The organism is Pseudomonas sp. 14P_8.1_Bac3 (assembly GCF_025466085.1).
Classification (GTDB): domain Bacteria; phylum Pseudomonadota; class Gammaproteobacteria; order Pseudomonadales; family Pseudomonadaceae; genus Aquipseudomonas.
The window spans coordinates 171681-225594 of record NZ_JANLOD010000006.1; the positions used below are offsets into that span (position 1 = coordinate 171681).

A 53914-nucleotide genomic window follows, 5' to 3' on the forward strand; every position below is an offset into this window, starting at 1 on the left:
GACAGTGCGCAGAGCAAATCGATTTCCGCGAAGAACTCCAGGTAGTCGCCCTGTTTCGCCGGGCAGGCCTTCATGAAGTACATGTCGTCGTGATTGAGGCCGGTGCACTGGAAGATGTTCAGCACATCGTGCACATCGAATTCGGTCAGGCCATGGGGTAAAACGGCGCGGGTGAGGTTCGAGTGGCAATGGTGGTGAAAATCCTCGCCGGTGAGCATCTTGTTCACGTAAGGATCGCAACGGGTGCCCAGCAGATCGTGCAACCGGCCGCCGTTTTCGTCGATCCCGTAGTCGGCCAGGCTGTCGTCGGTGATGGTGACCATCGGCCGCAGGAACGGCAGGTTCGACCACAATCGGTCATACGTGGTGACGTGCGCGCCCTGCAATTGGCGGGTACGGGACGCCCACATGCGTTCGCGCGGATCATTGGCGTTCCAGACGTTGAAGTCGCCGACCTGCGGGCCAATGGGCGTGGTCACACGAAACACCTGACCGGCCGACACCTTCCAGGCGCGACCGGTGCGAATCGGCACTTCGAATTGCTCGATCAGCGTGCGCCCTTCCCGGCTTTCGCGCACCCGGTCATAGAACGCTTTGTCGACCTGTAAGGCGGCACCTTTGCTGACCTGATAAGCCGCTGGATAATCCTTGTACATGATGAATCCCTCTTTTTAGTGTTTGGGGAGACTGCGCAAAACCAACGGTGTGCCTGGCAACAGGCCTCCGCCGATCATATCGCCATACCGTTCGAGGAATGAAGCGGCTGGGCGGCCACTCAGGTTGCGTTTGCGCCGCCCCACTTGGAATTGCGCAACACGCCCTCATTACATGGCTATACCCAACGTCCCCGCGGGGAAGGACACACCATGACCAGTCAAACCGAAACTGCCCTGCTCGCTGGCGGCTGCTTCTGGGGCATGCAGGATCTGCTGCGGCGCTATCCCGGCGTGCTGCATACGCGAGTCGGCTACACCGGCGGCGATGTGCCGAACGCCACTTACCGCAATCATGGCAACCATGCCGAAGCGATCGAGATTGTCTTCGACCCTGCCGTGATCAGCTATCGGCAGATTCTTGAGTTCTTCTTCCAGATTCACGACCCCAGCACACCCAATCGCCAGGGCAACGACCTGGGCCCCAGCTATCGTTCGGCGATCTATTACCTCAGCGAACAGCAACGCGACATCGCCGAGGACACCGCGGCCGACGTCGACGCGTCACGCCTGTGGCCAGGTCGAGTGGTCACTGAAATCGAACCGGCGGGACCGTTCTGGGAAGCAGAACCGGAGCACCAGGATTACCTGGAACGGATACCGAACGGCTACACCTGCCACTTCATACGCCCGAACTGGAAGCTGCCGAAACGCGCCTGAGTGCCGGACGGGTGGCATCCGGCCGCGCCGCTCTGTATTGCACCGGCCATGGGCCGGTGTCGCTCAGTCCTCAACCTGCGACAGCGGCCTGGCCACCTGCTCCAACGCTCGGCGCTCCGCCGCCACGCCCCACACCGCTTGTACCACCGCCGCCACACCCATCAGCGCAGCACCGATCAGGTAACCGATCAACAGACTGCTGCGCTGCTGGGTCTGGATGAGCTCGCCAAACAGCATCGGCCCGATAATGCCGCCCAGCCCGGTGCCGAAGGCGTAAAACACCGCGATGGCCAAGGCGCGGATTTCCAGCGGGAAGGTTTCCGACACGGTCAGGTAGGCCGAACTGGCGGCTGCCGAAGCGAAAAAGAAGATCACCATCCACGCCGCGGCTTGCTGGGTGACATCCAGCCAATCCTGCTCGAAGGCATAGCCACTGAGCGCCAGCAATATTCCGGACATCGCGTAGGTGAAACTGATCATCACGCGGCGGCCGATCACGTCAAACAGGCGCCCCAGCAGCAGCGGTCCGCAAAAATTGCCCAGCGCCAACGGCAAGACATACCAACCGACATGCTCCGCAGGCACCTGGTAAAAATCGGTGAGCACCAGCGCATAAGTGAAGAAGATCGCGTTGTAGAAGAAGGCCTGCGCGGTCAGCAGGGTCATCCCCACCAGCGCCCTGCGTCTGAAGCGGACGAACAGGGTATGGAAGATCTCTGCCAGCGGCGTATGGTCCCGGGCGTGCAGGCGCAGGGGTTTGCTGGTCACCACCGGCAGCTCATGGCCCTGCTCGCGCAGGCGCGCTTCGATGCCTTCGACGATGCGGCGCGCCTCCTCCTGGCGACCATGGATCAGCAGCCAGCGCGGACTCTCCGGCAGCCACAGGCGCATCACCAGGATCAACAGGCCCAGCGCCGCTCCGATGCCGAAGCACAGGCGCCAGCCGAGGTCACCGCCGACGACGTGCGGATCCAACAGGACAATCGCCCCGCCGGCGCCAAGCGCTGCGCCCAGCCAGAATGTGCCGTTGATGGTCAGGTCGACCCAGCCGCGAAAGCGCGCCGGGGTGAATTCCTGGATGGTCGAATTGATCGCCGTGTATTCGCCGCCGATGCCCATGCCCGTGAGGAAACGGAACAGCAGGAAGCTTTCCAGGTTGAACGAGAACGCCGTGGCCGCGGTGGCGCCGACGTACAGCCATAACGTGATGAAGAATAGCCTGCGCCGCCCCAGGCGATCGGTCAGCCAGCCGAACACCAGGGCACCGAGCACGGCACCGGCGATGTAGAGGCCGCCGGCCAAACCAATATCGAAGTTGCTCATGCGCAGGTCGGGACTGACCTTCAGCGCACCGGACACCGAGCCGGCCAGGGTCACTTCCAGGCCGTCGAGCAACCAGGTGATGCCCAGCGCAAACACGAGCAAGGTGTGGAAGCGGCTCCACGGCAAGCGGTCCAGGCGTGCTGGAAGATCGGTTTCGAACACCGCGCCCGGCCCTGGGCTAATCACCGGATGAACGCACCAGCAGCGCTTCATGCGCCTCAATGGACGGAATGGCTTCTTCCATGCGGCGGCTGTCCAGCCAGCCTCTGGTCCGGCTGACATCGAAAATCTGGCCCTGGTCCATCAACGCCAGGATGAGCTGGTCTGAAACGCGGTAGCGTCCACAGTCCGGACAATCTCTTTCTTCCCACGGACCCTGGCACTGAATCCGCTCCGCGGTACCGACGCAAATCAGACAATTCATTGCGCTCACCCTTTTTATTGTTATCGACGATCCGTCGTGCGTGGCGTGGGACAACTGACGCATAACGCGCAGTCGTATGGCGAGTCCACTTGAGACACCTAGCCAGTCGACCCGGCAGACGCGACAAAAGTTCGGTATGCAGAGGATGCCTTGGCCGCCGGAAAACGATTTATGTGCTTTCTTCAGCCAATTTGTAAAAAAGAATTTCAAAGAATCGCTGTGGTCCAACGGCTCTGTCAGTCACCACACAAGAGCTTGCCATCATGACATTCGCAACATTCTGCCAATCCCTTTCCAATCGGGCGGGTAGTCCAAAGACCTTTCTGACGGCTGTCGTTCTGATCATTGTATGGGCCTGCACCGGGCCACTGTTTCACTACAACGACACTTGGCAGCTGATCATCAACACGTCGACGACCATCATTACCTTCCTGATGGTTTTCCTGATTCAGAACACTCAGAACCGCGACAACGACATCTTGCATCTGAAGATCGACGAACTGATTCGAGCGACCCAGGAAGCGCAAAACGCCACGTTGTGCCTGGATAAAATGGGCACGCGAGAATTGAGAAAACTGCGTGAGCAATACAGCTCGTTAGGCGGTGAGGCCGGCCAGATCAATTTCGATGACATTAAACAGAACGATTCATCTTCAACCGCTGCGGCCGCTCCAGCTGAATGAACGTTTCTTGTGCAGAAGCGAGCTTGCTTGCGACAGTCTGAAGAATAACCCGCGTTTTCCGGCTTGACGCGGCGCTCTTGAAACCATCGCGAGCAAGCTCGCGCCTACCGATCAGCCTTTGATGAACGCCAGCAGGTCTTCGTTGATGACCTCAGGGTGCGTGGTGCACATGCCGTGCGGATAGCCTTTGTAGACTTTCAGCGTGCCGTTCTTGACCAACTTGATGGACAACTCGGCAGAGTCGGCAATCGGCACAATCTGGTCGTCGTCGCCGTGCAGGATCAGCACCGGCACATCGATCTTTTTCAAGTCTTCGGTGAAGTCGGTTTCCGAGAACGCCTTGATGCAGTCGTAGTGAGCTTTTGCGCCGCCCATCATGCCCTGGCGCCACCAGTTGTCCTTCACGCCTTCAGAGACTTTGGCGCCTTCACGGTTGTAGCCGTAGAACGGGATAGGCACTTCTTTGTAGAACTGCGCGCGATTGGCGGCGAGCGCTGAGCGGAAGCCATCGAATACGTCCAGCGGCAAACCGCCAGGGTTGCTGGCGGACTTGACCATGATCGGTGGCACCGCGCCGATCAACACCGCTTTCGCGACATTGCCAGCGCCGTGCCGAGCGACGTAGCGAGCCACTTCACCACCGCCGGTGGAATGGCCGATGTGCACCGCCCCCTTCAGCTTCAGGTGAGCGACCAAGGCTGCAACGTCCGCAGCGTAGGTGTCCATCTCGTTCCCGGTGGCCGTCTGCGTCGAGCGTCCATGACCACGACGATCATGGGCAATCACTCGATAACCCTTGGAAACGAAAAACAGCATTTGCGCGTCCCAGTCATCAGAACTGAGCGGCCAGCCGTGGTGGAAAACGATGGGCTGACCGGAGCCCCAGTCCTTGTAGAAGATTTCGGTGCCGTCGCTGGTGGTGAAGAAACTGGTCATCTTATTCTGTCCCTCTTTAGCCGTAGTAGAAGTGGCTGCCTGAGCAACATTGCTGCCCATGACTATCCCCGAAATCGAACCGGCAGCCAGCGCCGTGGCGCCGACCTTGAGTACCTGCCTGCGTGAACTCGATGGAGCGTTGTACTGATCGGACACAGAACCTCCTTCTCTCGTCATTGCACGAGAGTCAGACTCAGGACGATGGCTCAACAAGTGAGCGTGGATTAATGCTTACAGCGGTGGTGAAAATCGTAGAGCAGCCCCGGTATTCCGCCAAACGCCTGTAAAACTGGAGCGCTGGAGACACTAAGCCAGCCATAAATTCCAGCTTAGCGCGCGTTGCGTGACGCAAATTGTATGTACGTGCGGTCAGGTTCGCCCTCCGCATCGACCCCAAACGCCAACGCCGCCTGCATCGCATGTTGTTCATGCCTTACACGAGCGCCATTAACAATCTACTGTGAAGGCCTGTGTCATGATTAATCCAGAATTGTCCATTGCGCTCCACGTGACCGCAGCCAGCAAACGACGAGGTTTGTTCCATGAGCAAAGCACCCTACGTTCCGCCACAGGTCTGGAAAAATGACGCCCCTTCTGGCGGCCAGTTCGCCAGCATCAACCGCCCAACAGCCGGGCCGACGCATGACAAGGTGCTGCCAGTCGGCGAGCACCCGCTGCAGCTTTACTCGCTGGCCACGCCCAATGGGGTGAAAGTGACGATCCTGCTGGAGGAGCTTTTGGCGCTCGGGCACAGCGGTGCCGAGTACGACGCCTGGCTGATCCGCATCGGTGAGGGCGACCAGTTCTCCAGCGGTTTTGTCGAAATCAACCCGAACTCGAAGATCCCGGCGCTGCTGGACCGCAGCGTGGAGCCGGCAATCCGTGTGTTCGAGTCCGGCTCGATCATGCTTTACCTGGCGGAAAAATTCGGCGCCTTCTTGCCGACCGATCCGGCAGGCCGCACCGAAACCCTGAACTGGCTGTTCTGGCAGATGGGAGCGGCGCCTTACCTGGGTGGCGGGTTCGGGCATTTTTATGCTTATGCGCCGGAGAAGTTCGAGTACCCGATCAACCGCTTCACCATGGAAGCCAAACGGCAACTGGACGTCCTCGATCGCCGACTCGGCAAAAGCCCGTACCTGGCCGGCGACAGCTATACCATCGCCGACATCGCGGTCTGGTCCTGGTACGGCCAACTGGTCAGGAACGACGTGTACTCGGCCGCCGAGTTTCTGTCTGCGCACGAATACACTCACGTGCAGCGCTGGGCGGAGGAAATTGCCAATCGGCCAGCGGTCATCCGTGGCAAGCGGGTCAATCGCACGTGGGGCGATGAGGCGAGTCAGGTGCCGGAAAGGCATTCGGCCGACGACTTGAACTGACGCGCCGTTTGCCGGCCAGACGGGGTGCGCACGTGATTCAATGCGGCGCGCCTGAATCCATCGCCGGCAAGCCGCCCCCCGCAGGTTTTGTGTCTATCCCGGTTCTGTTGCACCACGCAAAACTCTGTAGGAGCTGGCTTGCCAGCGATGGCGCCCGAAAGAGCCCGGAATAAATCCGGGCTTTCGCCCCGGCAACCTGAGCCTCACTTATATAAGCCGGTCTTTTGACCTGACTTGGCACGGCCCCAGATCTCTCATCCGACAAAAGCAGCCCCTCGACAATCCCTTCCAGTCGATGATTGCCTGGCCTTGCGTGCCCGCGACGTTCAATACGCAATCCGACAGGTCAACTACCGCTCCCGCTCATTCGCAAAGTCCGCCGCCGCTCGCAGCTCGTCGTTGGCCTGGCTCAGCAATTCTTTGGCCCGCTCGGCATGGCCGCCCAAGTGTGAGTTATTGTCCCGTTGCGCCTCCCCCACCAATCGCCACGCCTGGACAATGTGCTCTTGAGCGTCTCGCAAGTTGCCGTGGCGATTACCGATATCCACGAAGGGCTGATCGGCCTGACTGGCACATCCGAAGATCAACGCTGCGCTAAGAACGCTGCCCACAAGCATCCGTTTCCTGATCATCACTGAGTCCTCTTGCTGATTAAAGCGAAGACGTTATCGGTCAGAACCAGCGTAGGCTCAGCCGCCAGCGACGCCACTCACCAACTGGACAATCAGATATTCGGTGCATCGATTCAGGAAATGCCCTTTGACGTTGTAACAAGCAACGATTATCAAAAAATGCTGTTCATCGGATCGGCGTTGCATAACGGATCCAAAAACTTGCGCGTCCCTGGCCCTGTCCTACACTGCGAAAGTTGCGCGCAAAAACCTCTCAAAGCCGCGTAGGTCGTGGCTTTGCGTATTGCGCGGTGTCTTCTGATCACCTTCGGCAACGCACCGGCGGACTGCGCATGCAGCTCATCGACAAGCTACCCAAGGTCGCGATCATGCCTAGAGCTTTCAGCGTCCGCCCTTTTGCACTCTGCGTCAGCGTGGTCGCCTTGGCGTTGGCCGGTTGTGCAGCACAGCAATCCATTGAGCCTGCATCGCAACCCCTGCGCCAGAATCCGGAATTCACCTACGATGCCAACGGTGTCACCCACGCCACGCTGACAGCGGCCCAACAGCAGGTCAACGTCGGCAACGAGCGCTACGTGTCCCTGGTGTTCAACGGCGACTACGATTCGCCGCTGATTCGAACCCGACCGGGCGGGACCATGGCGATCAGCCTGGATAACCGCATGGACGAGATCACCAACCTGCATTTCCACGGCATGACGGTGTCGCCCCTGGACGAAGGCGACAACATTTTCCGCATGACTCAACCCCATACGGTCGCGCAGTACAACGTCAAACTGCCAAAAGACCACAGCCCCGGCGCTTACTGGTATCACAGCCATTTCCATGGTGGCTCCCAGCGCCAGGTGTCGGCCGGGATTGCCGGACCGATCCTGGTCGACGGCATGCTCGATCCGTTCCCCGAACTCAAGGGCATAAAGGAACAGGTACTGGTCCTGCGTAACTTTCAAAAAACCCTGACCGGCAAAGTCGCCAGCGACATCATCACCAGCGCGCCGTCAATTCGCACGGTCAACGGGCAGGAAGTGCCAATCATCGATATCAAGCCCGGGGAAACCCAGCTCTGGCATTTCATCAACATTGCCGCCAACCAGTACTTCCGGATTCGCATCGATGGCCAGTCGATGCAAGTGCTGTCCCGGGATGGCAACACCGTCACCCGGCGGGTCGACGCTGACCAGGTGCTGATCGGACCTTCGGCGCGTTTCAGCGTGCTGGTGGTGGGGCCACCAGCCGGGACCTACACCGTCGAGACCGGCTCCGGCGATACGGGTCCGGCTGGCGACAGTTACCCGGCGGCCAAACTCGCGGTGTTGCGTTCCAGCGGTGAGCGGGTCGCGACCCGGCAGATCACCAGCGCCTATCCGCCTGCGGAAGACTTCAGCAAGATCGCGGTGAACAAGACGCGGCAGTTCGCTTTCCAGGATTCCGACACCGACCCCAATGCGTTCCTGATCAATGGCACCCGCTTTGAACTGGACCGGGTCAACACCACAGTGAAACTCGGCGACGTGGAAGAGTGGCGCCTGTTCAACCCGTCACAGGAACTGCACCAGTTCCATATCCACCAGGTGGACTTTCAAGTCACCGAGATCAACGGCAAACCGGTGGAATTCAGCGGCTATCGGGACAACGTATTCATCCCCGCCACGGGTTCGATCACCATTCGAATTCCGTTTCGCGACCCGATAATCCTCGGCAAATTCGTCTATCACTGCCACATCCTCGAACATGAGGACGGCGGCATGATGCAGGCGATCCAGGTGGTCAAGCCCGAAGACTACGAGAAGGCGGTCAAGCTCGAACCGCTGGGCGGGCTCTACGGCGAAAACAATCAGTTTTGTTCCTACTTGAGCAACACCGGACAGGAGCCGAAAGCATCCCGTCCGCTGACCCAGCCGTTGATCAAGTAACAGGGGTGGTGCCATGAGCAACTATCGCTTGGCTGTGGTTTTGCTGGGATCGGTGTGTGCCGCTGAGTCTGCGCTGGGCGATGACGGTCAGTACCCCAACGTCGGCATGGATTACGACGCGACCTTCCAATATGACCACGTGCATTCCGACTCGCCCCAGGGCGGTAACCGCAACAGCACGGACGCCTACCCGGACATCAACACCACGTTCTACTTCCGCTTCACCCACGACCAGCAGATACAGCTCGCCACCGAGATCAATCCCATCGAAGGGCCGCAGCCCGGCCAGAAGCGATTTTTCGAAGACGTAGGACTGGTGATCAATGACCTCAACTACTACCAGAACAACGCCAACTCGGCCTTCAGTGTCGGCAAATACCACGTGCCGTTCGGACGTGCGCAGGATCAGGCGCCGGGTCTCTACACCGAAGATTTTGTCGCCACTTATGACCTCGACGGCATGCTCGGCGGTACCGTGGCGTATCGCTTTTTCGATCAGCGCCTGGGCATGATCGAGCCCAACGTCAGTGTCTACACCGCCGACAATTCGTTTCTCGGCCGACCTTATCTGCGTCATGGCGAGAAGCTCCAGCGCAGCGACGGCGGCCCGTCGAATACCGGGAAACTCGACTCCTATGCGGTGACGGTGAACTGGTTGGCGATTCCGGCAGTGCCCTATCTGGAAATGCAGATCGGCTACATGTTCAACAAAAAGGCCGAGGACGAGACGCAAGCCAATCCGCCTGGCGAAGACGATGAAACCATCAAGATCGCCTCCGCCCGCTACATCTGGGCCTATGCGCCGAGCACCGACCTTGAGCAGACGCTGGCAGGAAGTTACTTTGACATCGTGCCCTTCATCGAATTTGCCGACGTCGACAATGAAGATGGCATCAAAGGCAACGACACTCGCTATCTCACCACCGCGCTGACCTTCGATTTCGGCGACTGGGCCTTGGGCGCGACCCGCACCGATAAGCATCGCGAATCGACAGGTGGTGCCGATCGCCAGGACTACCTCAATGAACTCAGCCTGACCTACAACATCACCGGCCAGATCAAGCTCGGACTGTCCGCCGGCACGCAGAAAGAAGACGGCCAGATGTCCGAGCTGGTAGGCCTGGCGTTGACCTATTCGGGAGGTTTGTAAGCCATGAAATGGTTAGCCACGCTGCTGTTGATGGGGCTGGCGACCCAGCCGATGGCTGCCGCCCGCACCGATATCGGCGGGCCGTTCCAACTGACCAATCAGAATGGCCAGCGGGTCACCGAACGCAGCTTTGGCGAACCCGCGTTGCTGTACTTCGGCTTCATGACCTGCCCGGCCATTTGCCCGACCGATCTGGCGAAAATGGCCCGCATCAGTCGGCAGCTGCAGCAACAGCAAGGCATCAAGGTGCGGCCGATCTTCGTGACCATCGACCCGGAACGCGATACGCCCGCCAGACTCAAGACTTATGTGAACTACTTCGCCAGCGACTTCGTCGGATTGACCGGTTCGCCGCAGGAAATCGCGCGCATCACCGACGCCTATCACGTGTATTACAAGAAAGTGCCGTCCGGCGATGGCCAGTACATGATGGATCACTCGACCATCCTGTTCCTGCTCGACAGCCAGGGCCGCTACCTCAAGCATTTCGGTCGCGGCCTGGATGAGAAGGAAATCGAGCAGCAGGTGGTCACGGCACTGGCGGATGCAGCGGCGGGACGCTGACGTCGGTGACTGCCCTGCTCTCCTCTGCGGACCTCACTTGGGCCAGAGGTCAATCGGGAAATATTTCTCCGAGATCTGCGCGTACTTGCCCGAATCATGCAACTGCGTGAGCGCGTCATCGATGCGCGACTTGAGTGCCGTATCAGCCTTGCGCAAACCCGCCCCGACACCCAGACCGTACAGCAGTGGGTCCATCCTGACGCTGCCGGTGCCCTTCTCCTCGAAGGCCAATCCGTCCTGGGACTTCAGAAAATCGATGTCACCGAGTTTATCGAGGAACATGACGTCGATGCGGCCGGCAATCAGGTCGGCATTGCAGTCGTCCTGGGTGGTGTAGATCCGCAGGTCCGAGGTGTTGCCGTAAGCGGTGCGGATGAAATCGGCGTTGGTGGTCGAGCCCTGCACACCGATGGATTTACCCGCCAGGCCTTCCGGGGTCAGCGTCAGATTGACATTTTTTGCAGCGACGAAAACTCCCGTCGTTTCGTAATAAGGCCGCGAGAAGGCGATGACTTTCTGCCGTTCCGGGCTGATCCCCATGGAGTTGAACAGCACGTCGAACTTGTTGGAAAGCAGCGCTGGAATAATCCCGTCCCAGGCCACTTCCTTGATCTCGCACTGGGCTTTCAACTGCTCGCAGAGCGCGCGAATCAAGTCGGGCTCGAAGCCGGTGAATTGGCCGGTGGGTGTCTTGACCAGAAACGGCGGATAGGGCTCCGCGGCGACACCAAAACGCAAGGTTTCCGGGGCTGCGCTGGCCGAGGCCGTGAAGGAACACAAGGACGTGCCGATTGCGGCCAGCAAAGCGAAATTGCGCAACATTCGTTTCATGATCGATCCCTTTTTTTGGAGGACAGTAAACGGAACGGTTCAATTGCTTGCAACGATGAAGCCTTTCTACGCCTGCGGCACGGGCAACGGCATCCAGCCCTGAATGGCTGGCCAGTCCGGTTCGAGGGCGGCAAAACGGGACAGCGAGAACGTCGACAAATCGGTGAAGCTGCACGTCCCGTCAACGACGAGATCGCGAATGGCATGACCGCTGGCCGGCGAAAGTCCGAAACCGACACCGGACATTGTCGCCACCGTGAGGTTGTCCAGCGCGGCGGGACGATCAATGACGGGGCGGCCGTCCGGGGTGTTTTCGATGAACCCGGCCCAACTGCGAATCACCCGTTTATGGGCGACCTTGGGGAACAGCTCGGCGAGGCGCCTGGCGATGTTGCATTGCAACGGCGTCGATTGCGCGCGGGTGCCACGCAGGTCCGCGAGTTCGACCCATTCGTGCGGCCCGCCGCCGTACGCGAGGTTGCCGCGCAGGGTTTGCCGGCCATACAAACCATTGCCATCCACACCGCCGACCTCAAGCAGCGGCAATGGCTCGGTGACGATCATTTCTGCACGCGCGGTGACCAGCGGAATGTCTACGCCGACCTGAGCGGCCAATTCACCGGTATACGGGCCAGCGGCAATCACCAGGTGGTCGCAACTGATCAGTCCTTGGGGGGTGCGCACGCCGGTCACACGCTCGCCCTGCCGTTCGATACCGAGGACAGGCGTGTGCTCGAGCACGCGTCCGCCGAGATTTTTCAGCGCCCAGGCGTAGGCCTGCAAGGTGCGATGCGGGTTGGCGTGACCGCCAAAATGGTAGTAGTAGCCGGCGAGCACGTTATCGCCGGCAAACGGCACAAGGTCGCGCACCTGTTGCGGGTCCAGCCGGTCGACACGCAAGCCGTAGTACGCGGCTTCAGCCACGACTTTTTCATCGAGTGCAATCTGGTGTTCGGTGAGGTCGATGCTGATGCGGTCCGGGCGATACTCGGTCGGGTAACCGAGCAATTCGTCCATCATCGGCCAGAGCCGCTGCTCCTCGACAAACAGCGGGCTGTGGTGATGCGAACAGCCGCCGCCATTCCGGCCCGAGGCGCCAAAGCCAATCAGGCTGGCTTCGACGACGAGCACGTCGATGCCTTCGCGAGCCAGCCACCACGCTGCGCTCAACCCGGTCACGCCGCCACCGACGATGACGACGGAGGCTCGATTGGACGACTTCATAACTGCCTGCATGGTGTCAGCCCTCGCTGTGCGGTGGAGTGGTTTGCTGCGGATGCCTGGCGACGGTCTGCTGCCCGGTGCACAGCCAGAACGGCGTCCACTGCGACGGCATGTCGAACCAGGCGTCCCAGCGGTTGCGCATCTGCGGCGTTTCCTCGATCTGCCCGATCTGCTGCAGCGACAAGGGGCGGACCGGCGGGCGGAACGAGGCCAGGGCGATGTTTTCGACACTGACGTCGGCGCCAATACCGAGCAAAGTCGCCACTTGTTCACGGCAACGGCGTCCCTGGCACGGGCCCATGCAGGCGCGGGTCAGGCGCTTGGTCACGTCCGGGTGGGGCGAGTCGTTTTGCAGGCCGTTTTTCAAGGCTGGATCGGCGGGTGTCCAGTCCAGGTAACGCGGCGGCTGTTGCCCCAGGATTTCGTTGGCGGTCACCTCTTCGCAGAGGCAAACGAACGGTTCGTTCTGTGCATGGACCGTCGACGCGCGCACCCAGGCGGTGCGATGGGCGGTGATGTCGCAGGCAGGCTCGTCGGGCGTCGGAGCGAGTTCGATCCGGGCGATCTCGACACCCAATGCGGCCAGTGCGGTACGCGCGGCGATCCGGCCTTCGCGCCGGGCAATGCTGTCGTCGAGGCTTTTCGAGGCCCAGACGCCAGCGCAATCCCCGGCCGTCAGAATGAACGGCAGCGACGTGCGTTGCGCAGCGTCCGTATCGGCAACGTGGCCGCCGCGGTCGGCCTGAAATGACGTGGTGCAGCCGGCCGCCTCGATCAGCTCGATGGCGGGAATGGCAGCAACGCCGAGCAGCACCGTGTCGCAGTCGATGTCGATCAGCGCCCTGCCAACCGGGCGCCCGGCCGTATCGACGGCCACCGCAGTGATGCGCTTGACGCCGAACGCATCCCCGGCTGCTTCGCGAATCACATGCCCGGTCAGCACCTGAGCGCCTTGTTCGATCAGCAGATTGAGCAGCGCGGGATCACCGCTGACGCGACCGGCCTGCTCGATGATGGCAACGATTTGCACGCCCTTGCCCACCAGCGCATGCGCTGAAGCCAACGCTTGCGTATCGCTGCCGATGAGCACGGCACGCTGGCAGTCCAGCGCCTCATAAACCGTCGCCAACCGCTGCGCGGCGCTGACTCCCATGACACCGGGGCGATGCCAGCCGTCGAACGCGAGGCCCATGTCGCGCCGCCCGGCGGCGACGATCACCTGCTTGAAGCGCAGCAGATACGCGTTCTGTTCATCGGCGAGGCCGGCGATGGCGCCTTCGATCCACGCCGTAGTGCGCTGTTGTGCAAACAGCCCCCAGGCCGCCGTGCCGAGGCGCACGTCGACACCCGCGTCGAGCGCCTCGGCGATCTCCGGACGGACGTCAAGCAAGGTCTGCAGCACGCTGTTGCGATTGCCGACCGCAGCGCCCATTCTTCCGCCGAAATGCAGCGGCACCTCCTCGCCCATGGTTTCGAGGGGGACAGGATTTTCGTCCACCAGCGTGACCCGCAAGCCCTGGCCGGCGGCGGTCAAGGCGGCAGCAAGCCCCGCCGGGCCAGCGCCGACGATCAGAATGTCGGTCTCATCGTTGATCGGCGGCGCCTTGCCGGCCACCGACGCGGGATCGTAATAGACGTTGTGTGTGTGAGGTGGTTTCACTATGTGTCCCCCGAGGCAGGCGTGAGCGTTGACGACTAGAACAGCGAAGAAGGCGGCTTGACGTCGCCTTCGGCGAATCGCGACAGGCGCAGCTGGCGCATGTCCAGCCCCGGATTGCCGGTGGTGATCCAGTCCGCAAGGGTTTTACCGACGATCGGGCCCATGGCAAAACCGTGACCGCAGAATCCGGTGGCGACGGCCAAACCCAGCGGCGACGTTTGCGCGTCGATGACGGGAATGCCGTCCGGCAAGACATCGATCGCCCCCGCCCAGCGGTCGGCAATCTGCGTGTTCACCTGTCCGGGGAACGCGGCCTTGAGCGCGCGCATGGCGGTGGCCAGGCCCTTGTCATTGGGTTTGATCAGTGGATCTCGCCGGTGAATCCCGGCGCCCAGCCGCGACGCTTCCGACCACGGCATGCGCTGATGCAGGTCCGTCAGGCAGGCGCCGTTCAGATGGAAGCGAAACGATTTGCGCTGCGCCCACAGCGACGGCGCATACCAATGCAGTGCGCGCAGATGGCCCAGCGTCATGTCGACGTCGACATGGGCGTCGTCGGCGATGTTGAAGCTGCCATCCAGCCGTTGCCGAAAGCCTACGCCGTTGGCGATCGTCGAGATGCCGCTCAGGGCTGGCCCGGATGTCGTGCGCGCGACCGTTCCGCGGACCAGTTGTTGCGGCAAGTCGATGCCGAGCAGCTTCAGCAGGCGGAACGTGGTGACGCCCGCGGCGCACACCACGGTGTTCGCTTTCACGTAGCCGCGCTCGGTTTCAACACCGACGACTTGGCCGGCAGCAACATCGATCCCTCTGGCCCCACACTGTTCGACGATGTATGCGCCCCGTTCACGGGCGCGCAGGGCAAAGGCACGCGCCACCAGCGTGGGTTCCGCCTGACCGTCGCTGGCGGTGAACAGGCCGCCCAGTTGCGGGACGGCGTAGCCCGGCAGCTTTTTCATCACCTCACGCGGCGAGAGCATCACGGTATCGACGCCAAAGCTGCGCGCCACCGGGAGCCATGATTCGTAGCCGTCCCGTTCAACCTCGTTGCCCGCGACAAACAGGCAGCCGTCATTACGCCAGCCCAGGTCGGTCTGCAGTTCGCGCTCGAGCGAGCGCCAGATATCGATGCTGGCTTGCATCAGTGGCACTTCGGCTTCGTCGCGGGATTGCTGGCGCACAAAGCCCCAGGCTCGCGACGACTGCTGGCCGGCCAGCGTGCTTTTTTCGAGGAGCAGAACCCTGGCGCCCGCTTTGCTAAGGTAGTAGGCGCACGCACACCCCATCAGGCCGCCGCCGATGATTGCCACGTCGACTTCACGAGGCAGGCCGTCGTCTTCAGGTGCCGATGCGCGGGCAAATGCCGTTTCTGGAATGTTCATGAGGGAAACCGTCAGGTTGAAAATGACACGTAGCGCCGCGTCGTGATTTCAGCCAAGAATGTGCGCCGGACCAGCGAAATGACAGTGATGTATCTGCATTAATTCCATGCGAGGAGCGCATAGACACATGAGCCGCCAACTGCCATCCATCGAGCTATTGCAGGCCTTTCTGACGGTCGCGAAGACCGGCAACTTCGGCCAGGCCGGTGAGCTGCTCAACCTCAGTCAGAGCGCGGTGAGTCGTCAGGTTGCGCAATTGGAGTCGCGGGTGGAAACCCGTCTGTTCGACCGGCACACGCGCAAAATCGTCCTGACCGCCGAAGGCCGGGCCCTGGTGCCGGTGGCGGAGCAAGTCATCGGTTTGTTATCGGATGCATCGCACATGCTTGCCACGGTGGGGAGAAGCGTCAGCCTGCGCGCGCACCCGACCATGGCGGCGCGCTGGTTGATTCCGCGCCTGACCGCATTTTATCAGGTGCATCCGGAGGTGACCGTCAGTGTCGACACGGTGTATCACCGCTTCCCTGACTTTGCCTTTGAATCGATCGACGCCATGATCGCCTACGGCACCGCCACCTGGCCTGACTTCGAAGCGCTGGATCTGTGGGAAGAGGAATTGATCCCGGTGTGCTCGCCGCAATTGCTCACCGGGACGACCCCGGAGGCGCTGCTCAAGACGGCGCGACTGGTGGATTCAAGCATGGATCGCCTGGACTGGCGCCGCTGGGACGAGTACTACCCGAACTCGACGGGCACCGATAACCCTCACCTGACGTTCGATACCCTGGAGTCCGCCATCGTCGCGGTGAAATGTGGCCAGGGCATCGCGCTGGTCGACGCCGTGCTCACACAGGATGAATTGCGCAGCGGGCAACTGACGCGCGTGCATGCCGGCCGCATCGTGACCGGCGGGCGCTACACGCTGGTCTATCCGAAGCGGGTGAAACGCTCCAGCGGCTTTTGCGAATTCCTCGGCTGGCTGGAACAGGAAATGGCCGCGAGCAGCCACTGACAACGGCCATCCCTGTTTGATTTTTGTCGCCCCACCGCAAATCCCCTGTAGGAGCGAGCATGCTCGCGATAGCGCCCTCGCAGCCAACAAATCCGTCGCCTGGCCCACCGCGATCACCAGCAAACACTAACGCCCAATCGCCGCCTCAATCGTCGCAATATCAATCTTGACCATCTGCATCATCGCGTCGAACGCGCGCTTGGCCTTCACTGGATCGGGATCGCTGATCGCCGCGGTCAGCACACGCGGGGTGATTTGCCACGACAGGCCCCATTTATCCTTGCACCAGCCGCAGACGCTTTCCTGGCCACCATTGCCGACGATCGCGTCCCAGAGGCGGTCGGTTTCGGCCTGGTCGTCGGTCGCCACTTGAAACGAGAACGCCTCGTTGTGCTTGATCTCCGGCCCGCCGTTCAGGCCGAGGCACGGGATGCCCATCACTGTGAACTCGACAGTCAGCACGTCGCCCTTCTTACCCGCCGGGTAGTCGCCGGGGGCGTAAAAGACTGTGCCCACCGCGCTGTCCGTGAAGGTCTTGGCGTAAAACGTCGCGGCGTCCAGGGCGTCGCGTTCGTACCAGATGCAGATCGTGTTTTTGCTGGTCATGTGGGTTCTCCAACCGTGGGTTGAACACTTCAGTCTAGCCAAGTGGGGCGGAACGCCGACGACAGCGGCGGTTATCATCCATTCCCTGATTGATAGTCGAACGAGCCCCTGCTAAATCGACAGGACGAGATCCAGATGACCAGCGCTGCGAAAAATAGTCTCAAACGCTTACAATCGCGCCCTTCCACCGCTAAACAGGCAAACCAGTCACGCTATGGCGCTCGACCCTCCAACGATGTTGACTCTTTCGATCGCCCTGGCAGCGGCCGCCGCGCTGTACCTGGCGATCGAGTGGCGCAGCGTCCGTGAACCTTCGCTGCTGTTCTGGAGCGCGGGGTTTGCCACGATTACCCTGGGCTCGACCCTCGCCCTGCTGCGCGGCAGCGGCCTGTTGCTGATCGGCATCTGGTTCGCCAACGGCCTGCTGGTGACGGCGCACTGGCTGTTCCTGCTGGGCGTCGCGCGGTTCACCCAGGCGCGCCTGTCTCCGGCCTGGTACCTGATTTTCGTCGCCTGGCTGGCCATGCTGTTGCTGCCGGACGAACCGTCGTGGTCAAAACTCATGCTGGTGGCCAATTCGCTGCTGGTCGCCCTGCCCACGCTAATGGCCAGTTTCCTCCTGCGACCCCACGGCCGCTCACTGAGTGTGGGCGCGGTGCAGCTGCGTTACGTGTTGCTGACCCACGGCCTGTTTTACCTCATCAAGGCGATATCGGTGGCCCTGCCGGGCACCCTGATCGATCTGGCGGCTTTCCGTGGCGAGATTATTCAGATTTCACTGGTCGAGGGCGCGATGGCGATCATGCTGATCGCCCTGTCGATGACCGGCACCGAGCGCTACCGCCGGGAAGAACGCATCGCCCGGCTGGCGGCGCGCGATCCGCTGACCGCCCTGTACAACCGCCGCGCCCTGGAAGTGCGGGCCCCGCGTTTGCTGGCGGAGGTATCGAGCACTCGGCCCGGTGCGCTGCTGCTGATCGATATCGACAATTTCAAGCTGGTCAACGACTTCTACGGCCACACGGCCGGCGATCGTTTGCTGGTTTCGCTGAGTGAGATGATTCGTTCGGCCCTGCCTGATGGTGCACTGGCGGCCCGGTTGGGCGGTGACGAGTTCGTTATCCTGCTGAATGACGCATCGAGCGAGCGGATCGTCGGGCTGGGCAGCGCGTTGCGTGACCAGTTTCACCAGGCCGCCTCACAGACCTTCGTCACGCCTGAACCGGTGACCCTGAGCATCGGTGCCAGCCTGTTCAACCAGCCGCCTGCGAGTCTGGCGGCCCTGATTGAACAAGGCGACGCCGCGCTGTATGAATCCAAGCGCGGCGGACGCAACAGCATCCGTCTGGTGGACCGGACCCAGGCGGGCGACGAACTGCAGCGGGCACGCTGATCAGCTCCATACCCAGGTATGAATGATAGCGTCACAAATACCGCGTATCCTGTCCGGCATTTAGCCTCTCAATACGGCCTTTTTCGAGCCCTTTGCCAAGGAAGAACAATGATCATTGCTTCAGCGTCAACAAATGCGGCGATGTCTGCCTATACCGCTGCCGTCGATACCAAGGCCACCGCCGATGCGCAGCAGCGCGTCGCCCAGGATGATCAGGCCAAGGCAACCAACGAGGATTCGGTAAGCCTGTCGACGACCTCCACCGATTACAGCAACTCGATTGCCGGTAACGCGCCGTTCTTCCCGGTTCGTTCGGGGATGAATGCCGACGCATTGGTCCTGGGTGCCTCCAAGCCGGGCGCGGTGTCCAGTTCCAAGGACAAGACCTTCGCCGAAGTGGCCGCGGATGCCCGCAAGCGCATGGATGAAAAGTACGCGCTGATGACCGCCAGCGGCAAACCCTACACCGGCAGCGATGAAGACCGGAATGCGCTGATGGGCGATCTGGATCGCCGCTCGCTGAACGCGGTTGCGACCAATCAGGGCGGATCATTCACGGCGCAGGAGCAAGCTTCGGCACAAGCCTTGATGCGCCAGCAAGCCCGCCTCGCCACCGGTTACTACAGCGGCCCGGCCGATCAGCAAAAGAACTGGAAAGACCCGTTCCTCAATGACCCTTTCGGCCGAGCCAGCGCCGCCCTCGATTTCATGGACAACATGAGTCCCGAAGAAAAAGCCACGCCGGAGTGGCTGTCGCAGCACCTATCGCTGGAAGCTGCATTGAACCAGAGCGGCGGCACGGATCCCGCCGAGAAAAAAACCGGGCACTTCCACAACCTCGCTGAAATCCTCGCGGGCATCGTGACGGACGGCTCTGACGAAGAACAGTCCAACGCCGCCAAAAACACTGATCCAAGCGCCGAGATTCTGAAAAAGCTGCAATCAATGACGGCCTGACGCCTGTGTTCCTTGCTGCGATCGGACCTTGAATCTGGCGCAGTCGTCGAGGCCGCCCTCGCTGGCAGGCCAGCTCCCACAGGGGATGGTGGTGGGCACGGCACTCAGACACGACGCCAACCCACTGTAGGCGCTGGCTTGCTGGCGATTGGGCCTTGATTCTGGCGCTGCGGTCTCGTACGAATTCCGGGGTGGCACCCTACTCTTCCCGCCCTGTGCCTTCACGGTCGTGCTCATAGCGTCGGGTGAGCGGAAACGCTGGTAACCAGGATTCGCGCCGGCTGGTCCAGCTTTCGTACGTGGGCGTCAGTTGGTCAGGGGCATCCAGGGATCCCAGGTTCACTTCCACTTCGTCATCACTGCGATTGAACACCGAAGAGCCGCAGCGCGGACAAAAAAACCGCCCGGCGTAATCACGGGTCTCGCCCTCGACTGTCACCGCACGCTCGGGAAATATCGCGGAGGCGTGAAACAGCGCCCCATGATGTTTGCGACAATCAAGACAGTGGCAAAGCCCCACCCGATAGGGACGCCCTGACGCTTCAATTCGGACATTGCCGCACAGGCATCCGCCCGTGTATCGGTCCATGCTGCGCCTCCTCTGAAATCGAACAATCCAAGACTGATAACGATAGCAGTGTCCACTGGTCGCACCGAACTTGCTCTATAGACGCTTTATGCCTATTTTTGAATCTATAGACTCAAAAAGAGGTCATAAACATGGCCGTTGCCCTCCAGCAACAAGCCTTTACCAAAAGCCAGTGCGTCACCGGCCTGCGGGCGGCTGTCGGCATCCTCGAAAAATGGTCGGCGTCCAGCGATCAGGCGTGCCGTATACTGCGCATCTCCCGCAGCACCTACACCCGCGCGCGCCAGCGGGATCCCGACTGGGCGGTGGCACTGGATGCCGACCAGATGCAGCGCATCAGTTTCGTCCTCAACATTCACGCCGCCCTGCGTCTGGTGTTCGATAACCCGGAAAACGTCTACGGCTTCCCGTCGATGGCCAACAACAACGATTTTTTCAATGGCCGCTCGCCGCTCGAGATCATGGCGCAGGGTGACATGATTTCCCTGTATGAAACCTTCCGCCGCATCGACGTGCTGCGAGGCGCGCAATGGTGAGGCTGGGCGACCTGGCCACACTGGCCGGCGAGCCAGTGCAGGCCTATCGGCTGGTCAATTCGAAGTTTCCTCCGGTGGCGTTGTTCGATGACGTGGCGGACGCAGACGAGTTCGAGGTGCTGTACCAAATCCAGGAACTCACCAACCCCCGGCTGAACAATGAAGTCGGACGCCTCGAGCTGATTCGCCGCAGTGAAATCCCGTTCGGCATTCCCGGCTGCTCTTACGCGACCGCGCCGTTTACCCACGTCAACCCGGCGGGTTCACGGTTCAGCGATGGCAGTTTTGGGGTGCTGTACCTGGCGGACACGATGGAAACGGCACTGGCTGAAGTGAAACATCACCAGAGCCTGTACTGGTCGAACGTCCCGAGCCTGAATTACGAGCGCTTCGTTTTCCGAGGGCTGTCCTGCGCGTTTGTGGAGATCGGGATGAAAGATGCGACGTCCATTTCGATGACCGACCCTGTTTATGATCCCGGCGATTACACCCATTCCCGTCATTTGGGGAAGTCAGTCAAAGACGCAGGTTGCCCAGGGTTGCGTTATCACTCGGTGCGAATGCGCGGCAGTCACTGCTGGGCATTGATGACGCCGAGACCGGTGCAGTCAGTGATTCAGGCCGCGCATTACGAGATGGTGTGGAATGGCCAGGTGACGAGCGTCAGTCAGATCAGGGAGGCTTGATTGGGGGGGACTGTGAAGGTATCGCCTCGTATCGGGACGCGCTGTTCGTCTGATCAGCCGAATTCGTCATTGGGGCATGGGTCCAAAAGGCATCAGCGCTAACCCGCTCCGGAGATCCTCCATGGCCAGCTCACCATCGACACAAACCCTGCTACTCGAACCCAACGCCTGGGTGCCGAACAACCCACACCTGCCGGTACTGATCTACCCCAAGGCCATTGCCATCCGGGGCAGCGACCCGGGTGCACTGTTCGAGAAGACCTTCAAGGCCAATGGCTGGCCGCCCCAGTGGCGATACGGGATCTATGACTTTCATCACTATCACAGTGAAGGTCATGAAGTGCTGGGCATCGCCCGAGGTCATGCGCACTTGATGTTGGGGGGGCCGGGCGGTCACGAGCTGGAGGTCCGCGCGGGTGATGTGTTGCTGCTGCCGGCAGGAACCGGCCACTGCAACCTCGGTTCCAGCGACGACTTTTTGGTGGTCGGCGCTTACCCGCCGGGGCAGCACGCCGATATCTGCCGCGAAGCGCCGAGCGTCGCGCAACAGAAAAGCATCGACACGCTGCCGTTTCCCCAGCGCGATCCGGTTCAGAGCGAAGATGGCGCGGTCGGCCAATACTGGGTCAGCCCTGAGCGCTCGCCCTCGACTGAACCCTAGGGCATGTGGAGATCCGAACGATCTCCACATGCCCTGCTCTCACGTGTGATGAATGTCCCGATCCTTTGTTTCCGGCATGAAGAACGTGCCGAGAATGGCCGTCATCACCGCGATGACGATCGGATACCACAGCCCGTAGTAGATATCCCCGGTGGCCGCGACCATGGCGAACGCCACCGTTGGCAGGAAGCCGCCGAACCAGCCATTGCCGATGTGGTACGGCAGCGACATCGAGGTGTAGCGAATGCGTGCCGGGAACAGTTCCACCAGCCAGGCGGCAATCGGGCCGTAGACCATGGTCACGTAGATCACGAGGATCGTCAGCAGCAACAGCACCATCGGGTAGTTGGTTTTGGCCGGATCAGCTTTCTCGGGGTAGCCGGCGTCCTTGAGGGCGGTGCCGAGGCTTGCAGTGAAGGCATCGTTGCGGGTCTTGAAATCGGCCGCCGGCATGTTGCTGCCTTCGAAACTCTCGACCACTTTGCTGCCGATACGAACCTGCGCCACCGTGCCCGGCGCGGCTTTTTCGTTGGTGTAGGGAATGGCGCGCTTCGCCAGTACCGTCTTGGCGAGGTCGCAGGAGCTGGTGAATTTGGCCTTGCCCACCGGGTCGAACTGGAACGAGCACTGATCGGGATCGGCGACCACCGTAACCGGATTTTTCTCCTGGGCGATAAACACGTCGGGGTTACCGAACTGGGTTAATGCGTGGAAGATCGGGAAGTAGGTCACCGCCGCCAGAATGCACCCGGCCATGATGATGCCCTTGCGCCCGATGCGGTCGGACAGGCTGCCGAATATCACGAAGAACGGCGTACCGATCAGCAACGAACCGGCAATCAGCAGGTTGGCGGTCTGCGGATCGATCTTGAGGGTTTGCAGAAGGAAGAACAGCGCATAGAACTGCCCGGTGTACCACACGACCGCCTGGCCAGCAGTGCCGCCGAGCAGCGCCATGATCACGATCTTCAGGTTGTCCCAGCGCGCGAAAGATTCGGTCAGCGGCGCCTTGGATGCCTTGCCCTCGGCTTTCATCCTCAGGAACACCGGTGACTCGCTGAGTTGCAAGCGGATGTACACCGAGACGATCAGCAGCAGGATCGACAGCAGGAACGGAATCCGCCAGCCCCAGGCCTCGAAGGCTTCAGTGCCGAGCACCGTACGGCACGCCAGGATCACCAGCAGCGACAGGAACAGGCCGAGGGTCGCGGTGGTTTGAATCCACGAAGTGAAGAAGCCGCGCCGGTTCTTCGGTGCGTGCTCCGCCACATAGGTCGCCGCCCCGCCGTACTCTCCCCCCAGTGCCAGGCCCTGCAACAGGCGCAGGGTGATAAGAATGATTGGCGCTGCCACACCGATGGTCGCGTAGCCGGGCAGAAAACCGACGACCGCGGTGGAGATGCCCATGATGACAATGGTGATGAGGAAGGTGTGCTTGCGCCCGATCATGTCGCCCAAACGGCCGAACACGATGGCGCCAAAAGGTCGTACGGCAAACCCCGCGGCGAACGCGAGCAGCGCGAAGATGAATGACGTGGTCTCGTTGACACCCGCGAAGAAATGCTTGGCGATGATCGCGGCGAGGGAGCCGTAGAGGTAGAAGTCGTACCATTCGAATACAGTGCCCAGGGACGAAGCAAAGATGACCTTGCGTTCCTCCTGGGTGATTCCGTGGTTGGGCGAATTGCCCGTGGTGGTGTCGATTGCGGCCATGAGTCTTCTCCGTCTTGCTCTTGTTGTAGGCCGAAGCACCTCACTACCACTGCCGCACCCAGGCCCTGGGGCTGAAGTCATCGGACTACGGAATGCACAAAGCCTGGCAACAGGCTGACCGCCTCACATCACTGCACGGTTTCCTGAAGCATAATCACCTTCGCGCAGATATCCACTCGCCCGCCTGTGCAGACTCGAACGGATGCGCAGGACCCGCCCCTCTGCCGCCGTATTCAAAAAAGAAGCCCGGCACCATCCGCCGGGCTTTTTCGGTCCGCGCTGATCAAGGACGGCCTGCATGGCCAGGCCTTGATCCGCGCCACCGGGGATTTGTGCATCGTAAATCGGTGACCGTTCTTCGTCGGCCGTTCCATCAAGGCTGTACGCTGCTGACAGACTGCGCGCCCTTCTCGAACATCGCCTCGAAACGCGGCTTGTTGGCAGCGTAATAAGCGGCCACCACCTGGTCGGCAGAGCTTTGACGTGCCTGCATCATCAGCGCTTCCAGGTCCGCCTGGGGCACCGAGTAATGGGCGAAAAAGTACGCCACTTCCGGGTACTCCTGGCTGAAGCCTTTACGCGCCATCGCGTGAATCTGCTCGGCGCCGCCAAAGATCTTCTTCGGATCGTCCAGGTAACGCAGTGGGTACTTGGAGAACATCCAGTGCGGGCTCCAGGCATTGACCAACGACCACTTGCCGCGTTTGAGGTTGCGGTCCAGTTCGTTGAGCATGCCGGCTTCCGACGAGGCCACGAGCTTGTAACCGTCGAGCTTGTACTCCTCGATCGCCTTCACCGTGAGCTTGTACTGGCCATTGCCGACTTCCGAGGTGAGGATCTTGCCGTCAAGCCTGGCCCTGACCTCCGGCTTATTGAGGTCTTCCACACTCGCCACTTCGCTCACAGGCACCGACGTCGGCACCGTCATGCCGATACGTCCCTCGTAAAGCACACCGAGGTCTTCGAGCCGGTCCTGGTATTTGTCGTAGAACGCCTTGTGGGTGATGGGCAGCCAGACCATCGGGATCAGGTCGATGTTGCCGTTGGCCAGCGCCTGGAACTGAATGCCGATGTCGGCCATCACCAGTTTCACCGGCTGCTTGAGGTGTTCCTGCAACGCGGCGGTGGCGAGCTTGACGGTGATTTCGGTGTCGGACCAGTTGACCCAACCGATGCGCACGGGCTTGGGTTCGTCCGCGTGGGCCAGCGCCGCGGTGGCTCCGAGCACCAGTCCGAGAAGGCAGGCACAGGCTGTATTTCGATACGAATGAGCGTTCATCAGGCGGCTTCCTGTTTTGCGGTGATTGGCAGGTTGTCTTCGGCTTCCCAGCACCCTTTCAAGCCTGATCTTATCGGCGGCTTTTGGCTCGCGCAAGCAAAATGTACATAGGTGTCTACGGTCATTGACACCTATGTACATTTACCCTAGTTTCGTAGTCGCCGAGCCTGATGAAGCCCACTTTGGAGCGCACCACGATGTCCAGCGATCCCCTGCTGCAACCCTATAAGATCAAGCACCTGACCCTCAAAAACCGCATCATGACCACCGCGCACGAGCCGGCCTATCCGATCGACGGCATGCCCCAGGCGTTGTATCGCGCCTACCACGTCGAGCGGGCCAAGGCCGGGGTTGCGCTGACCATGACCGCTGGCTCGGCGGCGGTGTCCCGCGACAGTCCCCCGGTGTTCAACAACGTGCTTGCCTACAAGGACGAAGTGGTCAAATGGATGAAGGACCTCACCGACGAATGCCATGAACACGGCGCCGCGGTGATGATCCAGCTGACTCACCTGGGCCGGCGCACGCGCTGGGACAAGGCCGACTGGTTGCCGGTGGTTTCACCGTCCCACCGTCGTGAGGCGTCGCACCGCTCATTCCCCAAGAAGATGGAAGACTGGGACATCGAGCGGATCATCAAGGACTACGTCGACGCCGCCGAACGGATGAAGGCCGCCGGGCTCGATGGCCTGGAGTTGCAGGCCTACGGGCATTTGATGGATCAGTTCTGGTCACCATTGACCAACGACCTCGACGGCCCTTACGGCGGCTCGCTGGAAAACCGCATGCGTTTTACCTTCGACGTCCTGCGTGGCATTCGTCAGCGCGTCGGTGAAGATTTCCTCCTTGGCGTGCGCTACACCGGCGACGAAATGCTCCCGGGCGGCTTCAACGCCAGCGAGGGCTTGCAGGTGTCGCACCTGCTCAAGGACAGCGGACTGGTCGATTTCCTCAACGTGGTGCGTGGCCACATTGACACTGATGCGGGCCTGACCGATGTCATTCCGATCCAGGGCATGCGCAACTCACCGCACCTGGATTTCGCCGGGGAAATCCGCGCCTCGACCGGGTTCCCGACCTTCCACGCGGCGAAGATTCCCGACGTCGCCACCGCGCGCTACGCCATTGCCTCGGGCAAAGTCGACATGGTGGGCATGACCCGGGCGCACATGACTGACCCGCATATCGTGCGCAAGATCATCGAGAAGCGTGAAGAGGACATTCGTCCCTGCGTGGGCGCGAATTACTGCCTCGACCGGATCTACCAGGGCGGCGCGGCCTATTGCATTCATAACGCCGCCACCGGTCGCGAGACCACGATGCCCCATGACATTCCCAAAGCCGGGCGCAAACGCAAGGTGCTGGTCATCGGCAGCGGCCCTGCCGGACTGGAAGCGGCGCGGGTGGCCGGGGAACGCGGGCACGAAGTCACTGTGCTGGAGGCTGCGGACCAGCCGGGCGGGCAAATCCGCCTGACTGCCCTCAGCGAGCGTCGCCGGGAAATGATCGGCATCATCGACTGGCGCATGGCCCAGTGCGAGCGCCTCGGCGTTAAATTCCACTTCAATACCTGGGCGGAAGCCGACACCGTGCTGGCCCACGAGCCGGATGTGGTCATCGTCGCCACCGGCGGCCTGCCTCACACCGAAGTGCTGAGCCGTGGCAATGAGCTGGTGGTGTCGACCTGGGACATTATTTCCGGTGACATCAAGCCCGGCCGCACGGTGCTGATTTTCGATGATGCCGGCGACCATGCCGCCCTGCAGGCGGCCGAGGTCATCGCGCAAAGCGGCGCCACCGTAGAGATCGTCACCCCTGACCGTGCCTTTGCACCCGAGGTGATGGCGATGAACCTGGTGCCCTACATGCGCAGCCTCCAGGACCTCGACGTGACCTTCACCGTCACCTATCGGGTCGACGCGGTCGAAAGACGCGATGGCAAGCTGGTCGCGATATTCGGCAGCGACTACGGCCAGGTTCACAAGGAGCGCATCGTCGACCAGGTCGTGGTCAACCACGGCACCCTGCCGCTGGACGATCTGTATTTCGAGCTTCGCCCGCTGTCGAGCAACGGCGGCGCGGTCGAGCAGCACGACCTGATCGCCGGTCACGCGCAGCGCATCGTCACCCATCCCGAGGGACGTTTTCAGCTGTTCAGGATTGGTGACGCCGTGGCCGCTCGCAACACCCATGCGGCGATCTACGATGCGTTGCGGCTGGTCAAGGAAATCTGAACATCCACGCCTCCTGCTGCCGGGTCGGAGGCATTTCCTGGCAAGGCGAATCGGCGACTACATCCCCCGACGAGCCACCTCCGCGCCGGCCTGCAAAGCCCGGCCAACGATGGCGTCAATGTGCTGATCGTCCATCGATTGCAACGCTGCGGCCGTCACGCCCCGGTAAGCCATCAACGCGTCAATCATGTGCAGGGGATCACGACTGGCAAGCAGTTGACCCCCTCCCACCACGACACCGTGGGCGGCACGATGCGCGATCGTGTCGGGGACCCCCGCCGCCACCGCCTGACTGACCAGCGCCTTGTACAACATCGCCGGAAAGGCCGGCCCCGTACCGGACAATGCACTGAGGTAATCAATGCAGTCCTCATCCGGCACTTCGTCCGCCGAACCGACGCACTCGAACAGCCGTTGCAGCCACTGGCGATCCGCTTCGCCCAAGTCGCCCGCGCTGAACCAAGGGGTGTACGACTGCCTGATTTCCACCATCGCATTCGGCATGGCGCGCACCACATTCTGCGCGCCGGTGACGGTACGGATCGTGTCCGCCGTGATCCCGGCCATCAGTGAAATCACCTGCTTGCCCGTGGCATCGATCTGCAGCTCGCGAAACTGCTCGGGCCGGATCGACAGCATCACCACCTCACTGAGGTCCACCAGCGCCTGGTTGTCCGCCAGCACCCGCACCTGCGACCCGAACGTGCCGGTGCCGGAGCGGTTTGAAATGAGCAAACGGTCCGCGGTGATGAATCCGCTCTCCAGCACCGCATCGGCGATGGCACGTCCCAACCAGCCGGTGCCGCCGATGATGCCCAGGGTTTTATTCGGCATCAGGCGTGGCCTCTTCGAAAGTGTCGACCAGCGAGACGAACACACCGGGCTCCTTTTCCGCATAGCCGAACTTGCCGAAGAACCGGTCGAGTTCGCGGCGCTTCGGCACCTTGCCGGTGAAGACGTTGACGTACTGCGGAATTCGCCGGAACCGCACGACGATGTCCTCCGTGGTTTTCATCGAGATGTAGCCGATCTGCGTGAGGTAGATGGTCCGGGCCCGCGCATCGGCGGCGTCGGCCTCGAAACCAAAGCGGCGGAACATGGCGGCCAGGGCAGTGATCCGCGCCTCGTCGGCGGTGGCGATTTCGCTGGCGACTTCATCGGACTGCAACGCCCAGCTACGCACGGCGAATTCAAACTGCGAGTCGAACAGCTCCGGGTTCACCCAGCATTCGAATACGTTGAGGATGGCCTCGGAAATACTCTCGGCATAACTCTCGCACTGGCTGATCAGCCCGCCGGTGTTCTTGTCCCGCCACCGGGTCAACAGCGCCGCGAGCAGTTGCTCCCGATCCTCATAGAACCAATAGAAACTGGTGCGCGACAAGTTCAACCGCTTCGCCAGCGGCATCACCCGCACCGCGTCCACGCCGGATTCCTTCAAAGCCTCGTAGGCGGCGTCCAGCCAGCCATTGACCGAGCCACGCCAGCCCGCGTCCTGGGCCTTGGCCCGCGTCTTTCCCGTCTGTGTCATCGCCGGGCTCCATCCTGATCTGAAAATGTCACCCCACTCTACGCGTCCGCCTCTTCTGCGTACACAGAATGTACATCAACGTACAGTTTGACGACGATCACTGCGGCTGAAACGTCTGCAAGTAGGCCAGCACATCCTCGACTTTCTCAGGATCGCTGAGCCCCCAGAAAATCATCCGCGTGCCGGGCACCACTTTTTTCGGTGCTTCGAGGTACGCCGTCAGCGTCTCGCGGGTCCAGACGATGCCGGCGGATTTCATCGCGTCGGAATACTGGTAGTCCGTGGTGCTGCCCGAAGGACGGCCGAAGATGCCATTCAGTTGCGGGCCAAAGGAGGCGCGTGCCGACTCGCCGACCTGATGGCAACCGCCGCATATCCGCGTGAACAGTTTTCCTCCGGCTTCAGCATCACCGGCTGCGGCCGCGGGCATCGCGAACAACCCTGCGTTGAGCATCAGGGTCAAGGTCAGTACGGCAATTTTCATCATGTGCGGCTCCAGATCAGATGGCGATGGCGCAATCGCAGCCTAACTGAAACGACAGGTTTCGATCACCCGAACTTGCACAATCCAACAGTAGGCTAAGCTGTGAACAGCTTATTGCTCACGATGCTCGCTTCTGCAGGGTTGTGGTTTTTCTGGAGAGCGTCTGCAACAGCTATCTCAGACAGGCCCAACCTTTTCACGCAGGAATGACGTGATGACCGAGCCCCTCCTCAGTTTTGACGCGCTGAAACGCGCGGCTGCCGCTGGTGAAATCGATACCGTTCTGGTCTGCATGGTCGACATGCAGGGCCGCCTCGTCGGCAAGCGCTTCCAGGTCGAGTTTTTTATCGACAGCGGCCATGAAGAAACCCACTGCTGTAATTATCTGCTGGCCGACGACATCGACATGGAACCGGTGCCGGGTTACGCCGCGGCCAGCTGGAGCAAAGGCTATGGCGACTTCGTGCTCAAGCCCGACATGTCCACGCTGCGCCGCGTACCGTGGCTGGAGGGTACGGCGCTGGTGCTGTGCGACGTGCTCGATCATCACCATCGCAAAGACTTGCCCCACAGCCCGCGGGCGATTCTGAAGAAGCAGGTCGAGCGCCTGCGCGAACGTGGCTACACCGGCATGTTCGCCTCGGAACTCGAGTTCTATCTGTTCGACGAAAGCTACGAGGCGATCCACCAGCGCAACTATCACCAGCCGAAAACCGCTGGCCATTACATCGAGGATTACAACATCCTCCAGACCACCCGCGAGGAGCCGGTGCTGCGGGCGATTCGCAAGCATCTGCAGGCGTCCGGCATTCCGGTGGAGAACTCCAAAGGCGAATGGGGACCCGGCCAGGAAGAGATCAACATCCGTTACGCCGACGCCATGACCATGGCCGACCACCACGTCATCATCAAGCATGCCTGTAAAGAAATCGCGGAGCTGCAAGGCAAGGCGATCACGTTCATGGCCAAGTGGCGCTATGACGCAGCAGGCTCAAGCAGCCATATCCACAATTCGCTGTGGGACAAGAACGCGAAAAAACCGCTGTTCTTCGACGCCAAGGCCGAGTTCGGCATGTCGAAACTGATGCGTTCGTGGGTGGCCGGGCAGCTCAAGTACGCCAACGACATCACCTGTTTCCTCGCGCCCTACATCAACTCGTACAAGCGCTTCCAGGCCGGCACCTTCGCGCCGACGCGGGCGGTGTGGAGCCGCGACAATCGCACTGCCGGCTTTCGTTTATGTGCCGAAGAGAGCAAATCCATCCGCATTGAATGCCGCATCGGCGGCGCGGACCTGAACCCCTACCTGGCCTTCGCTGCGTTGATCGCCGCAGGCCTGGCGGGGGTCGACGAAAAGCTCGAACTCGCGGCGCCGTTCGAGGGCGATGCCTACGTCGATGAGCATTTGCCGGAAGTCTCGAAAACCCTGCGCGAGGCCTGCACCGCGCTCAAGGGCTCAAGCATGTTGCGCGAGGCGTTCGGCGATGAAGTGGTTGAGCACTACGTGCACACCGCCGAGTGGGAACAGAAAGAGTACGACCGGCGAATCACCGACTGGGAACTGCAGCGCGGCTTCGAGCGCTATTGAGACGATCATGACGGTTCAGCTCATTTCGCCGGTCGATGGCCGGGTCTATGTCGAACGCGAGTGCGCCGACGCGGCGCAGATTGACCACGCCCTGACGACCGCCACGTCTGCTCAGGCCTTGTGGCAGCAGCGGCCACTGAGCGAACGCGCGGCGTTGTGCAGTGCCGCCGTGGACGCGATGCTGTCGATGCAGGCTGACATCGTGCCGGAGCTGGCCTGGCAGATGGGGCGCCCGGTGCGTTTCGGGGCCGGGGAATTGCGCGGGTTTGCCGAACGCGCGCGCCACATGATCGCAATCGCGCCCGAGGCATTGGCCGCGGTGGAACCTGAGCCCATCGCCGGTTTTCGCCGCTGTATCAAACGCGAACCGCTGGGCACGGTGCTGGTCGTCGCGCCGTGGAATTATCCGTACCTGACGGCCGTGAACACGATCATTCCGGCGCTGATGGCCGGCAACAGCGTGATACTCAAGCACGCCACGCAAACCCTGCTGGTCGGCGAACGTTTCGCCGAAGCCATGCGCCGCGCCAGGCTGCCCGAAGGCTTGTTTCATAACCTGTTGCTCGACCATCAGCAGACGGCCGAGATCATCGGGTCGGGCCGTGTGCACCAAGTGAACTTCACCGGTTCGGTCGAGGCCGGCAAGGCGATGGAAGCCGCCGCCATGGGCCGGTTCATCGGCATGGGCCTGGAACTTGGCGGCAAGGACCCGGCCTACGTTCGCGCCGATGCCCACCTGGAACACGCGGTGGAAAACCTGGTGGATGGCAGTTACTTCAACTCCGGGCAGAGTTGCTGCGCGATCGAGCGCATTTATGTCGACCAACACCTCTTCCCGGCGTTTGTCGAACGTTTCGTCGATTTGACCGGGCAATATGTGTTGGGCGATCCGTTGCACGAAGCCACGACACTGGGTCCGCTGGTGTCGCCCAGCGCGGCTGGTTTTGTCCGCGGCCAGATCGCCGAAGCGCTGACCCAGGGCGCCACGGCGCTGATCGATCCGAAGGCATTTCCCGCCGATGCGCCGGGTAGCGCCTACCTGGCGCCGCAGGTGCTGGTGAACGTGAACCATCGGATGTCGGTGATGCGCGACGAAAGCTTCGGCCCGGTGGTCGGCATCATGCCCGTAGCGGGCGACGACGAAGCCATCGCGTTGATGAACGACAGCGCGTTCGGGCTCAGCGCGTCGCTGTGGACCCAGGACCTCGCCGCCGCCGAACGCCTCGGCAACCAGATCGTCACCGGCACGGTGTTCATGAATCGCTGCGATTACCTCGATCCCGCGCTGGCCTGGACCGGCGTAAAAAACAGCGGACGCGGCGTCACCCTGTCGCGCCTCGGTTACGAGCACCTGACCCGCGCCAAATCCTTTCATCTGCGCCACGAGGTGTAGGCCATGAACCTGACTGGAAACTGGAACTACCCCACCCGCATTCGCTTCGGGGTCGGTCGCATCGCCGAACTGGCCGAGGTCTGCCGCAGCCAGGGTATTCAGCGACCGCTGCTGGTCACTGACAGCGGCCTGGCGCGCGCACCGATCACCACCGCGGCGCTGGAATCGATGCGTGCAGCGGGGCTGGGCGCCGCGCTGTTCTGTGACCTCAAGCCCAACCCGGTGGAAGCCAACCTCGCGGGCGGGCTCGACGCCTGGCGCAGTGGCCAGCACGACGGCGTGGTCGCCTTCGGCGGTGGCAGCGGGCTGGACATGGGCAAGCTCATCGCCTTCATGAGCGGCCAGACCCGACCGGTGTGGGATTTCGAAGACATTGGCGATTACTGGACCCGCGCTGACGAAAGCCGGATCGCCCCGGTGATTGCCGTGCCGACCACCGCGGGGACCGGTTCCGAAGTCGGCCGCGCGGCGGTGATCATCGATGAAAGCACCCACACCAAGCGCATCATCTTCCATCCGAAAATGATGCCGCAGGTGGTCATCAGCGACCCGGCGCTCACCGTCGGCATGCCGGCTAAGATCACCGCCGGCACCGGCATGGACGCGTTCGCCCATTGCCTGGAAGCCTACTGCGCCCCCGGCTTTCATCCGCTGGCCGACGGCATCGCGGTAGAAGGCATGCGCCTGGTGGCCAATGCCCTGGTGCGCGCCGTGCACACCCCTTCGGACCTTGAGGCGCGCGGGCAAATGCTCGCGGCCGCGGCGATGGGCGCCACTGCCTTCCAGAAAGGCCTTGGCGGCATGCACGCCCTCGCCCACCCGATTGGTGCGTTGTACGACACCCACCACGGCATGACCAATGCGACGCTGATGCCCTATGTCCTGACATTCAATCGTGCGGCCATTGAAGAACGCATCACGCGCCTGGCCGCTTATTTGCAACTGCCCTCCCCGGGTTTCGACAGCTTCCTGGCGTTCGTCCTCAAGCTTCGCAAGGACATCGCGGTGCCCCACTCCCTGTTCGAACTGGGGGTGGACGACAAACAGGCCGACCTGATCGCCGACATGGCGCAGGTCGACCCCTCGGCCGGCGGCAACCCAGTGCCGCTCGACCGGGACGGCGCAGCGCAGATTTTCGCAGCGGCATACGACGGCCGTCTGTAGGCGCGAGCCTGCTCGCGATGGACTTGAGGACGACGCGGGGTGTCAGGTTGCCCGCGTAATCGTTGACCTCCATCGCGAGCAGGCTCGCTCCTGCAGAAAACCAAGGCCGAGCCTACGGCGGCTCAGTTCGGCCTGTACCCAACCTGAAGGGGCACACATGATGAACCCAGCAAGCCAGCCCGGCACCGACGCGCACGACGAGGACGTCAAGGTGCTGCACAGCATGGGCTATGCCCAGCAACTCTCGCGACGAATGGGGGTTTTCTCCAACTTCGCGATTTCCTTTTCGATCATCTGCATCCTCTCCGGCGGTATCAACTCACTGGCCCAGGGCACCTCGGGTGCCGGCGGTGCGGCGATTGGTATCGGCTGGCCCATCGGCTGCCTGATCTCCGGGGTGTTCGCCCTGGCCATGGCGCAGATTTCCTCGGCTTACCCCACCGCTGGCGGCCTTTATCACTGGGGTTCGATTCTCGGTAACCGCTTCACCGGCTGGCTGACCGCCTGGTTCAATCTGTTGGGGCTGGTCACCGTGCTCGGCGCCATCAACGTCGGCACCTACTACTTCTTTTTCGGTGCCTTCGGCCCGGCCCTCGGCATGGAGGACACCACCACGGTCAGGGTGATTTTTCTGGCGATCCTGACCGGCGTCCAGGCCTTGTGTAACCACCTGGGCATCGGCCTGACGGCGAAGCTCACCGACTTCTCCGGCTACCTGATTTTCGCCACGGCGCTTGCGCTGACCATCGTCTGCCTGATCTCGGCGCCCAGTTATGAATTCGTGCGGTTGTGGACCTTTGGCAACTATTCCGGCGAAGCGGGCGCCAGTGTCTGGCCACAGGTGTCGAACAGCTGGGTGTTCATGCTCGGCCTGCTGCTGCCGATCTACACCATCACCGGTTACGACGCCTCCGCGCACACCTCCGAAGAAACCCGCAATGCGGCGATGTCGGTGCCACGCGGGATGGTCATGTCGGTGATCTGGTCATTGCTGTTCGGCTGGGTGATGTTGAGCTCGTTCGTGCTGATGCTGCCGAACATGGACGACGCGGCGAAACAGGGCTGGAACGTGTTCTTCTGGGCCATGGACACCCAGGTCAATCCCACCATCAAACTTGCGCTGTACGTGGCGATTTTCATCTCGCAGTTTCTCTGCGGGCTGGCGACCGTGACCTCGGTGTCACGGATGATCTTCGCCTTCTCCCGTGATGGCGGCCTGCCCTGCTCGAAAGCGCTGGCCTCGGTGTCCCCGACCTATCGCAGCCCGGTGGCGGCGATCTGGACCGGCGCAACCCTGGCGGTATTGTTCGACTGGGGCTCGTCGGTGATTTCGATCGGCGCGACGCCGGTGTACACCATCGTGGTGTCCTGCACGGTGATCTTCCTGTTCTTCTCTTTCATCATCCCCATCGTGCTCGGCCTGTTCGCCTACGGCACCGCGAAGTGGCCAACCATGGGTCCGTGGAACATGGGTCGCGGCTTGTATGCGCTGTTCGCCATCCTCTCGGTGCTGTCGATGGTGGTGATCTTCATCATCGGCATCCAGCCACCAAACGACTGGGCGCTGTACATCACCATCGGCTTCCTGGTACTGACGGCGATTGTCTGGTTCGGGTTTGAAGCTAGACGCTTTCAAGGCCCGCCAATGGGCGATTTGATCGTCAAGCGCCAGGCGGAAATTGCGGCGGCTGAGGCGGCGTTGAATAAGCGGGTGGGGAGCTGATCTATCCGCAGCTGGAAAGGCCCCGGAAACGGGGCTTTTCCATGTGCGCGTACAAACGTTTCTACTTGAACAGTTCGGAATGACTTCCGAGATCAACGAATGTGATCAGATCGCAACGGGTGTGCTCATGGATCATCAAGAAGTCACCACCCATGTGACACTCTCTGAATCCCGTCCAGTCTCCCGTCAACCCATGATCAAGATATTCGGCGGGCAACTGTTCCCCAAGAAAAAGCATGACCATTACTTGGCGAACTTCATTCATGTCACGCCGGCCGGCACGCTTGTAGCGCTCCCACGACTTTTTGAATTGCGATGTTTGCGCGCACTGTCTGGGCAGCTCAGCGCGCTTTGGCTTCCTGTCCGGTTTCGCCATCAGCATCCGTCAACATGTCGTCGATCGAGTCGAACCGCTGGCGAATTTCTCGTGCCTCCATCATCGCACGCTCCGTTTTTTCCGACGGTACGCGTATCTCAAATGGAAGGCCCTGAGTCGCCACGACCTGACGAAGAAAAAGACGCATGGCGTCACTGATGCTCAGGCCGCAAGCGTTCAACACTTGCGTAGCACGTGCCCCGCCGCTTCTGAACGGTCATTCGCAACCATGAATAAAAAACGAACCTGTAGGAGCCGGCTTGCTGGCGATGGACGCCAGTGCGCCGCTTACGTTCAGATAGCCCGCGTCGTACTCGAGTGCATCGTCGGAACGCCGCCCGGAGCAAGCTCGCGCCTACAGGGTCAGGTGGTTTTGAGGCTTACTGAACGTTCTTCAGCTTGACCACATCACCCGACACCTTGGTGGTGTAACCGGTCAGGACCCAGGCCCAGAACCAGTTTTCCTGCACTTGGGTGTTGATCAGTGCATCGCCGCCCTTGGCCTTGATGGCCGCGTCCTGCGCGCGTACGAATCGGCTGTTCTGGCGGATCGGGATGACGCCGAACAGCAGCAGGCCGGTGGCGCTTGCTTCGCTGTGGCCAACCACGGTGTATTGGCTGGCGTCGTATTGCTGGGTCTTCATTGGTGCACCGGTGCAGCCGGCGAGAACCAGACCGAACAGGGAAACGGCAACCACTTTGCTGAGGTAATTCACTGTGTAACTCCATGAGTAAACGCCCGGGATCCATCTCTCGAGCGGCGCACACTCTACCGGAGCTGGTGGCCGATTGGTATCACGCCAAGCAAACCGGCATCCGCCATGGCTGAGCAGCGCAACGCTCACGCTGAACCCGTCGCCCGACGGGCCTGTCGAGCCGGTCCTTGACCGCTTGCACTGGCCACCACCCCGTCATTGGACATACCATGCCGCGAATTCAGCCTTCAGACGTTTCCCATGATCAGCGCCAATTTGCGTAGCCATCTCGGCCTTGGGTTTGCCGGTTTGTCGTTGCTCATATCAAGCGAAAGGCACAGGCCGGAGTCAGGTGGCCTGACGTACCCTCATGACGACTAGAATGCACACCTGTTTCGAGATAAACGATGTCCCCTTTACCTTCAACAAACGGCGGTAACAGCATGATCGAGGTCACCGAGGTTTCCATAGCCGACCTGCGCGCGGCGCTCGAATCCGGCCAAACCACAGCGGTTGAGCTGGTCCAGGCGTATCTCGCCAGGGTCGACGCCTACGACGGCGCCGACACCCCCACCGCGCTCAACGCGGTTGTGGTGCGCAATCCCGAGGCACTCCAGGAAGCGCAGGCTTCCGATGCCCGTCGAGCAAAAGGCCAGACCCTGGGACCACTCGATGGCATTCCCTACACGGCCAAGGACAGTTACCTGGTCAAAGGCCTGACCGCCGCGTCGGGCAGCCCGGCCTTCGCCAACCTGATTGCCTACCGCGACGCGTTCACCATCGAACGGCTGCGCGGCGCCGGGGCGATCTGCCTGGGCAAGACCAACATGCCACCGATGGCAAACGGCGGCATGCAGCGCGGGGTCTATGGCCGCGCCGAGAGCCCGTACAACGCGGACTATCTCACCGCGCCGTTCGCCTCCGGTTCCTCCAACGGCGCAGGCACCGCGACGGCTGCGAGTTTCGCGGCCTTCGGGCTTGCCGAAGAAACCTGGTCAAGCGGTCGCGGCCCGGCGTCGAACAATGGTTTGTGCGCCTACACGCCTTCACGCGGAGTGATCTCGGTGCGCGGCAACTGGCCGTTGACCCCGACCATGGACGTCGTCGTCCCCTTCGCCCGTACCATGACCGACCTGCTCGAAGTCCTCGACGTGGTCGTGGCAGAAGACCCCGATACCCGCGGCGACCTGTGGCGCCTGCAACCCTGGGTGCCGATCCCGAGCGTGACCTCGGTGCGCCCCGCTTCCTACGCCGAACTGGCCGTGAAAGCCGATGCGCTCGCGGGCAAACGCCTCGGTGTTCCGCGCATGTTCATCAACGCCGATCCCGAGGCCGGGACCAGCGATGCGCCGGGGATTGGCGGCCCTACTGGCCAGCGCATCCACACCCGTCCTTCGGTGATCGCGCTGTGGGAAGCCGCGCGCAAGGCACTCGAAGCCGCGGGCGCCGAAGTGATCGAAACGGACTTCCCGCTGGTGTCCAATTGCGAGGGCGACCGTCCGGGTGCGCCGACGGTGTTCACCCGCGGTCTGGTATCGAAAGAGTTCCTGCACCATGAGTTATGGGACCTGACGGCCTGGGCGTTCGACGATTTCCTGCAGGCCAACGGCGATCCGAAACTGAACCGCCTCGTCGACGTCGACGGCGCGCTGATTTTTCCTCACGACCCGGGCACCCTGCCCAACCGCGAAGGCGACCTGGTTGCCGGCATGGACGAATATGTGCGCATGGCCGAGCGCGGCATCACCCCGTGGGATCAGATCAGCAGCGTGCCTGACGGACTGCGCGGACTGGAGCAAACCCGGCGCATCGACCTCGAAGACTGGATGGACACGCTCGGGCTCGACGCGGTGCTGTTCCCGACCGTGGCCGACGTGGCACCGGCGAATGCCGATGTTGATCCAGCGTCCGCCGATATCGCCTGGAGCAACGGCGTCTGGGTCGCCAACGGCAACCTCGCGATCCGCCACCTTGGCGTGCCAACCGTCACCGTGCCGATGGGCGTCATGGCGGACATCGGTATGCCGGTCGGGCTGACGTTTGCCGGTCGGGCCTATGACGACTCGGCGCTGCTGCGCTTTGCGTCGGCGTTCGAATCGACCGGGACGAAGCGCCTGATCCCGCCGCGTACCCCGCCGCTGTCGGCCGGTCAGTCATAAATAAAAACGGGATTGGCGTGCAGGCGCCAATCCCGTTTTTGCATCGGGCCCGGAGCGTCATCGCCCGTGGTAATCCTCGCCCGCGACCGCACGCGAATAAGCCTCGTCGCCCTTCGTTCGCAAGTCTCGCCACTCCTCCCAATCGATGATGCCCTGGCGATCCATCTCGTCCGCCTGGCGAAGCAGCTCCTCATGATAGGCATCCGGGCAGTCCATGCGCAGCGAGCAGTTTTCCAGCGCGCGGTGCCAGGCATCGAGTGCCTGAAGTTTTTGCTCTTGAGCTCGGGTCAGCAGGTTTCTGAATGAGTTCATGGCGGCGGCTTCCACAGTCGTTTCTACATGGAGCCACCGGGAACGGCGCAGGTTCAGCAAAGCCGACCAGAGGCAAAATTCTCGCGGTTTCTGACGGTCGTTTCGCGGGAGAAAAATAAACTTTTCAACAACTTCACAGCCCCCGAAAATCTCTTTGAATTTTTTTTGACGCGCTCACTCATTTGACTATGAGCAAAAGGAGCGCCTCATGAATCGCACTGATCTTTACGTTATCGAATACCTGCTCCACGGGGAGCCAAAGTCATTCATCATCCGGGCGAAAACGATGCGCAACGCTGATGCCTGGCACTGGGCGAGTTGTGACGCCGGCATCGCGCCGATTCCGAAACCCGGCAGGGCACCGCTGAAAATGGTGTCCAAACCCCAGGCGGAAAAGTATGGGGTCACCGACGTGAGATGGCGCGAGTCTGCCACGCTGGATTGGACGGAGGTGTCGACGTCGTGAGGGCGCCGGGCTGTGGCTCAGCCCAACGCTGTATCGAGAAACATCATCACCCCGAAGCCCAGCATCAGCCCCAGTGTCGCCGGCGTTTCGTGGCCATTGCGATGGGTTTCGGGGATGACTTCATGGGAGACGACGAAGATCATCGCGCCCGCAGCAAGTCCCAGCGCCACGGGGTAACCCAGCGCGAAACTCGTCGATATGCCAAGACCGAACACGGCCCCCAACGGCTCCATCAACCCTGACCCGACGGCAATCAACGCCGCCTTCAGCGCGGAAATTCCTGTGACGCGCAGCGCCAGCGCGACCGCCAGTCCTTCGGGAATGTCCTGGATTGCGATGGCTGTGGTCAGCGGCAAACCTACCTTCATGTCGCCGTTGGCGAAGCTGACGCCGATGGCCATGCCTTCGGGCAGGTTATGCAGGGTGATCGCCAGTACGAACAGCCAGACCCGATTGATCCGTTGCGCATCCAGGCCTTTGCGTCCGCTCTGCTGATGCTCATGGGGGACGAAGCGATCCAGTCCGACCATCAGCGCCACGCCAAGTCCCAACCCGACCACCACGACGCAGGCCGCGAGCAGCTTGTTTTCGCAGATAGCCTGGGCGGCGTCGATGCCGGGGAGGATCAGGGAAAACGAACTGGCCGCGAGCATCATGCCGGCGGCGAACCCGAGCATGATGTCCTGGGTACGCGCGGCGATGTCGCGCAGCACCACCGCGATGATCGCGCCGAGCGCCGTAGCGCCGAACCCGGAAAGTCCACCGAGCAGCGCAAAATGCAGGTGTTGTTTGTTAGCCCCGGTGAAGGCGCTGTAGCCACTGAGCAGCAACAGCAGCGAAACGCCCACCAGGGTCGACCAGAATAAAATCCCCAGCCAGCCGTGCTTTCCCTGTTCCAGCCAGGATGCTCGGGTAGACGGCGAAGGCTCGGACATGAGGACTCCTATTTTCCATTCCGACGCGAGCGGTTGCTGGCCGGTGCAATCGTCAGCACTTGTCGCGTCAGTCGCGATGCTTCTCGCTCGAAGGCCACCGCCGTGGCGCTGAACAACCGGGAAAATCCTCGTGGAGCATCGCCAGACGAACCCCTTGAATTCGAAATCATTTCGTTCACCTCGACCCTTTCAATGAAAAAAAAACCGCACGCCAGAGGGCGTGCGGTGATCCTCGTCACAGCTCCGGTTTGCCCTGAACACCCGCACCCAGATCCGCCCCCGTGATGGGATTGCTTTCCGGGTCGGACATCGTCCGCGCCTTCATGTCCATCAGCAGCGTTTCTTCATCGGCGCTCAGTTGCACACTGGCCGTGCCGTCGCCGCCGTCGACCGCCGGCATCGGATCTTCGACGTAGTCCCAGTCCTCGCCCTGATTCCATGGCCCACGCATGCTGCCTTCGCCCTGGGACAGGTTGAAGTAGACGTTGGTGAACTCGGGCATGCCGGGCAGCTTGCCTTGGGGGAAGTTCGGCTGGATCGCGTGCAGCGCTTTTTCGAAGGACAGTTGATGGGCAATCTCACGGGTCATGAGAAACCCCAACGCCTCTTTCACGCCCGGATCGTCAGTGACATTCATCAAGCGCTCGTAGACGATTTTTGCCCGCGCCTCTGCCGCGATGTTGGAGCGGAAATCGGCAGTGGGTTCGCCGATGGTGTCGACGTAAGCCGCTGACCACGGCACGCCGGCCGAGTTGGTCAGTGGCGCACCCGCGCCGTACAACAGGCTCGTGATGTGCGAATCGTTACCGGCGCCGTTGATGGCGCGGTACAACTCGCCCTCCTCTTCCACGCCTTCGGCCAGGCGACCCTTCGCGCCTTTGTTAAGCATCACGATGATCGAACCGACGATCTCGAGGTGACTGAGTTCTTCAGTGGCGATGTCCATCAGCAGGTCCTTCCTGCCCGGATCATCCTCGGCCAGGGCTTGGGTGAAGTAGCGCGATGCCGCCGCCAACTCGCCCTGGGCGCCGCCGAACTGTTCGAGTAAAAGATTGGCCAACCCTGGATTGGGTTGCGCCACGCGTACGGTGTATTGAAGTCGCTTGTTATGTAAGAACATGACGAATCTCCTCAGGCCCAAAGACGACGTAACCATTCGACGGTTGACCGAATGCGCCGCCCACAACTATCTGAAGCTGAGGCTCGCGGGAAAATTTTAAAAAAAATGTGGGCTGGCGACCGGCGGCGCAGAACCGCCTTTTCCGGCACCAGTCGTCGCTCTCCAGACAAACGATTCAAACTTTTATCAGCGTGCGGATCTCAACCGTTGTCGCAAAATTTTGCGACTGGATTTGCGTTCGATTACCGCAGGAAAAAATCTCGAACTCGGCGGTGGCGGCCGCATCCAACGTGTAAGCCAACGGAGGTATGCGACATGAACAATGATGACCGTGACAACGCACTCGAATCGCAGGCAACGTCAAACGCTCCGCCGAGGGATTCGTCGGGCAAACCGGTGAATGTGGTCGAGCGGGATTTACAAGACAGCGACGATGCAGCGCAAGGGGTCGATGAAATCATCACGCCCTCTTCCACCCGGACCAAGGAACAGGATGCCGAGGAGCTCAACCGAAAAGTAGACGAGATAGAACGCAAGGTGGCTGACGGTAACTAGCCCTTGGCGTGAGTATTTTTGTTGCATGGGAAGCGGGAGGCCAGTATCAGGCCTCCCGCTTTTCAGTTTTTACGAAGTGCCAAGACCCTGTGAAAGGTCTGCAGACGTCCCGGATGCGCCACGCGGCTCGCCCTTGGACATGACCGGCGCGTCCGCATGATCCGTGGTTTTGGTGACCGTATCGCGCACCGCCTCGAAACCTTCCCGAGCCTGTTGCTTGACCTTGTCGGTGAGGTCCGCGCTGGTCTTGCCCAGGTAGCGCTGCTCGGTCGCTGTCGAAGGAAACGCCGCACCGATCATGGCACCCAGCGCGATTCCCGCGGCGGCCACCATCAACGGTTGCTCCTTGAGCAAGTGACTGAACTGATCGCTCAACACCTGCGTATTGCGCCGCAAACGATCGCCGGCGTCATGCACGGCGTGGCTGATGTTATCGCTGGCAGCACCGAGGTTATTGCCCAGGTGCGCGGCTTTGTCCTTGACGCTCTGGTAGCCGTCCTTGAGGGTGTCAGCCGTCTGGTGCAAATGCTCGCGCGCGCCGCTGATGCCATCGGCCAGGCCGTCGGCCCACTCGCCCACGGTGTCCTGGTCGGGGCCGGTACGATAGCCGGCAGGACGCGGTACAGGCGGACGATTCTGGCTCATCATCAACCAGAGCAAGCCGACTGAAGTCAGTACCGCCGGGACCGGGTTATTGCGCACGCTGGTGCCAAGGTTGGTCAGGAAGGTAGTGCCGTTGCTCTGCATCAAACCCAGCGCCTGATCGAACATCTGACCGGGGGTGAACTTACTTTCCAGGGCATCGACGATGTTGCCGATACTCGCCCGCTGCGCATCGATTTCACGCTCGATGGTTTCCGGGCTCTTGACGGTTTCGGTGATGTATTCATTGTTCATGAGACTTTCCTCCGCAGCGCTTCCTGGTCTTTGTTCAAGGCGTCCAGCGTGCGTTCAGGCTTGAAGTGGGATGGCTCGAACTGCTTTTTGCCGGACTGCAGCATGGCGAACCCGACGATCATCACCACCACACCGACAATCAACGCGGCCAGCCACGGCGCCATCACCATGCTCAAGCCGTAGACCGCGGACATCAGCAGAATGATGAACCCCGCCAACAGCACAATCGCACCGCCCGCGACCCCGGCGATGCCGGCCTTGAGGGTGGTGAGACTGGCCTGCAACTCGGCTTTGGCCAGCGCCAGTTCCTTGCTGAACAGCTCAGGCACTTCGCGCGAGAGCTGCCGCAACAGGCCGACGACCGAGGCGTCATGTTCAGGCGCGGGTATTGGCCTTGTGCCTGGAAAATCGCGATCTTCTCTGTTCATCACAGTGCTCCTTTGAAGGGGGTCGAAGCGGGTGTGGAGGTCGAAGCGAAATCGGAAGGGTGATCCGGTTCACTCGACGATGCGGGCGTGCTGCCCGGGCCTTGACCGCTGCGTGGCGGCACAGAAGTTTCATAGGGTTGATGAGCGCCAAATCCGCCGGATGGCGGCATCGAGTGACCCTCGGCGGGGTCACTGGAACGGCTGACGGTCGATGCCGGGGCGCTGCCTGCCTTGAGAAATCGCGACAGACCGAAGCCCAACGCGATGCTGCCCGCGATGAACAGCGCCGGATTGTTACGCGCCAGGTCCGCGCCATCGTGCAGCAACTGCTCGGCGCTTTTACCGCGCAGGTTACCAGCCAGGCCGCTCATGGAATCAGCCATGTCGGCGAGGTAGTCGGACATGCCGAGGGTGTCCTTGCTTTCCAGCTCGGACACCACGGATTTCGCCCCTTTGGCCAGTGCTTCAATCTGATCGGCGGCAGTGTCGCGGTACTGCCCGAACTGCGCGTCCGCCTGTTGCCGTGCCCCACTGAGTGCTTCGGTGACGTCCTCCTTCACGTGTTGAAAATCATGCTCCGGTCTTGCGGAACCTGGCTGACCTGCGCTGGTGTTATTTGAAGTATTCATGTCGTCCCTCGCCTTCTGGATGAAAAAGCGTTATCGGGTGCGCCACGAAAAGCCCGCAGCTCCCCCTCACTGCAGATGACGGAAGGGCATTGCGGGGAGTTCCAATGGAGTGATGAGTGATCGGGTGGGAGACCTGTAGGAGCCAGCTTGCTGGCGATGCACGCAAGCGCGCTGTGTTCATTCAGGCGGCACGCGTTATCGTGGATTTTCATCGCGCCGGGCCTGATTTTCTGCAGCAATCCTGACAGACTGGCCGACCAGGGATGAACGTCCGGCTCATACCCAAAGAGAGGGAAAACCATGATCACCTGTTACCTGAAATACGTCCTCGACCCCTACCAGATCGAAGCCTTTGAACACTATGGAAAGCTCTGGATCCCCCTCGTGGAGAAATTCGGCGGCCAGCATCACGGCTACTTCCTGCCGTCCGAGGGCGCGAACAATATCGCCCTGGCGATGTTCAGTTTTCCAAGTTTTGCCGACTACGAGCGCTATCGGCAGGACTCGCTGAAGGACCCGGATTGCATCGCCGCTTTCAAATACGCGATGGACACCCGATGCATCCTCAGCTACGAGCGCAGCTTTTTCCGCCCGGTGTTTGGTGATCGGACACAGCAGCCGGCCTGATTCCGAGTCGGCAGCGCCAAGGAGACACCGCATGCGAACGTCCCGCAAAACCTGGCTGCAATCACTGCTGCTCCTGTGCCTGGCCACCTCGGCCAGCGCCGAGCCACGCCCCGAGCACATGGTCTACCTGCGCACGATTGACCCGACCATCGAGCAGGACATTCGCTATGCCAGCGCCCATAACTTCACCGGTCATCCCCTCGACGGTTACGCCGCGGCCGAGTGCCTGTTGACGCTGGACGCGGCAAAAGCGCTGGCCAGGGTGCAGGCGTCATTGCGCGCGCAAGGCTATGGTTTGAAGGTGTTCGACTGTTATCGGCCGACCCGTGCCGTGGCAGATATGGGCCGCTTTGCCACGGAGTCCGGTGACCCGCGCAAGGCCGAGTTCTACCCGCGGGTGGACAAGCAGGACTTCTGGCGTCAGGGCTATGTAGCGCGGGTGTCGAATCATTCCCGTGGCTCGACCGTGGACCTGACATTGACCGGCCCGAAGGCACTGCCCGCCGAACACTGGACGCCCTCGGCTGCGCAGGTCGATTGCACCGCGCCCTATGCCCAGCGCTGGCATGACGGCGCACTCGACATGGGCACCGGTTTCGACTGCTTTGACGAACGCGCACACACCGCCAGCCCGGCGATCAACGCGACCGCGAAAGACAATCGCCAGCGCCTGGGCAGTGCCATGGCAAAAGAAGGCTTCGCGGGGTATTCGAAAGAATGGTGGCACTTCACCTACACCGCTGCCGGGGAACCCAACGACGTCATGGATTTCCCGATTACGCCGCCCGGCGTCAGCGAAGCCATTGAGGCCAGCCATCAGTTGATCGTGGTCACCAGCAAAAACTGGGACGACCTTCAGGGCACTGCCCAACGTTACGAACGGGACGGCAAGGCCTTTCGCAAATACGGCGATGCCTTTGCCGTGGTGCTCGGCAAAAATGGCATGGGCTGGGGCCAGGGTTTGAGCAGGGTTGAACCGGGCGACGACCCGGTGAAACGTGAAGGCGATGGAAAAGCACCGGCCGGGGTGTTCAAGCTGGGAACGGCATTTGGCTACGACGACAAGGCCGCCAGCCACCTGCCCTACCTCGCCCTCACGCCGACCACCGAGTGCGTCGACGACAGTCGCTCCGCCCGCTACAACGAACTGGTCGACGGTTCGAAAGTTTCAAAGGACTGGAACAGCTCCGAACGCATGCGCAGCGAAGAAGGCTATCGCAAAGGCATCTTCATCGAGCACAACACCCCAGCGTCCGCCGCCGCGGGTTCGTGCATCTTTTTCCATATCTGGCGCGGCCCGACGTCGCCGACAGCGGGCTGTACGGCGATGGATCGGGCAGACATTTCCCGACTGTTCGACTGGCTGGACCCGCGCCAATCTCCCCTGCTGGTGCAAATGCCCGAAGCGCAATACGAGCGCTTTCGTGAACGCTGGAACCTGCCGAAGCGGTGACCCGTCAGCCCTGCTTCAAATCCAGGCAATAGGTGTAATAACCCGTGTCGCGCACGTAGGCCAGGGATTCATACAAGCGTTGTGCGCTGTGATTGTCGGTGGCGGTTTCCAGTGTCATGCCCTTGGCGCCGGTCAACACCGCGAAGGCGCGTGCGGTGTTCATCAGCTGGGTGCCGACCCCACGGCCCCGAGCGGCGGGCGCGGTGAACAGGTCGCCGAGGAGCCAGGTGCGGTGCGCGTCGATAGAGGAAAACGTCGGAAACAACTGGACGAAACCCAGCGCTTCGCCAGCGGCATCCTGGGCGAGGAAGATCACCGACTCGTCCCGGGCAATGCGCTCGGCGATGAACTCGCGCGATTGCTTCAGGTTAGAGGGCTGGCCGTAGAAACCTCGATAGGCGTCGAACAGGCTGGCGATTTGGTCAAGGTGGGAGGCGTCGGCGCGATGAACCTGGACATCCATGAGAGCGGTCTCCGTGAAGCGGCGGTGGTGTGTCGGGAAATGTCGATAAACGGCGTGATGATCAGGCTGCTGACCGTCAGGTAACGCTGATGATCCTGTTCACCGGTGCCGAAGCGCAGGACTTCGGGTGTCGACGTGGTGACGTAGAGCGTACCGAACATCCAGTCCCACAAGGACAGATTGATCGCGAAATTCCGGTTGAAATGGTGCGGTGCATCGCTGTGGTGAATCTGGTGCTGGGCCGGGCTGTTCAACACATGTTCGAGCACCGGGCCGAACGACAGCCAGACATGGCTGTGACGCAGATTGGCCGCCAGGGCATTGAGGATGAATACCACATAGGTCACGCCAAACAGGGAATAACGGCTGATTTCGCCGCCACAGGCGTACCAGAACAGGCCGGCATAGGCGCCGATGCCGATAATCGCCGACAGCTTTTCGACAATCTTTTCCACGAAGTGAACCCGGCTGGCCGTCGCAGGCACCAGCACGGGCGCCGAATGATGGACTTTGTGAAAAGCCCACAGCCATCGCGAATGAAAAGCACGGTGCGCCCAATAACTCATGAAATCTTTAACCAGGAAAACTCCGAGACCGTAGAGCAAGGACAGTGCGAGGTGTTGCTCCACTTGGGTCCGCGCGCCCCACAGGTTGCTGAAGAAGGCGATGTAGTCGCCAGAGCGCAGGACCAGTGGGTCTACCAGCGCGACGACGGGCAACACCAGCGCAACTTTGAGAATCGCCCGCACGAAGTAATAGCGGTAATCGAGCAATGCCGAACGATGGAAGTACACCCGACGCCCGCCGATGAACTGGCCGAATGACCGTGCGTCGGTGAGGCCGCGCTGCTCTCTGAAGCGAAACAGAGCGTAGGCGATGCTGTAGGAAGTGAACAGAAACACCAGGCCCATACGGCCATTCAGGTCAAACAGACCGAGAAACTGGCGGGTGACGGGCTCGATCAGCCACTCGATCAGGCCGTTATAGAGCAACTCAAGCGCATCCACGAATGACTCGCCTCCATCGAAGCAAGGGCATCAGAAATCGGTCGGCAGTCGACGACAGGTGAGTAAGTGTAGCCCGCACCCCGTCCTCTGCACGTCCCCTCCTTTACCGTTTTCTCTAAGACCAGGCATTCGAACGGCGCGACTGGCCGCATCGCTATATAGTTTTGTATATTGCGCAACTCAAATCGCCAAGACACCGCCATGAGCCGTATTCGCCAGCACAATCAGCACCTCATTCTGGAGGCCGCCAGCGCAGAATTCGCGGCCAAAGGCTTCGATGCCACCCAGACGCGGGACATCGCCGCGCGCGCCGGGGTGCCCAAGGCGAATCTGTATTACTACTTCCACAGTAAGGAAACGCTGTACGCCAAGGTGTTGCTCGGGTTTGTCGAGCCCTTGCTTGAAGCCTCGGCGGCGTTGCGCGAGAGCGATGATCCGGTGACGGGATTGCAGGCCTACATCGCCGCGCGGATTCGCATTGCCCGGGAACATCCGCACATTGCCAAGGTGTTCAGCGGTGAGTTGCTGCTGGGTGGCCGGCAATTGCCGGAGGAATGCCGGGACCTGCTGTATGCCGAGGCGCAGCGCAACGTCGAATGCCTGCGCAGCTGGATCGATCGTGGATTGCTGGCCCCGGTAGATCCGCAGCACTTGATGTTGTTCATCTGGTCGGCGACGCGCACCTACACCAATCTGGGGTGGCAGATGGCGCATATCACGGGGCGACAGACACCGGATGACCGGGATTACCAGCGGGCGGCGCAAACGATTACGCGGTTGGTGCTGGAGGGGGTGGTGCCGGACGGGGGAGCGAGAACGAAGGGGCTGATGTTTGCGACGTGAGGCGCTTAGTGGTGGCGCCCGTGAGATCACCATCGCCAATAAATCTGGCGCCCGCACAGAACAACGTTAAAACCTGATATCCGCCGCTGGCTTCACATCAATCCGCGCCACCGAACCGGTCAAATGCGCCAGGTCCTTGTTGTGCTCGGCGATGATGTCTTCGGCGGCAAGATTCCCGTTGTCGACGGTGGAATGAGCATCAGCCGCCAGCACCACGTCGTACCCCAGATTCAGCGCCTGGCGCACGGTGGCGTTGACGCAGTAATCAGTTTGCAGACCACAGATGACCAGGCGTTCAAAGTCCTCTTTGGGCAGCAGCTTCTGCAGGTTGGTCTGGTAAAAAGAATCCCCCGTGGTTTTGCGCACGCGCCAGTCCTGCGGCGAGGTGGCCAGCTCTTCGGCCAGTTGCCAGCCTGCGGCGTTATGGGCGAAGGCACCTTCCGATTCTTCATGCTGGATCAGCACCACCGGAATCCCGGCCTTGCGGGCGCGAGCGCTGAGGTCGTTGATAGTGTCAATGACGCGCGCGATCTCGAAACACTCGTACTCGCCCGCGCAGAGCGCCTGCTGAACGTCGATGATTAACAATGCGGTGGTCATGATTCCTTCCTTGAAATGTAGGGAGGGCGGAATGAATCCGCCCCTGGCACTGCATAGAATCTGCCATTAATAACCGAGCGACAACCCGGTGTTGCGCCGTGGATCGTTCGCCCCGTAGAAGCGGTTCTTGCCCACCGGCTTGCCTTCCAGCGAAGGCGCGCCGACCAGGATGGCCGCCACGTGGTTGGCGTCCTGCGGGCCGGCGAACTTATGCCCCCAGCTCTCGAGCATTTTTACCGTGTCCGGGCTGGTGGTGAAGGTCTCCAGGTTGGTCTCTTCCGGCAGCCATTGCTGGTGGAAACGCGGCGCATCCACGGCTTCCTGGATGTTCATGCCGTAGTCGATCACGTTGAGGATGGTCAGCAAGGTCGCGGTGATGATGCGGCTACCGCCCGGCGTACCGACCACCATCACCACTTTGCCGTCCTTGGTGACAATGGTCGGGCTCATCGACGACAGCGGCGCCTTGCCGGGTGCGATGGCGTTGGCCTCGCCTTGCACCAGGCCGTACATGTTCGGCACGCCGATTTTCGATGTGAAGTCGTCCATCTCGTCGTTGAGGATGACCCCGGTTTTGCTGGCCATGACGCCGGCGCCGAACCAGTCGTTCAGGGTGTAGGTGACGGAGACTGCGTTGCCCCATTTGTCGACGATCGAGTAATGGGTGGTGTTGCTGCCTTCGTGGGGCGCTACGCCGGGTTTGAGATCACGGGACACACCCGCCTTCTGCGGATTGATCGCCGCGCGGATCTTGGTCGCGTAGTTCTTGTCCAGCAGATGCGCGAGCGGATTCTTAACGAAGTCCGGGTCGCCAAGGTAGCTGTTGCGGTCGACATACGCGTGACGCATGGCTTCGATCTGGTAATGCATGCCCTGCGCCGAGTGGTAGCCCAGCTCCTTCATCGGGTAACCGTCGAGGATGTTCATGATCTCGCAGATCACTACCCCGCCGGAGCTTGGCGGTGGCGCCGACACCACGTGGTAGCCACGGTAATCGCATTCCACCGGGGCCAGCTCGCGGGTCTTGTATTTGTCGAGGTCGGCCTGGGTGATGATGCCCTTGTTGGCCTGGCTGGAGGTGACGATGGCGTCGGCCACCCAGCCTTTATAGAAACCGTCGGCGCCCTTCTCGGAGATTTCCCGCAGGGTCTTACCCAGGTCTTTCTGCACCAGTTGCTGCCCGACCTGCATCGGTTCGCCGTTGCTCAGGAAAATCGAGCCGGAATCCTTGATGTCCTTCTTGAACACATCGGTGGCGTATTCCAGCAGATCGACGTCGCCCTGCTCCAGGGTGAAGCCATCTTCAGCAAGCTTGATGGCCGGGGCGATCACTTCCTTGCGCGGTTTGGTGCCGTATTTGCTCAGCGCCAGTTCCATGCCGGACACCGTACCCGGCACGCCGACCGCGAGGTGGCCTCGGGTGCTGAGGTCAGGAACGACGTTGCCCTCCTTGTCGAGGTACATATTGGCGGTCGCGGCCAGGGGCGCTTTTTCGCGGAAGTCGAGGAACGTCTTGCGTCCGTCCGCCAGCTGGATGGTCATGAAACCGCCACCCCCCAGGTTACCCGCCGCGGGATACACCACCGCCAGCGCGTAGCCGACCGCGACAGCGGCATCCACGGCGTTGCCGCCGTTCTTGAGCACATCGACGCCCACGTGGCTGGCCAGGTGCTGAGCAGTGACCACCATGCCGTTTTCGGCGGCAACGGGGGCGACGGAGGCGGCGTGCGCGGCCAGGCAGCTGAGCGCCAATGAGGTCGCGATGAGCGATTTGGCAAAAGGTTCGAACTTCATGAGTCGGTCTCTTTTTTGTTTTTAGGGTCTGTAAAAAGCAGAGAAAACGTTCAAGAGCAGTAGGCAGTATGGCTGGGATTGCGTATTGCGCCTCCCCGATGAGGCAGTATGCTTGCCTTCTGTTCAGCACTTTCCGGAGTTCGTCGGCATGACGTACACCTGCATCACCATGGCCTCCCCGGTGGGCGAGCTGAAGCTGGTCGCGAACGGTTCGAGACTGGCGGCCATCCTCTGGGAAAACGACAAACCGAATCGAGTGCGGCTCGGCCCGATGAGCGAAGCCCCGGACCATCCGGTCCTGATTCGCGCCCGACAGCAACTGTCGGAATACTTCGCGGGCACTCGCAATCGATTCGACCTGGACCTGGATTTCACCGGGACGGAATTTCAGAAGAAGGTGTGGCAGGCGCTGCTGACCATCCCCTTCGGCGAGACACGCAGCTACCGCCAGATCGCCGAGCAGATCGGCAGCCCGGGCGCAGTGCGGGCGGTGGGTGCGGCGAATGGCCGGAACCCGATCTCGATTGTTGCGCCGTGCCATCGGGTGATTGGGGCGTCGGGGAAATTGACCGGGTTCGCCGGTGGGCTTGAGGCGAAGGCGTTGTTGTTGACGCTTGAAGGTGGGCTGCGTGGCGAAACCGGACGTCTGGAAGGTTTTTGAGGTGTGCAGAAGCAGCCAGGTCGACGCTCGCGATAGTTGTTAACGATGGTGCGGGAAGACTGAGGGACCGTGGCGGTCTCGGGTTTTTCGCGAGCCTGCTCGCTCCTACAGGGAGTGCGTTGCCCTGGCAGCGGTCAGGCGAAGATGTTTTTCATCGCCGCATACTGCAACAGCATGATGGTCTTCGCATCGCAGATCTCACCGAGGTAGAACGCTTGCAGCGCGTCATCGAACGACCACTCCAGCACGTCCAGCTCTTCGGTCTCTTCTTCCAGCCCGCCCCCATCGCTGACTTTCGATGAAGCGTCGTATTCGGCGATGAAAAAATGCAGCTTCTCTGTCACCGATCCGGGGCTCATGTAGGCCTCGAACACCTTCTGCACGTGGTGCACGCGATAACCGGTTTCTTCCTCCGCTTCATCGCGGATACGCGCTTCCGGCGCGGCGCCTTCGAGCAGGCCCGCCGCCACCTCGATCAGCAACCCGTCGTGACCGTTGACGAACACCGGCAAACGGAACTGACGCGTCAGCACGACGGTTTTCTTTTCCCGATTGAACAACAGAATCGCCGCGCCATTGCCCCGGTCGTAAACTTCGCGGGTCTGGCGCTGCCACTCACCGTTGTTGCGCAGGTAATCGAAGGTGATCTTCTTCAGCAGGTACCAGTCGTGGGACAACACCTGGGACTCAATGATGTTGACCCGTTCGGCTGTGTTCGGCATGACAAGGCGTCCTAATAGCGTCAGAGGACGCCCATGGTAGACGGAAAAACGTTTTAGGAAAGCTGCGCCTTGTATTCCTTCTCATACTGCCCGGCGAGCGTTTCTTTCTGCTTGTCGTCGAGCAGCTTGCCGGCCATCTGGAAGAACTTCTGCTCTTCCTCTTTCAGATGGTGGTGGACCTTCTCGGACAGCTTCTTGGCGGTCGCCAGCCACGCCGGGCTGGACATCTCGGTCTCGTCGAGTTCTTCCATCATTTCGTCCATCTCGTGATGCTCGGAAATCGCATGGCGGCTGAGGTCGACGCCATTGTCGAATTCCATCAAGGGAATGTAGAAGTGCCGCTCTTCCGCGGTTTCATGCGCCTGAAGCTCGGACTTCAACCGCTTGTACGCCTCGACCCGCTCCGGGGTGTCGCCGCTGGTCTTGATCAATGCATCGGCGTAGGTGCGCTGGCGGTCATGGCTTTCGCGCAAAGCTTCAAAAATGTTCACTACTGGCAATCCTCATCGGCCGCGTTCTGGAATGACGCTGTAAAGGCTAGACATCTGCGCGCTGGCGACGGTTCCTCAGCCAGACAGGGATAGAACAATCGTCGCGACCCGGATACGCTCGTCCCTCACCGCCATAAGGATGTAGCTGATGACTTTGAGCATTGAACGGTCGCAAAACCCGACCCTGGAAGAACGCGAGGCGATCCTCGCACCACTGCGGGCTCATAACGTGGCGCAAGCGGGGGACGGCAAGTCAGAGCTGCTGGCCCTGCTGGTGCGCGATGACCAGGGCGCGGTCCTCGGCGGGTTGTATGGCCGGTTTTTCTATCAATGGTTGTTCATCGAATTGCTCTCGGTGCCGGAACACGCCCGGGGTCAAGGCATGGGCTCGAAGCTGATGGGGATGGCCGAGGAGCTGGCGCGAGAGAAGGAATGCGTGGGGATCTGGCTGGACACCTTCGATTTTCAGGCGCCGGCGTTTTACCAGAAGCTTGGTTATAGCGAGTTGGGGCAAATCGTTGATTATCCGCCGGGGCATCGGCGCCACTTCTTCCAGAAGCGCCTCGACAACGCATGACCCTGTAGGAGTGAGCTTACTCGCGATGGACGTCCAGGCACCGCGTTCATCCCGACAGCAAGCGATATCGTTATCGCCCATCGCGAGCAAGCTCGCTCCTACAGGAGGTTTAGAGGCAAGTTGCCAATGCCGCCAACCGGCGCTTGGCCACGAAATCGTCATGCTGCGCGTAGTAGCTCAACGCCGTGCCCGACGCATCCGCTGTAATGTCCACGAAGGACTCCGCCGAGCGCGTGTAAACGGTGGACCCGCCCTTCTTGCCCGGCTGCAGATACGCCCCCGCATCGACGCCGAACACGGCTTCGTCCTGCCAGGCGAACTGCACGCACTGGGCGACGACTTTTTCCGGCTTGTCCGAAGTCAGGGTTTTGTACGGGGTGCCGGTACGGGCGTCGTTCATGGCCGAACCCGCGCATCCCGCCAGCAACGTTGCGGCCAGGGCCACCATCAGAATTCGCATTGCATGTGCTCATCAAGAAAAAAGCGGACTGTATCACTGTGAGCGTTCTGCTTTACTTCATTTATACCGCGACACCGCGCAACGATTCGCGCACGCTGTCGCGCCACACGCCGTATCGGCCTTATTTCAGGCCCTTTTTTCTGGAACATCCATGACACCCAACGCCGAGTTCTACAAACCCACCGCCGAATATGCCGACAAGCTGATCAGCCAGATCGGTCAGACGCCGTCCTGGATCGCCAAGCGAATCGGCGTCACCGACAAGCGGATTCGTTACATCCTCGACGGCGAACGCACCGTCAAGGGCGAAACCACACCGATCCAGATGACCTACCCCGAGCAGTGGGCGCTGGAATGCCTGGCCGCAGCGGCCAAGGCCAGCAAGAAGCAGTCTTCGCAATCCATTCTCAAGGAGTGACCATGGCGGCAAGCGAACAGCAACACGAACAGGCGCTGAACAGGTTTCTCGATGAGCGCCCGCAATTGCGCCACGAACTCGACAACCTCAACCCGCTGCTGGCCCAGGCCAAGGGTGAGACAGCGGCGCAGTTCCGCGACGAACGTTTGCATGAAGCGTTCGAAGCCGAGGCGGAACGCCTGGGATTGTTTGCCTGGGAA

Annotated in this window: 58 protein-coding genes and 2 pseudogenes (2 of these 60 only partly in view); 28 read left to right on the top strand and 32 right to left on the bottom strand. The window is 61.2% G+C overall.

Translation table 11 applies throughout. The features are described 5' to 3' along the window. Positions 1–656 carry the 5' portion of an urea carboxylase-associated family protein gene (locus NTD84_RS01995; RefSeq protein WP_262163135.1) on the bottom strand. It extends 196 nt beyond the left edge of the window, so the window shows 656 of its 852 coding nt (coding positions 1–656); the start codon lies at positions 654–656; its stop codon lies off the left edge, out of view. Positions 657–866: 210 nt separating this feature from the next. Here NTD84_RS01995 and msrA point away from each other — a divergent pair, with 210 nt between their 5' ends. After that, positions 867–1373: a peptide-methionine (S)-S-oxide reductase MsrA gene (msrA, locus tag NTD84_RS02000; protein ID WP_262163138.1), complete on the top strand. Its 507-nt coding sequence runs from the start codon at positions 867–869 to the stop codon at positions 1371–1373. 63 nt (positions 1374–1436) lie between these two features. Here the strand turns inward: msrA and NTD84_RS02005 are convergent, their stop codons facing one another. Both NTD84_RS02005 and NTD84_RS02010 read right to left on the bottom strand, forming a co-directional pair. Continuing rightward, complete coding sequence (locus NTD84_RS02005) at positions 1437–2909, bottom strand: MFS transporter (RefSeq protein ID WP_262163140.1); 1473 nt, start codon at positions 2907–2909, stop codon at positions 1437–1439. Beyond that, positions 2875–3120: a hypothetical protein gene (locus NTD84_RS02010; protein WP_262163142.1), complete on the bottom strand. Its 246-nt coding sequence runs from the start codon at positions 3118–3120 to the stop codon at positions 2875–2877. The genes NTD84_RS02005 and NTD84_RS02010 overlap by 35 nt, the downstream gene beginning before the upstream one ends. A 263-nt stretch (positions 3121–3383) precedes the next feature. On the opposite strand from NTD84_RS02010, the gene NTD84_RS02015 reads away from it, so the two are divergent. After that, positions 3384–3803, top strand: coding sequence for a low affinity iron permease family protein (locus tag NTD84_RS02015; protein ID WP_262163145.1), 420 nt, complete (start codon positions 3384–3386; stop codon positions 3801–3803). 111 nt (positions 3804–3914) lie between these two features. Here the strand turns inward: NTD84_RS02015 and NTD84_RS02020 are convergent, their stop codons facing one another. Further along, the gene (locus tag NTD84_RS02020) at positions 3915–4739 is read right to left on the bottom strand and encodes an alpha/beta fold hydrolase (protein WP_262163148.1); all 825 of its coding nucleotides are present in this window, start codon (positions 4737–4739) and stop codon (positions 3915–3917) included. Between the two features lie 542 nt (positions 4740–5281). On the opposite strand from NTD84_RS02020, the gene yghU reads away from it, so the two are divergent. After that, a complete protein-coding gene (gene yghU, locus NTD84_RS02025) occupies positions 5282–6121 on the top strand; it encodes a glutathione-dependent disulfide-bond oxidoreductase (RefSeq protein WP_262163150.1) in 840 nt (279 codons plus the stop codon). A 350-nt stretch (positions 6122–6471) separates the two neighbouring features. Here the strand turns inward: yghU and NTD84_RS02030 are convergent, their stop codons facing one another. After that, positions 6472–6732, bottom strand: coding sequence for a hypothetical protein (locus NTD84_RS02030; protein ID WP_262163152.1), 261 nt, complete (start codon positions 6730–6732; stop codon positions 6472–6474). A gap of 353 nt (positions 6733–7085) precedes the next feature. Between NTD84_RS02030 and NTD84_RS02035 the strand changes: the two genes are divergently transcribed. From NTD84_RS02035 to NTD84_RS02045, 3 genes are read left to right on the top strand one after another with little or no spacing between them, the layout of a single operon-like run. Beyond that, positions 7086–8666 carry a multicopper oxidase family protein gene (locus tag NTD84_RS02035; protein ID WP_262163153.1) on the top strand — a complete coding sequence of 527 codons (1581 nt, stop codon included), beginning with the start codon at positions 7086–7088 and terminating at the stop codon, positions 8664–8666. A 13-nt stretch (positions 8667–8679) separates the two neighbouring features. Next, entirely contained in the window at positions 8680–9816 is a 1137-nt protein-coding gene (locus NTD84_RS02040; RefSeq protein WP_262163154.1) for a hypothetical protein, read from the top strand. 3 nt (positions 9817–9819) lie between these two features. After that, positions 9820–10380 (top strand): SCO family protein, encoded by a 561-nt coding sequence (locus NTD84_RS02045; RefSeq protein ID WP_262163155.1) that lies wholly within the window; start codon positions 9820–9822, stop codon positions 10378–10380. Between the two features lie 33 nt (positions 10381–10413). On the opposite strand, the gene NTD84_RS02050 is transcribed toward NTD84_RS02045, so the two are convergent. The 4 genes from NTD84_RS02050 to NTD84_RS02065 all read right to left on the bottom strand — a co-directional run bounded on the left by NTD84_RS02050 (position 10414) and on the right by NTD84_RS02065 (position 15477). Beyond that, on the bottom strand, positions 10414–11211 hold the full coding sequence (locus NTD84_RS02050) for a transporter substrate-binding domain-containing protein (RefSeq protein WP_262163157.1): 798 nt from the start codon (positions 11209–11211) through the stop codon (positions 10414–10416). Positions 11212–11277: 66 nt separating this feature from the next. Then, positions 11278–12435: an NAD(P)/FAD-dependent oxidoreductase gene (locus NTD84_RS02055; protein ID WP_262163160.1), complete on the bottom strand. Its 1158-nt coding sequence runs from the start codon at positions 12433–12435 to the stop codon at positions 11278–11280. A 16-nt stretch (positions 12436–12451) separates the two neighbouring features. Continuing rightward, complete coding sequence (locus NTD84_RS02060) at positions 12452–14095, bottom strand: FAD-dependent oxidoreductase (protein ID WP_262163162.1); 1644 nt, start codon at positions 14093–14095, stop codon at positions 12452–12454. 35 nt (positions 14096–14130) lie between these two features. Next, a complete protein-coding gene (locus NTD84_RS02065; protein ID WP_262163164.1) occupies positions 14131–15477 on the bottom strand; it encodes an NAD(P)/FAD-dependent oxidoreductase in 1347 nt (448 codons plus the stop codon). A 127-nt stretch (positions 15478–15604) separates the two neighbouring features. On the opposite strand from NTD84_RS02065, the gene NTD84_RS02070 reads away from it, so the two are divergent. Beyond that, on the top strand, positions 15605–16489 hold the full coding sequence (locus NTD84_RS02070; RefSeq protein WP_262163165.1) for a LysR substrate-binding domain-containing protein: 885 nt from the start codon (positions 15605–15607) through the stop codon (positions 16487–16489). A gap of 126 nt (positions 16490–16615) precedes the next feature. Here NTD84_RS02070 and NTD84_RS02075 read toward each other — a convergent pair whose 3' ends face one another. Then, positions 16616–17095 carry a VOC family protein gene (locus tag NTD84_RS02075; protein ID WP_262163166.1) on the bottom strand — a complete coding sequence of 160 codons (480 nt, stop codon included), beginning with the start codon at positions 17093–17095 and terminating at the stop codon, positions 16616–16618. Between the two features lie 214 nt (positions 17096–17309). On the opposite strand from NTD84_RS02075, the gene NTD84_RS02080 reads away from it, so the two are divergent. Further along, positions 17310–18488: a GGDEF domain-containing protein gene (locus NTD84_RS02080; RefSeq protein WP_262163167.1), complete on the top strand. Its 1179-nt coding sequence runs from the start codon at positions 17310–17312 to the stop codon at positions 18486–18488. Positions 18489–18596: 108 nt separating this feature from the next. Further along, positions 18597–19445 (top strand): hypothetical protein, encoded by an 849-nt coding sequence (locus NTD84_RS02085; RefSeq protein WP_262163169.1) that lies wholly within the window; start codon positions 18597–18599, stop codon positions 19443–19445. A gap of 199 nt (positions 19446–19644) precedes the next feature. Here the strand turns inward: NTD84_RS02085 and NTD84_RS02090 are convergent, their stop codons facing one another. Next, entirely contained in the window at positions 19645–20034 is a 390-nt protein-coding gene (locus NTD84_RS02090) for a GFA family protein (RefSeq protein ID WP_262163170.1), read from the bottom strand. 131 nt (positions 20035–20165) lie between these two features. Between NTD84_RS02090 and NTD84_RS02095 the strand changes: the two genes are divergently transcribed. The 3 genes from NTD84_RS02095 (at position 20166) to NTD84_RS02105 (ending at position 21917) form a co-directional block, all read left to right on the top strand. Continuing rightward, positions 20166–20570 carry an antitoxin Xre-like helix-turn-helix domain-containing protein gene (locus NTD84_RS02095; protein WP_262163171.1) on the top strand — a complete coding sequence of 135 codons (405 nt, stop codon included), beginning with the start codon at positions 20166–20168 and terminating at the stop codon, positions 20568–20570. Next, positions 20564–21256, top strand: a complete 693-nt coding sequence (locus NTD84_RS02100; protein ID WP_262163172.1) for an RES family NAD+ phosphorylase — start codon at positions 20564–20566, stop codon at positions 21254–21256. The genes NTD84_RS02095 and NTD84_RS02100 overlap by 7 nt, the downstream gene beginning before the upstream one ends. A 121-nt stretch (positions 21257–21377) precedes the next feature. Then, positions 21378–21917, top strand: a complete 540-nt coding sequence (locus NTD84_RS02105) for a cupin (protein WP_262163173.1) — start codon at positions 21378–21380, stop codon at positions 21915–21917. 39 nt (positions 21918–21956) lie between these two features. Here NTD84_RS02105 and NTD84_RS02110 read toward each other — a convergent pair whose 3' ends face one another. Beyond that, a complete protein-coding gene (locus NTD84_RS02110) occupies positions 21957–23630 on the bottom strand; it encodes an MFS transporter (RefSeq protein WP_262163174.1) in 1674 nt (557 codons plus the stop codon). Between the two features lie 270 nt (positions 23631–23900). Here NTD84_RS02110 and NTD84_RS02115 point away from each other — a divergent pair. Next, positions 23901–23981, top strand: a pseudogene (locus NTD84_RS02115) (chorismate mutase); the annotation flags it as partial. A 22-nt stretch (positions 23982–24003) separates the two neighbouring features. Here the strand turns inward: NTD84_RS02115 and NTD84_RS02120 are convergent. After that, complete coding sequence (locus tag NTD84_RS02120) at positions 24004–24909, bottom strand: glycine betaine ABC transporter substrate-binding protein (RefSeq protein WP_262163175.1); 906 nt, start codon at positions 24907–24909, stop codon at positions 24004–24006. 197 nt (positions 24910–25106) lie between these two features. On the opposite strand from NTD84_RS02120, the gene NTD84_RS02125 reads away from it, so the two are divergent. After that, positions 25107–27143: an NADH:flavin oxidoreductase gene (locus NTD84_RS02125; protein ID WP_262163178.1), complete on the top strand. Its 2037-nt coding sequence runs from the start codon at positions 25107–25109 to the stop codon at positions 27141–27143. A 57-nt stretch (positions 27144–27200) separates the two neighbouring features. Here NTD84_RS02125 and NTD84_RS02130 read toward each other — a convergent pair whose 3' ends face one another. From NTD84_RS02130 to NTD84_RS02140, 3 genes are all read right to left on the bottom strand, one after another. Then, on the bottom strand, positions 27201–27977 hold the full coding sequence (locus NTD84_RS02130; RefSeq protein WP_262163179.1) for a pyrroline-5-carboxylate reductase family protein: 777 nt from the start codon (positions 27975–27977) through the stop codon (positions 27201–27203). Then, entirely contained in the window at positions 27967–28674 is a 708-nt protein-coding gene (locus NTD84_RS02135; protein WP_262163180.1) for a TetR/AcrR family transcriptional regulator, read from the bottom strand. Before NTD84_RS02135 ends, NTD84_RS02130 begins: the two co-directional genes overlap by 11 nt. A 97-nt stretch (positions 28675–28771) precedes the next feature. Continuing rightward, positions 28772–29161: a c-type cytochrome gene (locus NTD84_RS02140; RefSeq protein WP_262163181.1), complete on the bottom strand. Its 390-nt coding sequence runs from the start codon at positions 29159–29161 to the stop codon at positions 28772–28774. Between the two features lie 211 nt (positions 29162–29372). On the opposite strand from NTD84_RS02140, the gene NTD84_RS02145 reads away from it, so the two are divergent. The 4 genes from NTD84_RS02145 (at position 29373) to NTD84_RS02160 (ending at position 35026) form a co-directional block, all read left to right on the top strand. Beyond that, complete coding sequence (locus tag NTD84_RS02145) at positions 29373–30746, top strand: glutamine synthetase family protein (RefSeq protein WP_262163184.1); 1374 nt, start codon at positions 29373–29375, stop codon at positions 30744–30746. Positions 30747–30753: 7 nt separating this feature from the next. Then, positions 30754–32139, top strand: coding sequence for an aldehyde dehydrogenase family protein (locus NTD84_RS02150; RefSeq protein ID WP_262163188.1), 1386 nt, complete (start codon positions 30754–30756; stop codon positions 32137–32139). Between the two features lie 3 nt (positions 32140–32142). Further along, on the top strand, positions 32143–33303 hold the full coding sequence (locus NTD84_RS02155) for an iron-containing alcohol dehydrogenase (RefSeq protein WP_262163191.1): 1161 nt from the start codon (positions 32143–32145) through the stop codon (positions 33301–33303). Positions 33304–33463: 160 nt separating this feature from the next. After that, positions 33464–35026: an amino acid permease gene (locus NTD84_RS02160; protein WP_262163283.1), complete on the top strand. Its 1563-nt coding sequence runs from the start codon at positions 33464–33466 to the stop codon at positions 35024–35026. Positions 35027–35087: 61 nt separating this feature from the next. Here NTD84_RS02160 and NTD84_RS02165 read toward each other — a convergent pair whose 3' ends face one another. The 3 genes and pseudogenes from NTD84_RS02165 to NTD84_RS02175 all read right to left on the bottom strand — a co-directional run bounded on the left by NTD84_RS02165 (position 35088) and on the right by NTD84_RS02175 (position 36118). Continuing rightward, positions 35088–35408, bottom strand: a complete 321-nt coding sequence (locus NTD84_RS02165; protein ID WP_315975557.1) for a type II toxin-antitoxin system YafQ family toxin — start codon at positions 35406–35408, stop codon at positions 35088–35090. Then, positions 35368–35598: pseudogene (locus tag NTD84_RS02170) on the bottom strand (type II toxin-antitoxin system RelB/DinJ family antitoxin); the annotation flags it as partial. The gene NTD84_RS02165 and the pseudogene NTD84_RS02170, both read right to left, overlap by 41 nt. Positions 35599–35782: 184 nt before the next feature. Then, complete coding sequence (locus NTD84_RS02175) at positions 35783–36118, bottom strand: hypothetical protein (RefSeq protein WP_084323843.1); 336 nt, start codon at positions 36116–36118, stop codon at positions 35783–35785. Positions 36119–36540: 422 nt separating this feature from the next. Between NTD84_RS02175 and NTD84_RS02180 the strand changes: the two genes are divergently transcribed. Then, a complete protein-coding gene (locus NTD84_RS02180; protein WP_262163209.1) occupies positions 36541–38256 on the top strand; it encodes an amidase in 1716 nt (571 codons plus the stop codon). Positions 38257–38313: 57 nt separating this feature from the next. Here NTD84_RS02180 and NTD84_RS02185 read toward each other — a convergent pair whose 3' ends face one another. Further along, the gene (locus NTD84_RS02185; RefSeq protein WP_262163211.1) at positions 38314–38568 is read right to left on the bottom strand and encodes a hypothetical protein; all 255 of its coding nucleotides are present in this window, start codon (positions 38566–38568) and stop codon (positions 38314–38316) included. A 208-nt stretch (positions 38569–38776) separates the two neighbouring features. On the opposite strand from NTD84_RS02185, the gene NTD84_RS02190 reads away from it, so the two are divergent. Then, positions 38777–39034, top strand: a complete 258-nt coding sequence (locus NTD84_RS02190; RefSeq protein ID WP_262163213.1) for a DUF6555 family protein — start codon at positions 38777–38779, stop codon at positions 39032–39034. 17 nt (positions 39035–39051) lie between these two features. On the opposite strand, the gene NTD84_RS02195 is transcribed toward NTD84_RS02190, so the two are convergent. Together NTD84_RS02195 and NTD84_RS02200 are read right to left on the bottom strand one after the other, a co-directional pair. After that, positions 39052–39969: a ZIP family metal transporter gene (locus tag NTD84_RS02195; RefSeq protein ID WP_262163214.1), complete on the bottom strand. Its 918-nt coding sequence runs from the start codon at positions 39967–39969 to the stop codon at positions 39052–39054. Positions 39970–40204: 235 nt separating this feature from the next. Further along, positions 40205–41089 (bottom strand): manganese catalase family protein, encoded by an 885-nt coding sequence (locus tag NTD84_RS02200; RefSeq protein ID WP_262163215.1) that lies wholly within the window; start codon positions 41087–41089, stop codon positions 40205–40207. A 315-nt stretch (positions 41090–41404) separates the two neighbouring features. On the opposite strand from NTD84_RS02200, the gene NTD84_RS02205 reads away from it, so the two are divergent. After that, positions 41405–41644, top strand: a complete 240-nt coding sequence (locus NTD84_RS02205) for a hypothetical protein (RefSeq protein ID WP_262163216.1) — start codon at positions 41405–41407, stop codon at positions 41642–41644. Between the two features lie 69 nt (positions 41645–41713). Here NTD84_RS02205 and NTD84_RS02210 read toward each other — a convergent pair whose 3' ends face one another. From NTD84_RS02210 to NTD84_RS02220, 3 genes are read right to left on the bottom strand one after another with little or no spacing between them, the layout of a single operon-like run. Then, positions 41714–42541: a DUF3618 domain-containing protein gene (locus NTD84_RS02210; RefSeq protein WP_262163217.1), complete on the bottom strand. Its 828-nt coding sequence runs from the start codon at positions 42539–42541 to the stop codon at positions 41714–41716. Beyond that, the gene (locus NTD84_RS02215) at positions 42538–42969 is read right to left on the bottom strand and encodes a phage holin family protein (protein WP_262163219.1); all 432 of its coding nucleotides are present in this window, start codon (positions 42967–42969) and stop codon (positions 42538–42540) included. Before NTD84_RS02215 ends, NTD84_RS02210 begins: the two co-directional genes overlap by 4 nt. Continuing rightward, entirely contained in the window at positions 42969–43598 is a 630-nt protein-coding gene (locus tag NTD84_RS02220) for a hypothetical protein (protein ID WP_262163220.1), read from the bottom strand. The genes NTD84_RS02215 and NTD84_RS02220 overlap by 1 nt, the downstream gene beginning before the upstream one ends. Positions 43599–43898: 300 nt before the next feature. On the opposite strand from NTD84_RS02220, the gene NTD84_RS02225 reads away from it, so the two are divergent. Together NTD84_RS02225 and NTD84_RS02230 are read left to right on the top strand one after the other, a co-directional pair. Next, complete coding sequence (locus NTD84_RS02225) at positions 43899–44225, top strand: NIPSNAP family protein (protein WP_262163221.1); 327 nt, start codon at positions 43899–43901, stop codon at positions 44223–44225. Between the two features lie 31 nt (positions 44226–44256). Then, a complete protein-coding gene (locus NTD84_RS02230) occupies positions 44257–45678 on the top strand; it encodes a M15 family metallopeptidase (RefSeq protein ID WP_262163222.1) in 1422 nt (473 codons plus the stop codon). Between the two features lie 4 nt (positions 45679–45682). Here NTD84_RS02230 and NTD84_RS02235 read toward each other — a convergent pair whose 3' ends face one another. Then, entirely contained in the window at positions 45683–46141 is a 459-nt protein-coding gene (locus NTD84_RS02235; RefSeq protein WP_262163223.1) for a GNAT family N-acetyltransferase, read from the bottom strand. Then, positions 46042–47148, bottom strand: coding sequence for a sterol desaturase family protein (locus NTD84_RS02240; protein ID WP_262163225.1), 1107 nt, complete (start codon positions 47146–47148; stop codon positions 46042–46044). The genes NTD84_RS02235 and NTD84_RS02240 overlap by 100 nt, the downstream gene beginning before the upstream one ends. Before the next feature lie 201 nt (positions 47149–47349). Here NTD84_RS02240 and NTD84_RS02245 point away from each other — a divergent pair, with 201 nt between their 5' ends. Then, a complete protein-coding gene (locus tag NTD84_RS02245) occupies positions 47350–47991 on the top strand; it encodes a TetR/AcrR family transcriptional regulator (RefSeq protein ID WP_262163226.1) in 642 nt (213 codons plus the stop codon). Between the two features lie 66 nt (positions 47992–48057). On the opposite strand, the gene NTD84_RS02250 is transcribed toward NTD84_RS02245, so the two are convergent. Next, a complete protein-coding gene (locus NTD84_RS02250; RefSeq protein ID WP_262163227.1) occupies positions 48058–48591 on the bottom strand; it encodes a cysteine hydrolase family protein in 534 nt (177 codons plus the stop codon). A 66-nt stretch (positions 48592–48657) separates the two neighbouring features. Continuing rightward, a complete protein-coding gene (gene ggt / locus NTD84_RS02255) occupies positions 48658–50385 on the bottom strand; it encodes a gamma-glutamyltransferase (protein WP_262163228.1) in 1728 nt (575 codons plus the stop codon). Between the two features lie 148 nt (positions 50386–50533). On the opposite strand from ggt, the gene NTD84_RS02260 reads away from it, so the two are divergent. After that, complete coding sequence (locus NTD84_RS02260) at positions 50534–51046, top strand: methylated-DNA--[protein]-cysteine S-methyltransferase (RefSeq protein WP_262163284.1); 513 nt, start codon at positions 50534–50536, stop codon at positions 51044–51046. 134 nt (positions 51047–51180) lie between these two features. Here the strand turns inward: NTD84_RS02260 and NTD84_RS02265 are convergent, their stop codons facing one another. Continuing rightward, entirely contained in the window at positions 51181–51768 is a 588-nt protein-coding gene (locus tag NTD84_RS02265) for an NUDIX domain-containing protein (RefSeq protein ID WP_262163230.1), read from the bottom strand. Positions 51769–51821: 53 nt separating this feature from the next. Further along, positions 51822–52259, bottom strand: a complete 438-nt coding sequence (locus NTD84_RS02270) for a hemerythrin domain-containing protein (RefSeq protein WP_262163231.1) — start codon at positions 52257–52259, stop codon at positions 51822–51824. 148 nt (positions 52260–52407) lie between these two features. Here NTD84_RS02270 and NTD84_RS02275 point away from each other — a divergent pair, with 148 nt between their 5' ends. Continuing rightward, positions 52408–52836 carry a GNAT family N-acetyltransferase gene (locus NTD84_RS02275; RefSeq protein ID WP_262163232.1) on the top strand — a complete coding sequence of 143 codons (429 nt, stop codon included), beginning with the start codon at positions 52408–52410 and terminating at the stop codon, positions 52834–52836. A gap of 109 nt (positions 52837–52945) precedes the next feature. Here the strand turns inward: NTD84_RS02275 and NTD84_RS02280 are convergent, their stop codons facing one another. After that, positions 52946–53296: a hypothetical protein gene (locus NTD84_RS02280; RefSeq protein ID WP_262163233.1), complete on the bottom strand. Its 351-nt coding sequence runs from the start codon at positions 53294–53296 to the stop codon at positions 52946–52948. Positions 53297–53447: 151 nt separating this feature from the next. Between NTD84_RS02280 and NTD84_RS02285 the strand changes: the two genes are divergently transcribed. Both NTD84_RS02285 and NTD84_RS02290 read left to right on the top strand, forming a co-directional pair. Further along, a complete protein-coding gene (locus NTD84_RS02285) occupies positions 53448–53714 on the top strand; it encodes a hypothetical protein (RefSeq protein ID WP_262163234.1) in 267 nt (88 codons plus the stop codon). Positions 53715–53716: 2 nt separating this feature from the next. Further along, positions 53717–53914, top strand: partial view of a DUF6388 family protein gene (locus NTD84_RS02290; RefSeq protein ID WP_262163236.1) — the 5' portion only. The gene runs 132 nt beyond the window's last position; only the first 198 of its 330 coding nucleotides appear in the window; its start codon is at positions 53717–53719; the stop codon falls past the right edge of the window.

Bases quoted from the DNA above. Each gene is read 5' to 3' on its own strand.
- msrA (WP_262163138.1), top strand. From the start codon at position 867: ATGACCAGTCAAACCGAAACTGCCCTGCTCGCTGGCGGCTGCTTCTGG.
- NTD84_RS02005 (WP_262163140.1), bottom strand. From the start codon at position 2,909: ATGAAGCGCTGCTGGTGCGTTCATCCGGTGATTAGCCCAGGGCCGGGC.
- NTD84_RS02010 (WP_262163142.1), bottom strand. From the start codon at position 3,120: ATGAATTGTCTGATTTGCGTCGGTACCGCGGAGCGGATTCAGTGCCAG.
- NTD84_RS02015 (WP_262163145.1), top strand. From the start codon at position 3,384: ATGACATTCGCAACATTCTGCCAATCCCTTTCCAATCGGGCGGGTAGT.
- NTD84_RS02020 (WP_262163148.1), bottom strand. From the start codon at position 4,739: ATGACCAGTTTCTTCACCACCAGCGACGGCACCGAAATCTTCTACAAG.
- yghU (WP_262163150.1), top strand. From the start codon at position 5,282: ATGAGCAAAGCACCCTACGTTCCGCCACAGGTCTGGAAAAATGACGCC.
- NTD84_RS02035 (WP_262163153.1), top strand. From the start codon at position 7,086: ATGCAGCTCATCGACAAGCTACCCAAGGTCGCGATCATGCCTAGAGCT.
- NTD84_RS02040 (WP_262163154.1), top strand. From the start codon at position 8,680: ATGAGCAACTATCGCTTGGCTGTGGTTTTGCTGGGATCGGTGTGTGCC.
- NTD84_RS02045 (WP_262163155.1), top strand. From the start codon at position 9,820: ATGAAATGGTTAGCCACGCTGCTGTTGATGGGGCTGGCGACCCAGCCG.
- NTD84_RS02050 (WP_262163157.1), bottom strand. From the start codon at position 11,211: ATGAAACGAATGTTGCGCAATTTCGCTTTGCTGGCCGCAATCGGCACG.
- NTD84_RS02055 (WP_262163160.1), bottom strand. From the start codon at position 12,435: ATGAAGTCGTCCAATCGAGCCTCCGTCGTCATCGTCGGTGGCGGCGTG.
- NTD84_RS02065 (WP_262163164.1), bottom strand. From the start codon at position 15,477: ATGAACATTCCAGAAACGGCATTTGCCCGCGCATCGGCACCTGAAGAC.
- NTD84_RS02070 (WP_262163165.1), top strand. From the start codon at position 15,605: ATGAGCCGCCAACTGCCATCCATCGAGCTATTGCAGGCCTTTCTGACG.
- NTD84_RS02075 (WP_262163166.1), bottom strand. From the start codon at position 17,095: ATGACCAGCAAAAACACGATCTGCATCTGGTACGAACGCGACGCCCTG.
- NTD84_RS02080 (WP_262163167.1), top strand. From the start codon at position 17,310: ATGGCGCTCGACCCTCCAACGATGTTGACTCTTTCGATCGCCCTGGCA.
- NTD84_RS02085 (WP_262163169.1), top strand. From the start codon at position 18,597: ATGATCATTGCTTCAGCGTCAACAAATGCGGCGATGTCTGCCTATACC.
- NTD84_RS02090 (WP_262163170.1), bottom strand. From the start codon at position 20,034: ATGGACCGATACACGGGCGGATGCCTGTGCGGCAATGTCCGAATTGAA.
- NTD84_RS02095 (WP_262163171.1), top strand. From the start codon at position 20,166: ATGGCCGTTGCCCTCCAGCAACAAGCCTTTACCAAAAGCCAGTGCGTC.
- NTD84_RS02100 (WP_262163172.1), top strand. From the start codon at position 20,564: ATGGTGAGGCTGGGCGACCTGGCCACACTGGCCGGCGAGCCAGTGCAG.
- NTD84_RS02105 (WP_262163173.1), top strand. From the start codon at position 21,378: ATGGCCAGCTCACCATCGACACAAACCCTGCTACTCGAACCCAACGCC.
- NTD84_RS02110 (WP_262163174.1), bottom strand. From the start codon at position 23,630: ATGGCCGCAATCGACACCACCACGGGCAATTCGCCCAACCACGGAATC.
- NTD84_RS02120 (WP_262163175.1), bottom strand. From the start codon at position 24,909: ATGAACGCTCATTCGTATCGAAATACAGCCTGTGCCTGCCTTCTCGGA.
- NTD84_RS02125 (WP_262163178.1), top strand. From the start codon at position 25,107: ATGTCCAGCGATCCCCTGCTGCAACCCTATAAGATCAAGCACCTGACC.
- NTD84_RS02130 (WP_262163179.1), bottom strand. From the start codon at position 27,977: ATGCCGAATAAAACCCTGGGCATCATCGGCGGCACCGGCTGGTTGGGA.
- NTD84_RS02135 (WP_262163180.1), bottom strand. From the start codon at position 28,674: ATGACACAGACGGGAAAGACGCGGGCCAAGGCCCAGGACGCGGGCTGG.
- NTD84_RS02140 (WP_262163181.1), bottom strand. From the start codon at position 29,161: ATGATGAAAATTGCCGTACTGACCTTGACCCTGATGCTCAACGCAGGG.
- NTD84_RS02145 (WP_262163184.1), top strand. From the start codon at position 29,373: ATGACCGAGCCCCTCCTCAGTTTTGACGCGCTGAAACGCGCGGCTGCC.
- NTD84_RS02150 (WP_262163188.1), top strand. From the start codon at position 30,754: ATGACGGTTCAGCTCATTTCGCCGGTCGATGGCCGGGTCTATGTCGAA.
- NTD84_RS02155 (WP_262163191.1), top strand. From the start codon at position 32,143: ATGAACCTGACTGGAAACTGGAACTACCCCACCCGCATTCGCTTCGGG.
- NTD84_RS02160 (WP_262163283.1), top strand. From the start codon at position 33,464: ATGAACCCAGCAAGCCAGCCCGGCACCGACGCGCACGACGAGGACGTC.
- NTD84_RS02165 (WP_315975557.1), bottom strand. From the start codon at position 35,408: ATGCTGATGGCGAAACCGGACAGGAAGCCAAAGCGCGCTGAGCTGCCC.
- NTD84_RS02180 (WP_262163209.1), top strand. From the start codon at position 36,541: ATGATCGAGGTCACCGAGGTTTCCATAGCCGACCTGCGCGCGGCGCTC.
- NTD84_RS02185 (WP_262163211.1), bottom strand. From the start codon at position 38,568: ATGAACTCATTCAGAAACCTGCTGACCCGAGCTCAAGAGCAAAAACTT.
- NTD84_RS02190 (WP_262163213.1), top strand. From the start codon at position 38,777: ATGAATCGCACTGATCTTTACGTTATCGAATACCTGCTCCACGGGGAG.
- NTD84_RS02195 (WP_262163214.1), bottom strand. From the start codon at position 39,969: ATGTCCGAGCCTTCGCCGTCTACCCGAGCATCCTGGCTGGAACAGGGA.
- NTD84_RS02200 (WP_262163215.1), bottom strand. From the start codon at position 41,089: ATGTTCTTACATAACAAGCGACTTCAATACACCGTACGCGTGGCGCAA.
- NTD84_RS02205 (WP_262163216.1), top strand. From the start codon at position 41,405: ATGAACAATGATGACCGTGACAACGCACTCGAATCGCAGGCAACGTCA.
- NTD84_RS02210 (WP_262163217.1), bottom strand. From the start codon at position 42,541: ATGAACAATGAATACATCACCGAAACCGTCAAGAGCCCGGAAACCATC.
- NTD84_RS02215 (WP_262163219.1), bottom strand. From the start codon at position 42,969: ATGAACAGAGAAGATCGCGATTTTCCAGGCACAAGGCCAATACCCGCG.
- NTD84_RS02220 (WP_262163220.1), bottom strand. From the start codon at position 43,598: ATGAATACTTCAAATAACACCAGCGCAGGTCAGCCAGGTTCCGCAAGA.
- NTD84_RS02225 (WP_262163221.1), top strand. From the start codon at position 43,899: ATGATCACCTGTTACCTGAAATACGTCCTCGACCCCTACCAGATCGAA.
- NTD84_RS02230 (WP_262163222.1), top strand. From the start codon at position 44,257: ATGCGAACGTCCCGCAAAACCTGGCTGCAATCACTGCTGCTCCTGTGC.
- NTD84_RS02235 (WP_262163223.1), bottom strand. From the start codon at position 46,141: ATGGATGTCCAGGTTCATCGCGCCGACGCCTCCCACCTTGACCAAATC.
- NTD84_RS02245 (WP_262163226.1), top strand. From the start codon at position 47,350: ATGAGCCGTATTCGCCAGCACAATCAGCACCTCATTCTGGAGGCCGCC.
- NTD84_RS02250 (WP_262163227.1), bottom strand. From the start codon at position 48,591: ATGACCACCGCATTGTTAATCATCGACGTTCAGCAGGCGCTCTGCGCG.
- ggt (WP_262163228.1), bottom strand. From the start codon at position 50,385: ATGAAGTTCGAACCTTTTGCCAAATCGCTCATCGCGACCTCATTGGCG.
- NTD84_RS02260 (WP_262163284.1), top strand. From the start codon at position 50,534: ATGACGTACACCTGCATCACCATGGCCTCCCCGGTGGGCGAGCTGAAG.
- NTD84_RS02265 (WP_262163230.1), bottom strand. From the start codon at position 51,768: ATGCCGAACACAGCCGAACGGGTCAACATCATTGAGTCCCAGGTGTTG.
- NTD84_RS02275 (WP_262163232.1), top strand. From the start codon at position 52,408: ATGACTTTGAGCATTGAACGGTCGCAAAACCCGACCCTGGAAGAACGC.
- NTD84_RS02280 (WP_262163233.1), bottom strand. From the start codon at position 53,296: ATGCGAATTCTGATGGTGGCCCTGGCCGCAACGTTGCTGGCGGGATGC.
- NTD84_RS02285 (WP_262163234.1), top strand. From the start codon at position 53,448: ATGACACCCAACGCCGAGTTCTACAAACCCACCGCCGAATATGCCGAC.